The following is a 55089-nucleotide window of genomic DNA, read 5'->3' as shown; positions in this document are numbered from 1 at the left end:
TCCCGTTGCCAGCTGTCGAGAAGGTTCAGGTCGATCGGATGGATGAGGTTTGTCATGGCTCACAACCCCGTCCTGTGCGCCCGCGCGGTAAAGAAGATGCCTGATGGGCTGTCGGCGTCGATTTCGCCTGTCTTTTCGAAGGTTCGGGTGTCGTAGATCATGACCTTACCGGCATCGCGCACCGAGACCCAGACCTCGTTGCCACGCGGCGTGAATTCCATGTGCAGGACGGCAGGGCCGGGTTTGAACTCGTGCACCACCTGCTTCGTGACCGTGTCGATCACCTGGATGGTGTCATTGAGCGGATGTGCGAAGTTTACCCAGACCTGGCGGCCATCAGGTCTCGCCATGGCAAAGACCGGCTGGCCATGGGTTCTGGTGCGTCCGGTTTCGGCGAGCGTGTCTCCGTCGACCCACAGAACCTCGTGGTGCCCGACGGCAGGCAGGACAAACTCCTGGCCGGCACGTGCCCAGCCTTCCAGATGCGGCATCTTGTAGACCGGCAGTTCCGCTTCGCCGCGGCCGTATCCGGGCAAAACCCGGATCGGCTCGGGATTTTCCTGCCACAGGTCGAGTGCGGTCAGTCCGTCTTCGCCGAACAGGCCGGTGATGTAGAGACGGCCGTCACCGGTGATCAGGGCATCATAGGGGTTGGTGCCCATGCCGGTGATCCTGGTAATTTTCGGTTCTTCGGTGTTGAGATCCGCAATCCAGGTTTCGCCCGCATCCCACAGGGTGAAGACAAAGCGTTTGCCGGGCGCATCGACAAGACCGATTGTCTTCGAGCCCGTCGGAATATCTGCCACCATCTCCAGCGTCTGGGCATCGAAGATGCGCACGCCACCGGGCTCATAATTTGAAACGGCAACCAGCGAGCCGTCGTCCGAAATGGCTCCGCCGATGGCGTTTCCGGATTGTAAAACGCGCTTTGCTATCCGTTTCTCGACAAGGTCGACCTTGGAAAGGCCACCATCACGCCCGAAGACATAGGCAAAGCGTTCGTCCGGCGAATAGACCAGGCTGGCGTGGGACAGATCGCCAAGGCCCTCGATCCGTGTCAGGGACGCGCGGTCGGACTGGTCGACCAGCAACAGCGACCCGCTCCCCCGTTCGACGACGAGACCGAGATCGCCAGTGGCAACGACCGACTGCGCTTGAGCGGTGCCGGTCAACATGGCCGCCAGTACGGCTCCGTATAGCCACTTCATTTCGTGTCTCCCTTCAAAAGGTATTCGGCAATTTTCCTCGCGTCGGCCTCGCTCAGGATCGGACGCCAGGGAGGCATTGCCGTTTTCGGGATGCCGTCCAGAACCACTGTGGACAGGGTGTCGATGTCGTAGTGGCCAAGTGCGTCGGGCCGAATATCCGGACCGAGTCCGCCTTTCAGCGTCATGCCGTGGCATGACCCGCAGTCCTGGCGCACCAGATTGACCAGCGCCGCCGGAGTACCCTGTTCTTCGGCCAGCGCAAGGCTGGTGATGGCCAGAAGACAAAAGGCAATCGTGAGCAACGTCTTAAGCATGGACAAGCCTTCCGGCCGTGCCGCTGTCGACGGCACTGAGCATGGCGTCAAAGGTTGTTGCCGGCCATTCGGCACTCAGGGTCACGACCTTGCCGACTACAAACAGCACAGGTGCCTTGAGCCTGGCGTCGCGAACATCGATCGCGATCCTGTCGAGTTCGGAATAGAGCCTGGTTTCCCGCGGCGTCGTCGCGTTTGCGATGGCAAGTACGGGGGTTGTCCCGCTCAGTCCCTCTGCAATCAGGCGCAGGGCAATCTGCCCGATGTTGGCAACGCCCATGTAAACAACCAGCGTGGTGTCTTCGCAGGCGAGGCTTTTCCAATCGAGATCGAGAACCCCGTTCGCCTGCCGGTGACCGGTCACGTAGCGAACTCCGGTTGCCAGACCGCGATGGGTGAGTGGCACACCCGTGACACAGGCCGCGCCCTGGGCGGCGGTAATGCCTGGCGCGTATTCGACCGCAATTCCACGTGACATCAGGTGTTCGGCTTCTTCCGAGCCTCGGCCAAAAATCAGCGGATCGCCGCCTTTCAGGCGGGCGACAGTCATGCCTTCCAGGGCCAGTTCTTCCAGGATCTCGTTGATCCTCTCCTGCGGAACCGGATGATTGTCGGGTGATTTTCCTACCGGGACCTGCAGGGCGGTGTGCGGTGCCAGCGACAGGATTTCCGGCGAAACCAGCCGGTCGAATACAACGGCATCCGCTTCCTGGAGCATACGCAGGGCCTTGAGTGTCAGAAGCTCCGGGTCTCCGGGGCCTGCTCCGATCAGATAGACCTTACCTGGCTGTTTCATCGTTTGCTCCTGCAGGCGGTATGGAAGAAAGAAAAAGGGAGAGGCGGTGGTCCGCCTCTCCCGGCGGGACGTCAGTAGACGTCGGCGCGCGTGTTGAAGACGTTGAACTTGCCGGTCGGTGTGATCAGCCGTTCATCCTTGATGACGTGCTTCAATTCGAGCGTCTTGTCGTCAACGACGACGATCGCGCTTTCCTTGTCCTTGGCATTCCAGACGGAGAACCAGATTTCCTCGCCCGCCTGGTCGAATTCGCCCTGAACGACACGGGGCTGGCCTTCGCCGACATCCGCCCATTCGACAATCGGCAGGACCTTGAATTCAGGTTCTTCCTGCGTCAGGTCGTCGACGTTGAACACCGCGATGGCTCCCGAAATTTCCGCATCCGGGTTCAAGGGCGCATCCACGTAGAGATGGTTCGACTTCGGATGGGACTTGACGAAGAGGGAACCGCCACCGAGCCCGTAGAGGGTCTGTACGACCTTCCAGGCGTTGTCCGGATGGCCTTCGGGATCCGTGCCGATCAGGGCAACGGTTTCATCGCCGAGGTGCGAAGTGACCCAGACAGGACCGTAGGTCGGGTGGATCAGGTTGGCACCACGCCCCGGGTGAGGTGTCTGACCGCCGGTTTCAAGCAAGGCCGTCAGCTTGCCTTCCTTGGTGTCGACGACCGCGACCTTGCCGCGGGCATTGGCAGCCACGAGGAAGTAACGCTTGGTGCTGTCGAACCCGCCGTCGTGGAGGAAGCGTTCGGCTTCGATCTCGGTCGTCTTCAGATTCTTGATGTCTGAATAGTCGACCAGAAGGATCTTGCCGGTTTCCTTCACGTTGACGATGAATTCCGGGTTGTAGTGCGACGCCACGATGGACGCGACACGCGGCTCGGGATGGTAGGTCTGATCATCATAGACCATGCCGCGGGTGGACTTGATCTTGAGTGGCTCCAGAGTGTCGCCGTCCATGATCACGTATTGCGGCGGCCAGTAGGAGCCGGCGATCGCATACTTGTCTTCCCAACCCTTCATTTTTGAAGTTTCGATGGAGCGGGCTTCGGTGCCGACCTTGATCTGCGCCACTGTTGCCGGCTCTTCCATCCACAGGTCGATCATGTTCACAAGCGCATCGCGGCCGATCACGTAAAGATAGCGCCCGGAGGCGGAAATACGCGAAATATGAACCGCATAACCGGTGTTTATCACCGCATGTATGGCGTAGGTTTCACCGTCGATCAGAGCGACCTGACCGCTGTCGCGCAGCGTGACCGAGAAGAGATTATCGATGTCGATATCGTTCATCTTCTCTTTCGGACGATCTTCCGGCGCAACCAGAACCTTCCAGCTCTTGCGCATTTCGTCCATACCGAATTCAGGCGGTGACGCCGGTTCCAGCAGGATATAGCGAGCCATCATGTCGACCTGTTCTTCGGTCAGTTCGCCCGAAGTACCCCAGTTCGGCATACCGGCAGGCGAGCCGTAGGTAATGAAGTCCCGCAGATACTCGTAGCCGTTTTCCCGCGTGATATCCGTGGTCAGCGGCTTGCCGGTTGCGCCCTTGCGCAAAACGCCGTGACAACCGGCGCAGCGTTCGAAATAGATCTGGTTTGCATTCTGGTATTCGTCAGGCGTCATTACCGGATCGCCTTCCTTGCGCCCCGGAATCTCGACCTTCAGCTGGCCGAGTGTTGACATGCTGGGTTCATAGGCAGCCGAAGGACCACTGCCGTGGTCCGCCGGCTTGTCCTGGGCAGAAACGCCGACTGCCGACAGTCCGAGTGTGAAAGCCACACTCATCAGCAGCGCATTTCTCCGAATGGCTCGTGTCGAGATCATGATTAGTCTCCGTTCGACTGGTGAGGCAGTCGGACGGTGCGCGCAGGCAGGGTCTACTTCCTTGACTTTCGTTAACTTGAAATTTTCAGACAGGTTTGATCTGCGCTGTTCACCAGTAACGCCGGCAGAACCTTATTCTTATAAGTACATGCTTTCATTGAATGAATAAGCGCCTTACCCTCTGCAAAACGACACAATTGTCGCAGGGGTCTTGCACTTTAGGGCTGCATCCGGCGCTTCGTCCTTCCCTCTTGTCCATGAATTGCACTGTCCTCAGCACGGCATTCAGGTCCACTTGACTTTGGTTAAGGAAAAGCGGCTGCGCGCTGTCACCCTCCCGGCAGGATCAACTCCGGGGAAAGGAGCGCGCTATGCGCGAAGTCATGACCAAAAGCATGGCCCGAAACATATTCTATGGCGGGTCGCTTTTTTTCATCATCATCTTTGTGGGGCTGTCGGTGCACAGTCACCTTTACATCACCAGCACATCGACAGACGCGGCGACGCTGACCGACAGCGTTGCCGCAGGCAAACGGGTCTGGGAAGACAAGGCCTGCATCAATTGTCACACGATCCTGGGCGAAGGTGCCTATTTCGCACCCGAAGTCGGCAACGTGATGACCCGTTGGGGCGTGCTTGACGATCCTGACCTGGCTTTCGAGACCCTGAAAGGATGGATGGAATCCCAGCCCTCCGGCATCGAAGGCCGCCGCCAGATGCCGCAGTTCCACCTGACGGACGAAGAGATCCGCGATCTCACCAACTTCCTGATCTGGACAGACAAGATCGACGCCCAGGACTGGCCGCCGAACGACGCCGGCTGATTTTGAACGCTGAGGAAACCCAAGATGAAATACCAATCTCAAAAGGTCGCCCTGGCGTATTTCGCCGTGGCAATGGGCCTGTTCGCCGTCCAGGTTCTGGGCGGGCTGCTCGCAGGCTACATCTATGTGGCGCCGAACTTTCTGTCGGAGCTGCTCCCCTTCAACATCGTGCGGATGCTGCACACCAACAGCCTGATCGTCTGGCTTCTGCTCGGGTTCATGGGCTCTGCCTATTTCCTGATCCCCGAAGAAGCGGAACGGGAAATCCATTCCACCAAGCTTGCTTACTTGCAGCTCATCATCCTGGTGGTCGGCACGCTCGGCGTTGTTCTCACCTATGTCTTCAACCTGTTTGAAGGCAACTGGCTGCTGGGCAAGGAAGGCCGCGAGTTCATCGAGCAGCCCAAATGGGTCAAGGTCGGCATCGTCGTTGCCGCGCTGATCTTCCTGTTCAACATCACCATGACGGTGCTGAAAGGCAAGAAGACCGCGATCACCAACATCCTGCTTCTGGGCCTGTGGGGTCTGGCACTCCTGTTCCTGTTCAGTTTCTACAATCCGAGCAATCTCTCGCTCGACAAACAGTACTGGTGGAACATCGTGCACCTGTGGGTCGAAGGTGTCTGGGAACTGATCATGGCCTCGGTCCTTGCCTACCTGATGCTCAAACTGACAGGCGTCGACCGCGAAGTCATCGAAAAATGGCTCTATGTCATCGTCGCTGCCGCGCTGTTCTCCGGCATCCTGGGCACCGGTCACCACTATTACTGGATCGGCACTCCCGGATACTGGCAGTGGATCGGCTCGATCTTCTCCTCACTGGAGGTGATCCCCTTCTTCGCCATGATGGCCTTCGCCTTCGTCATGGTCTGGAAGGGCCGCCGCGACCACCCCAACAAGGCCGCGCTGCTGTGGTCGCTCGGTTGCGCCACGCTTGCCTTCTTCGGCGCCGGCGTCTGGGGCTTCCTGCATACCCTGCATGGCGTGAACTACTACACCCACGGCACGCAGATCACTGCCGCCCACGGACACCTGGCCTTCTTCGGCGCCTATGTTTCCCTGAACCTGGCAATCATTACCTACGCCATGCCCCTTCTGCGTGGCCGGGACCCCTACAACCAGGTGCTCAACATGGTGTCCTTCTGGCTGATGGCCGGCGGCATGTCCTTCATGACCTTCGTCCTGACGTTCGCCGGAACGGTGCAAACCCACCTGCAGCGTGTCATGGGCGAATACTACATGGACGTTCAGGACCAGCTGGCCGTGTTCTACTGGATGCGGTTCGGGGCAGGCGCAGCCTTCGTACTCGGTGCCCTCCTGTTCATCTACGCAGTTGCGGTCCCGCGCCGCGAAGTCATCCAACCGGGTGAAGCAGCCGGCGCACCGGCGGAGTGATGGACATGGAAGCAAGTGTCTCCAGCAAAAAGGGGGCGGCATCCGCCCCCTTCTACCTCTCGCAAGGCGACGAATGCGACGTCTTCGAAGCCGCGCACAGGAACGGCCTGCCGGTTCTGCTGAAAGGCCCAACTGGCTGCGGCAAGACCCGTTTCGTCGCCCACATGGCGGCAAAACTCGGCCGCAAGCTTTATACGGTCGCCTGTCATGACGACCTCGCCGCCGCCGACCTGATCGGCCGGTATCTTCTCAAGGGCGGCGAGACGGTCTGGATGGACGGACCGCTGACCCGGGCCGTAAGGGAGGGTGCAATCTGCTATCTCGACGAGGTTGTGGAAGCCCGCAAGGATGTGACTGTCGTGCTGCATCCTCTTACGGATGATCGCCGGACCCTGCCGATCGACAGGACCGGCGAGGAACTGGTGGCAGTACCGGGCTTCATGCTCGTCGCATCCTACAATCCCGGCTACCAGAACATCCTGAAGACCCTGAAACCGTCGACCCGACAGCGTTTCCTCTCGCTTGAATTCGATTTCCCGCCAATGGATCTGGAAACCGAAGTCGTTTGCGAGGAAAGCGGCCTCGACCGCGACCGGACCGCCGCGCTGGTGCGTCTGGCCGGAAAACTCAGGGCGCTGAAAGGCCAGGATCTTGAGGAAGGCGTGTCGACCCGGCTGGTCGTCTATGCAGCAACACTGATTGCCCAGGGCATGCCTGTCGGAAGGGCGATCGAAGCCGCAATGATCGAACCGCTGACCGACGATGAAGACGTGAAACGCGGGCTCCTTGATCTTGTCACGGCCGTGTTTGGGTGAGGCCAGACCGATGGGCAAGATCGACATCGAGCCATGGGAACCCGAGGAAACCATCGGGAAACTGTGGCACGCGTTTGCAAGCCGCCTGGATGCGCCCGAGGTGCATCATGGAGCCGCGGTCGGCCTCGATGAGGTCGGCGGGCGGCTTGCTGTCCTTTTCCGGGGACTGGGGGGAGCTCACAGTGTCGAGCTTCGTCCGGTCGCCCAGGAGGTTTCGCGCCACCGCCTCGGATTTCTGAGGCGGCTCGGCACGGAAGCCGAAACCGTGACGCGAACCAGTTTCGATGGAGAAATCCTGAGACTGCCGGCGAGCCTTGCGGTGTTCCCGTCGCGGGAGGCGAATGCAGCCCTCTATGTCTGGTTAACGGCGCTGGCGGCACATGCACCTGCCCATGTCGCCGAAACGGACCCGCTCCGGGCGGATCTGCAGTCCCTCGGGGCAATATCCGCCATGGTTCGGGACACACTTGACCAGGCTCCAGGCTTGCGGGACCTCTACACCGCCCTTTGCCAACAGGTGCTGGTGGCAAGACCAAAAGCCGCCTTGCCGGAGATGGAAGCAAGGGTCGACAGGCTCGTGCGTCATTTGTTGGGCGACCCTGGAACTCCTGCCCCCGATGTCCTGGACCTGCAGGAACGGATCGACCGAAAGTCATTCGAGGATGTGTCCGCCCCGCGTGGATACCGTCCTTTCCGGCCGGTGCCGCTCTGGCCGGACCTCAGAGAAGTTGTGTTTTCCGCGGGAGATGAAGTCGACAGCCGAGAGACAGACGGTCCTCCAGAGGAAGCGACCGGCAAGACAGTGCGCGCCCGCAGGCGCAAGGCAGACCAGGCAGAACGCAAGGACAGCCTGATCCTGCACAAATTCGAAGCCATTCTCAGCTGGGCAGAGTTTCTCAATCTCAATCGCCGTGTCGATGACGACGATCATGACAGCGCCAAGAAGGCGGCTGACGATCAGGAGGAGATCGGCCTTGGCCAGATCTCAAAGGCACCGGCAACCCGTCTGAAGCTGCATCTTGACCTGGCTCCGGAAGATGTCGACCGCGAAAGACTGTCCGGACGGCATCTCTACCCGGAGTGGGACACACGCAGTGGCCGCTATCTGGCGGACCACGTCTGCGTTCTGACCAGCACTGCGGAAGCCGATCCGGAAAAGGGATCTGCCGGAATGGATGACGTCGCAAAACGGCGCATCCGCTCGGTGAAGAAACAGTTCGAAGCCCTCCGGCCAGGCCGGGTAACGACACGCGGACACCTGGAAGGCGACGGACTGGATCTTGATGCCGCGGTGCGCTCCGAAGCGGAGCGGATGGCAGGTGGCACCGGCTCGGAACGGATCTGGCTGCAGACCCGTCCGGAAGCGCGTGATCTTGCGGTTTCCATCCTGCTTGACGTGTCTCGTTCGACCGAGAGCGCCGTCACCGGACGCGCCGTGATCGATATCGAACGGGAAGCCTTGACCGCTCTTGCCTGGGGTCTGAATGCCTGCGGGGATGATTTCGCCATTACCGCTTTCTCATCCCTGAAACGGCAACGCGTGTACCTTCAGTCCTGCAAGGGCTTCAACGAACCGATGAGTGCCCTTGTCGAACAGAGGATCGGCACGCTGCGGCCCGGCTTCTACACGCGTCTGGGGGCGGCCATTCGTCATGTGACCACTGACCTGGCGGCCCAGTCGCGCAAACGCAAACTTCTTCTGGTAATCACCGACGGCAAACCCAACGATCTCGATCATTACGAAGGACGGCACGGCATCGAAGACACCAGGATGGCGGTTCGCGAAGCCCGGCGCGCAGGCCAATCCGTCTTTGGGGTCACCATCGACAAATCGGCAAAGTCCTGGTTCCCGCGGCTGTTCGGGCAAGGCGGTTTTGCCGTGATCCCGCATCCGGACAGGCTGACACAGGCCTTGCCGCAGATTTACCGCCAGATTGTCGGAGGCTAGAGCCGCGGATGCACGCTCCGTCACCGAAGCCGGACCAGCACGACGCAGGTATCCTCGACGAGTTGCCCGGGGAACTGTTGATGTGGGTGCTCATCATCAGTGAACTGCTGGTCTTCGGGGCCGGGCTTGCCGCCTTCATGGGCGTCAGGATATCCGATCCGGACGGTTTTGCCGCAGCAAGGGCCCACCTCGATCCGGCACTCGCCGGCATCAACACGATCGTGCTGATCACCAGCGGCTTTCTGGCCGCCCGGAGCCTTGAGCTTCGGCTCAAGTTAAAGCGGACGGCCGCCCGTTTGCACCTGACCGGCGCCATGGCTCTCGGCTGTGTGTTCCTCGCCATCAAGGTGCAGGAATATGCAACCAAAGCTGCGGAAGGGATCTCCACGGAGACCCATCCCTTCTTCATGTTCTATTACCTGCTCACAGGGTTCCACGCAGCTCATGTGCTCGCGGGGATCGTTGTGCTGGGTCTGGTGGCGTGGAAAGACGAACCTCGCACCATCGAAACAGGAACCGCCTTCTGGCATATGGTCGATCTCATCTGGGTGCTGCTGTTCCCGGTGATTTATGTCCTGGGATAGCGAAAGATGACCCTTCCTTCCATATCGCTCGCCTGGATCGCGCTTTTGGGCCTGTCGGCCGCCACCGTTCTGGTGACAACAGGCGGGACCGGTCATTTCAGTCCGGGTCTTTTTGGCGGGCTGCTGTTGCTGCTGGCCTTTATCAAGGCGCGGATCATCCTGTCCCGGTATCTCGGGCTATGGCAGGCACCGGTCTGGCTGTCCGGGTTCAGTTGGGTGATCGGGTTTTATTGCCTGCTGTTGCTGGCGCTTTACGTTGCCCCCGGGTTCAGCTCCTGAAAGCTTCGGCCAACTGGTGTGGAAGCTCGAATTCGGCAAGCACCCGCGCACGTGCGTCTTCCGACATCTTCCGTGCCGTTTTCTGCACGATATCAAGCACCTTGGCGTCCTCGTGTTTGGCGGCAAAGGGGGCGAAATACCATTTCAGGAACACAAAGCAGATCACGTTTTCCAGGGCCTGCACATCCGCTTCCCGCTTGAGACCTTCCTTGCGCAGCATCTTCGCCGCCACCTCGATCTCTTCCGGTGAATAGCCTGCCTCTGCCATGATTTCACCGACGCGTTCCGCATGGTGACGGGCCTGATCCCGGCGCCAGGCGTGATAGCCGGCCTTGCCTTCCGGGTAGGTCTGGCGCGGTGTGATCCAGCGTTCGATATGCTGGCCCCTGGCGGCTATCTTCAACGGATCTGCCGCCTCCGGATAGAGCCGCTCCAGCTCATCGCTCATTCTTTGCCCATACAGCAAGGCCGCTGGCTTGCCATCTTCATGGTTGGGGTCGGCAGCGTTCGCGATGTCGATAGCCGCTAGAGCAGTTTCCAGTTTCATCGTCAGCCCTTCGTCCAGGCGTCCACGGGATCTTCTTCGGAGAAGGCCCGCAGCCGTTCGATATCCTTGATTTCCGCATGATTTCGATTTATGCGGACACCCGCAGATTTCAACCGGGCAAAGGAGCGCGACAGGCTTTCCGGCTTCATGCCGAGGCGGCCCGCGATCAGGAACTTGTCGTAAGGCAGGGTCACTTCGCAGCTACCACTTTCCTGCTCGCACAATTCCAGCAAGAACTCGGCGACCCTTTGCGGTCCGGTTTGCGCCTTCAGCTGCTCCAGTTGTGACACCAGGGAATGCAGGTGAATAAAGGTCGACGCCACCACGGAAACCGCGATGTCCGGGTCCTTGCGCATGGCCTCCAGAATGGCCGTGCTGGGTATGCGCATGACTTCGCAAGCCGTCACCGCCTCCGCCGACACCGGATAGGCAAGCCCGCGAAACGCAACCGCTTCGCCGAAGCTTTCACCCTTGGCAAAGACATTCACCACCGCCTCGCCGCCATTGGGGGCAATCCGGTACAGCTTGACCCAGCCGTCCATGACGATGTGGATTGCCTGCGCTGTTTCGCCATGCAGGAACAGCGTTTCGCCGCGGTCGTAGGTCCGCCAGCTCGACATCCCCAGCACCATGTCGCAGATCTCCTGCGGGAAGCTTTTGAGAAGCAGGGAGTTCTGGGCAATTTTCCGCTGGCGGTCGGTGGGCATCGGTCAAGGTCCTGCTCAAGTGCTTTGCAAGAACGTCTAGCCTGACCTAGGGACTTTGCACAATAGCAAGCTCGGGACATCGACGGATTCTTGCCTTTCTTGACTATTGTCATTCAACCTGCCCTGCCCCGCATCTAGCGTCTACCGGACACTTGAGAAAGCGGGGACGTCATGGACTATCAAGCCTTTTTCAAAAGCCGCCTTGCGAACCTGAAGGATGCCGGGAACTACCGCGTCTTCATCGACCTCCAGCGCAAGCGCGGCAATTTTCCGGAAGCCAAGTGGACCAGCGGGGACGGCACAAAGGATGTCGCGATCTGGTGCTCCAACGATTACCTCGGCATGGGTCAGCACCCGAAGGTTCTGGCGGCAATGCATGAAGCAGTCGACCGCTGCGGTGCAGGAGCAGGCGGTACCCGCAATATTTCCGGGACAACGCACGATCACGTCCTGTTGGAAGCCGAACTTGCCGACCTGCACGGCAAGGAAGCCGCTCTGGTGTTCACGTCCGGTTATGTTTCCAACTGGGCAGCACTCGGCACGCTCGCTTCACAGATCCCCGAGTGCATTGTTTTTTCCGACAGCCTGAACCATGCCTCGATGATCGAGGGCATCCGCCATTCGCGTGCGGAAAAAGTGATTTGGAAACACAACGACCTGGGGGACCTTGAGGCGAAACTGCGTGCGGCCGACCCGGCAAAACCGAAGCTGATCGCCTTTGAAAGCGTCTACTCCATGGATGGGGACATCGCACCCATTGCGCAGATCTGCGACCTTGCCGACCAATATGGCGCCATGACCTATCTGGACGAAGTCCATGCCGTCGGCCTTTATGGCCCGCGCGGTGGCGGTATTGCAGAACGGGAAGGCGTGATGGATCGCCTGACCGTGATCGAAGGGACACTTGGCAAGGCGTTCGGCGTTGTCGGCGGATATATCGCGGCCTCTGCCGAGCTATGCGACTTCGTGCGGAGTTTCGCCAGTGGCTTTATCTTCACCACCGCTCTTCCCCCCGCCATCGCGGCGGCGGCAACGGCGTCAATCCGGCATCTGAAGCAAAGCTCGGTGGAGCGAGAGGCCCACCAGGCCATTGTCGCCCAGGTCCGGCGGCGTCTCGACACACTCGGCATTCCGCATGTCGACAATCCAAGCCATATCATCCCGGTCATCGTCGGCAATCCGGCCAAGTGCAAATTCCTGTCGGACACGCTTCTGGAGGATTTCGGCATCTACATCCAGCCGATCAATTATCCGACCGTTCCCAGGGGAACCGAGCGACTTCGGATCACTCCCTCGCCTGTTCACACGTCCGGCGATGTCGACCGGCTGGTCTGCGCGCTGCATGCGCTTTGGGCGCAATGCCAATTGGCAAGACAGCCCGTTGCCGCCGAATAGCCGAGGGTCTGCTTGACGGATGTCAAGGATGTGAAGTGCGATCACCGGCTTTCTGACCTCGCACCATCAGCATGACCTTGTCCGTCCGACCAAGAGGCCTGGGGACGGACCGGTCAGGCCGGGCAAACCTGGTTTGCCCGGCCACCAAAACAAAACACTGAGGCCGCCTCCCGGCCAAACTGCCGGCAAGGTGCCGGCAGCAGGAAAGGAAACATCATGAGAAAGACACTCACCTGCCTCGTCACGCTAGCAGGTCTCCTTGCGGCCGCTCCTGCCTGGGCCGACGGCGACGCGGCTTCCGGAGAAAAGATCTTCAAGAAATGCAAGGCATGCCATGCTGTTGGCGACGGCGCCAAGAACAAGGTTGGTCCGGCGCTCAACGGCATTGTCGGAGCTCCCGCGGGCCAGGTCGAAGGCTACAAATATTCCGCCAGCATGACCGAGAAGGCCGAAGGCGGACTGGTCTGGGACGAAGAAACCCTGACAGCCTATCTGCACAAACCCAAGGATGTTGTCCCCAAGACGAAAATGTCCTTTGCCGGACTGCGCAAGGACGAGGAAATTGCCGATATCATCGCCTACCTGAAGACATTTCAATAGGCTAATATACCCCCTCCTGCCGGACTCGCGCCGTAAATTCCGGCGCGGTCCGCCCACCGCCGGTCCCGTAGACACTACGTGGGGTCAAAAGCCAGATGCCGATGGTGCGGCGCCCGCCGAATTTTTCCTGAGATCCCCCAGGCTTTCCGACAGCCGCGTCGTGATGGTCTTCATCACGTCGGGAGCGTCTCTGTCTACGCCATAGACAAACCCCGGAAAGTCGAGCGGTTTCTGGATCTCCCAGATGGCCTCATGCTGGTCCGGGGATAAAATCCGGGCCGGGTCACCAACAGCGACCCATCCGATCGGCACGGTCGATCCGGGTTCCAGACACGAGCGCAGGTGAACCGTGCCGTTGACGCGGATTTCCGATCCACGCGCTACCCGTGCACCGTGGAACACGGCAGCTCCCGTCGCAATGAAGACTTCATCTTCGATTTCAGCGCCGACAACATGTGAGTTCGGCCCGATCAGACAATGGTCTCCAATCTCGCAGTCGTGCCGGTCCGTTGCACGGATAACCGCATTTTCCAGCACGATACAGTTCCGTCCTATGCGGATTGTGCCACCGCCTTCCGCCACCAGCCGCGCACCGTTCATGATCCTGCTGCCTGCGCCAATCGCGACACGGCCCGCGACCGTCGCATCCTGCGCAATCCACGCATCCGCGTCGATGAGCGGTGACGTGGTGTCTGTAAACGTACTCAAGGCTTATCCTCCGCTGTCTCGATTTCGCTGGCTTTGCAACCGATCGGGCAAATGTCAGCACTGCAAAGGTCGTGTTCGCACAGCCGGCAGGTGGTTCTGGCAAAGGATCGCGAGGTCGTCGCCTCTTGCAGGATCCTGTCCAGCAGCGAGACGAAGTGTTGCCGGTCGGCCTCGGGCAGCGCACCGAGCAATCCGTCCATGGCCACCAAGCGGCGTGCCTGCAGAGCTTCGGCCGCTTCATGGCCGGCTTTTGTCAGCCTGAGCGGCGTGACACGGCCGACCGGCTCGCCACGGAGGATCAGCGCCTGCCGCTCCAACCCGTCTATCAGCCTGACGGCGGTCGGCTGGCTGACGCCGACGACCACCGCAATTTCGCTTGTCGTGAGCCCCGGCTTGAAGTGAAGCATCGACAAGACAGCCGCCGCACTCGGTGACAACGGCCCCAGCGCCGCATCAGTCCGGTCGCGGATCAATGTGCCAAGGGCACCGAGTTTGTTGGCATCCAATAATTGCATAGCCTATGCATATTTAAATTCAGAGATTTGTCAATGGACGTTTGGGAAACCGTCGGCAATCTCGTTCGGACGCAAGCCTTTTGACTGAAGAGCAGGCCAATACAGGTCGCCTTAGAAGGCAGTTTCACGGACCGGCGGCCAACGCGTGGTGCCTATTTCGGTTCCCTGGGCGCGGGTTCCAGCATCACGCAGTCGAGAACTTCCTGGCTCAAAGGCCCCTGCCCGACCGCTCGTGAAAGAACAAGTGCCCCAACCATGCCGGTGATCAGCCGAATTGCCTCACAGCGGGACTGGGCACTGTCTGGACGGGTGTCGGTCAGAAGGGAAATGGACTTCTCTACAGCTTCACAAAACGCATCCTGGAGACCTTTGCCATGACGCGGGGCTTCCGCCGCCAATGCGGCGTAAGTGCAGCCTTCGTCGGGCCTGTCGACATGCTCCCGGGACAGATACCATGTACGCAGTGCCTTCAGCGGATCGTCCCGATGCTCATCGAGAACGCTTTGCCAGGCCTTGAGATTATCCTCCAGAGCCTGCTCCGTGGCCTCTGCAATGATGGCGTCCTTGCCTGCAAACTGCTTGTAGAAACCGCCCTGCGTCAGCCCGGCGGCATTCATCAGTCCGGCGATTCCGATCCCGTCATAGCCATGTTCGCGAAACTGCCTGCTCGCGGTCTTCACGACATTCTCACGGTTCCTGGCCGCCGTTTCCCTGCTGACGCGCATTCTCACCTCCTCTGATTGGTGGAATTCTAATTCGGATTACGACCCAAATCTATTCTTGATTTTATAAATTATGTTCGTAATCTAAAATCAATAGCCAGCCAGGAGATATCCATGCCCGAACCCGATCCGATAGTTGTCTGTGCCGCCAGACGGACACCCCTTGGTGCCTTCATGGGAACCTTGAGCCCTTTGGCCGCTCCCCAGCTTGCTGCCTCGGCGATTGAGGCCGCGCTTGTCGATGCGGGAGCCGGACGAGACAGGATCAGTGAAGTTCTGATGGGCTGCGTTCTTCCTGCCGGCCAGGGGCAGGCCCCGGCGCGGCAGGCGGCGCGTGCAGCCGGTCTTGCCGATCACACGGGCGCGACCACACTCAACAAGGTCTGCGGATCCGGCATGAAGGCGATCATGCTGGCGCATGACCTCCTGACATCCAGATCGGCGGACGTCGTTGTTGCAGGCGGCATGGAGTCAATGTCGAACGCACCATTCCTGTTGCCGCAAATGCGAGCGGGCCGAAAGTTCGGTAGAAGCGACGTTCTCGACCACATGATGCGAGACGGACTGGAGGACGCCTACGAGGCGGGCCGTCCCATGGGCTCCTTCGGCGAAGCGGCCGCCGAAAAATACGGCTTCACCCGTGCCGACCAGGACGCCTTTGCCCAGGAAACGCTGAGACGTGCACAAAAAGCGGTGACCGGAGGTGCCTTCCGGGATGAAATCATTCCTGTTGAAGTTGCCGGTCGCAAAAGCACGGCAGTTGTCGAGGACGATGAAATCCCGGGACGGGTCGATCCTGAGAAGATCCCAAGGCTTCGCGCTGCCTTTTCAGAAAATGGCACCATCACCGCCGCCAGTGCGTCAGCCAATGCGGACGGTGCTGCGGCACTGGTCCTGACCCGCATGAGCCACGCGCGAGTCAACGGGTTGACGGTCATGGCAATCGTTCGCGGCCACGCGACCCATGCGCAGGATCCGGCCTGGTACACGACGGCGCCCATCCCGGCGATCCTCAAACTAATGGACCGCACCGGCTGGTCTGCCGATGACGTCGATCTCTGGGAGATCAATGAAGCCTTCGCGGTTGTCGCGATGGCGGCCGCACACGACATCGGCATTCCGCGGGACAAGCTGAACGTTAACGGCGGTGCCTGCGCGCTCGGGCACCCGATCGGCGCGACCGGTGCGAGGCTGGTGGTCACGCTCATCCATGCCTTGAAAGCACGAGGAACCCGGCGCGGCGTCGCGGCCCTCTGCATCGGCGGTGGAGAAGCCACCGCATTGGCCGTCGAACTCATCGGCTGAACACTGTGAAACGTGGAGCGAACGCCGGCACATTTCCTCATTCTTCAAACCCACACGAGACACTCTTCATGGCTGAATTCACATTACACACGGAACAGACGGCGCCGGATCGGAGCAAACCCCTGATCGAACGGACGAAAGCAACCTTTGGCGTTCTGCCCAATCTGCATGCCGTGATGGCCGAGGCGCCCGGTCTGCTGGAAGGATATCTGGTGCTCCATCGGCTTTTTCTGGAATCGAGCTTCACCGATGAAGAAAAGACCGTTGTCTGGCAGTCGATCAACGTCGAGCACGATTGCCACTACTGCGTTCCCTCCCACACCGGAATCGCAAAACGGATGGGGATCGATGATGCCGTCTCGGACGCCTTGCGCCGCGAAACGCCATTGCCGACGCCCAAGCTTGAGGCGCTGCGCCAGTTCACGCTACAGATGGTTCGCGAGCGTGGTGTTATGAGTGACCGGCAGGTTGATGCGTTTCTGGCTGCCGGTTTTACCAGCCGGCAGGTTCTCGAAGTCGTACTGGCCGTTTCCCAGAAGGTCATGAGCAATTACACCAACAAACTGGTCAATACGCCGATCGAGCCCTACTTCGAAAAATTTGCCTGGCAACGAACGCCTGCTGCGGAGCCTGTGGCCTGAAAAGGCGACGACTGGCAGCTACCGCGCCGCTATTGCCCGGCTCATCGGGCCGGGCGATAGCGGATCGGGCAAACTTACCTGTTCAGGTGCAGGAGATTGCTCTCGGTCTCCTCATCCGAACTGTGGACCAATTGCAGATAAGGCCTGCCCTTGTGGCGGCCCAGAGCCGGACCTTGCCATGCGTCCAAGCGAACAACACCCTTGGCTTCGGGCTGATAGGCAACTTCGATCACTGTAAGTGTCCTGCTCTGTCTGCCGGCCCCGCCTATCTGCATGCTTTGCTTTTCAGACATGCCCAGAAGCGCCATTCCCGTTGAGGTCGTGATCGGCAAGGTCAGGCCGACAAGACTGTCGGCATCGTCGGGAATAACCACCCGCGTATCGGGCGCATGATCATCCACCTGGAATGTCACGCGGCTGTTCATGGTGACGACGTCTGCCGGGATATCGGCAGAAGGCACCACATGGGCCTGCGCCAGTTTTTGGCGCAGCAGGGAAACAAAGGACGTGATGGTTCGCGGGCACTGCGACATCATTCTTGTCAGGGTCGCGTGGTCCTTGCTGGTGAAGATAAATTGTTTTGGTTCGCGCATGCGAGATCTCCTTCGGCCTTGCTTTGGCAAAGGCCGGTGTTGGAACTGGAGTCAGCTTCAAGACTGTTCCCCCTGTCCGGCCCTCTCGGGTACGAGAGACCGGCAGGGGCTAAGTTCCTGCGAGAAGGCTGCCTGCGTGATCCAGAAAACGCGGTTTGTGAAACGGCGCGTCGGGAGACATTGCTAAACCCGATCCAGGGTTTGCAGCTCCGGCATTCCACCGACAAGCGGCGGTTGGCTGACCGACACGACAGTCAGCCGATGTTTGCGTCCGTCATTCGCGCACCAGGCAATCGACTGGCCTTTGGAAAGGCCGATGAGAGCGGTGCCGATGGGCGTCAGGATGGAGATCCTGCCACTGGCGATGTCGGCATCGCCGGGAAAGACCAGTTGCAACGTCTTTTCTGCCGTGGCGTCTGTTCGGAAGCGGACGACGGAACCCATCCTGACGATATCGCCGGGCAGCGCCCCATCGGGAACAAGTCTTGCCCGGCTCAATTCGCCCAGAAGATCTTCGGTGACACTTGGCAGCCGAGTTTCAAACGATGACGCCAGGCCTTCCAGCCGTTCATAATCGGACGTGCCGATAACTATCTCGGGCTTTGAGGTGAAATCTGTCGGTTCGCGCATAAAGTCCCCCTTGCCGGGTGCTTTCGGGCACCAATGGACAAATGATGTCCGGACGGCGGAGTGAAGTTTGAAGATTTGGTGATTTTTGCGCTTCGATGATTTCGACCGGTCAGACCGGTTCTTGTCGCATCATCTCAAGTGTCGACCCCGAGGCTCGGGGCGCATGACAGCCGAGCCGGGGGCTACTCTCCCGCTTTGGGGATAGCTCTGAAATCTCGTTTGTAGCTGGTCGTGGCGGCTTTGTTCATGAAGGGAAGTTGGTAACAATTTCATGCAAAGTCAAGCCGCCCGCACAAGCATCGCTCGCTGTGTGGGCGGCAAGGGTATCATTCGAGACGGTATTGCGACGATCAGGCCGCTTCGGCCTGCTGTCTGCTCAGGATCTCCCGAGCCTTGCCGGCAATGGCCCTGCCAAGATCGATGTTGTTCTGGGCGGTGAAATGAATGCCGTCGCAGCCGTCGGTGGTGATGTAATCACCGGCGCTTAGGAAATCGACCTTCATGAAGTCGGCCATATTCCGGTATTGCTCGGCCAACGCTGCCGACTTTTCGTGTGCTCCGCCGAACATGCCCTGGAAATAGGGATGCGGCATCGGCGTCAGGGGGGGCGGCGCGACGACCAGGCATTTTGGTGCCGGGTAAGGCGTGCCAATGCCGCCACCGCTTGTCAGCACCTGACCCACCAGCTTAGCCATGCCGTAAGCGATATCGTAGGGCGTCCGGTTGAAGAACGGCTTGGTGTCGTTGGTGCCCAGAAGAATGATCGCCAGGTCGAGCGGCAGATGGCTGGCAAGGGCCGAGGGCAGGTACTGGCTACCGTTCAGGCGGGGATCATTCGGATCGTCAGCGCTTGTCGTGCGGGCACTGAGACCTTCCTCGATAATCCGGTACCCGTCACCCAGCTCAGAGGCCATCGCCCCCGTCCAGCGCTGCTCAAAGGGATAGCGCATCGTCGGGGCGCCTTCCTCCACGGGGATCCAGCCCCAGGTCAACGAATCCCCAAAGCAAAGTATCGACTTTTCGTTTGCCATTGTTACCTCCTCAGATTTTACGGAATGGCTCAATTGGATCTGGATGTTCTGATGCCGTAGAAAATCGCGGCGAGCAGAATGATCAGCCCCTGGGCGATGAGCTTGCCCGGGTCGTCGATGCCGAAGGTGGTCATCACGACAAACAGCAGGGCAAAGGACAGGACCCCGAAAAAGGGACCCCAGACACCACCTTCCCCCCGGCCGAAAACCACACCACCGAGAATGGTCGCGGCGACCGCCAGAATAGGCAGGTCAAGACCGACGCGGACGCTGCCGACCGCGATGGAGGCGGTTTGCACGAGGGCGGCGACTGCTGCGATGAAACCGGCAAGCGTGTGGGCAAGAATGACGGTCCGCTCGACCGGAACACCCGAAAAATGTGCGGCTTCCGCGTTCTCGCCGACCGAGGTGACGTATCTGCCGAACACCGTCTTTGTGAGAAACAGCGCCATCACCACGGTCAGGGCGAACCAGAACAGCACCGGAATCGGGAGCGGGCCCCATTTGATGTTGTAGATATCGTTCAGATAGGACGGCACGTCACCGGGTGGCTTGCCGCTTGAAAGATACTGCACGAACCCGACCAGTATGATGCTGACAGCCAGAGTGACGATGACCGCCGATACCCGGCGCTTGCCGATCATCCAGCCGTTGAAGAGACCTATCGCGGTACCGGTCGCCAGACTGAGCCCGATGTAGAACGGCATCGACGCCCCCGGAAAGATGCCCGAGGAGATGAAGTAATTGACCAGCAGGATGATGCCGCCGCCGGACAGGTCGATGCTCTTCACGCGCATCACCAGCAGTTGCGCCAGAACCAGCACACCGAGTGGCGCGACCTGCCGGATGAAGATGCCCATGATGTTGGCGTTGAGCATGTGAGGTCTGGCGACCCAGAGCGTGATCAGCAGGATGGCGAAGACGTAATACGCCGGCGGAACGCGCAGCAGGCGCTGCAGGAATGGATGCTTCACGATCGCTGACATGATCAAAGCCCTATCTTCTTGCGGGTCTGGAGCCCCACGACCAGGAGCAGGAGACCACCCTTGATTGCGGTCTGGATAAAGGGCGAAACATTGGTGAGATTCATGCCGTTCGACAGGAGCGCCAGGACCAGCGCACCGATCACCGTGCCCTGCAGGCTGCCGATGCCGCCGGACAGTTGTGTCCCGCCGACGGCGACAGCTGTAATCGCATCAAGTTCGAACAGGAGACCAACATTGGGATCGCCAGAAACGATCCGGCCGGCCAGGAACACCCCGGCAAGGGCTGCGAAACAGGAGCAGGCGACATAGGCGAGCAGGATGTTGCGACGGTCCGGAACACCGAAGTTGCGGGCTGCATCCGGCGTGCCGTTGGCAACCCCGCCGCCAATCGCGAAGAGATGAAGTCCGAAACGCGACCCATGCAGCAGCTTCCAGGCCAGCATAACCACCACGATGCCCCAGAACACCGGCATCGGTATTCCGAAAAGCGAGCCGCTGACCGACTGGATGACGACATCCGGCACGGTGCCGCCGGACACCGGGCGCAGGATGCGGGTGATGCCCAGGATCACATACTGCATTGCCAGCGTCGCGATGATCGGATGGACGTTCAGCCGTGTGATCACCAGCCCGTTGCTCAGACCGATCAAGGCTGCAAACAGGAAAACCGCGGGGATCGTCACATAGCCAGGCGCATCGAGCGCCAGGATCGCGGTCGTGAAACTGATCAGGGAACCGACCGACAGATCGAGCCCCCCCACCACCACGACGAACATCTGGCCGATCGCCGTGATGACCAGCGGCATGGCCTGGGCAATGAGGTTGAAGAGGTTTTCGGAACCGAGGAACTGATCGGTGCGCAGGCCGAGATAAACGCTGATACCAATGGCGATCAGCAAGGGCAGCATCCACAAACCCTGGCGGCCTTTCGACTGCGTCAATCGCGCGAGAATTGCTTGTGTCATGATCACTTCAATCTTGTGGGCAGGGTCAGGCGCTCAGGGCAGCGTCGAGGATCTGATGCTCGGTGGCGGTTTCGGCGGGCAGTTCGGCAACGACGGTCCTGCCGTGAACGACATAGATGCGGTCGCACAGCCCGATGAGCTCGACGGTCTCGCGGGAGAGGACCAGAACCGCACCGCCCTTGTCTGCAAAGCTGCGTAGCAGCTTGTAGATTTCCGCCTTCGCACCGATGTCGACGCCGCGTGTCGGTTCCTCGATGAGCAACAGATCGAGACCGGCAGCCAGGTAGCGACCGAGAAGAACTTTCTGCTGGTTTCCGCCTGACAGGGTGCCGACTGCCGACGACGGACCGGGTGCCTTGATGTTCATGCTGGCCATCGTCTCGACAATTACCTTGCGATAGTCGTGCGCGATGGAGAGTTCGCCGTGCACGGAAGACAGGCCGATAGCGATGTTGTGGGCGATGGAAAGTCCCAGAAAGAGCCCCTCATCCTTCCGGTCCTCGGGAACGAAACCGACCTTTCTGGCCTGAAGGTGCCGGATGCCGGCTGCCTTCGGCGCCGGCAAAGGCAATGGCTTGCCCTTGATGGAAGCCGTCCCTGTCGAGGAATGATAAAGTCCGGCAAGCGATCTCAACAATTGCTGCTGCCCCTGCCCCTCCAACCCGGCAAGGGCGACGATCTCACCCTTGTTGACATGAAGTGAAAGCGGTTTGCTGTCCGGATCTATCCTGAAATCTTCAAGTTCAAGGACAGCCTCTGATGACGCGTGTCCACGCACCGGGAAGAGATCCTGAAGTTCCCTGCCGACCATCAAGGCAATAAGGCTGTCCGGTGTCATGCCACTCAGGGAGCGCGTTGCGACCAGTTTGCCGTCCTTGAGAACGGTCACCGTGTCACAGATGCCGAAAATCTCGTCCATCCGGTGCGAGATATAGACAATTGCCTTGCCTTCATCCCGCAAGCGCCTGATCTGGGCATTCATGACCTCGACATCTGCAGCGTTCAACGCGGCCGTCGGTTCGTCCAGTATGAACACCGAGGCATCCGCCTTGATCCCGTGCGCGATTTCGACGAACTGACGCTCCGCGATTGAGAGATCGGAAACGAGGGCATCAGGGTTCAGCTCCAATCCCAACGCGGCGAGGGCCTTGCGGGTTTCACGCCGCATCTTTGCCCTGTCGACCGTGCCAAAACGTGTGACAGGCTCCCTGCCCAGAAACATGTTCTCGGCAATGGTCAGGTTGGCAAGCAGAGACAACTCCTGGAACACGGTGGAAATGCCCGCTTCGAGAGCTTCCCTTGGCGTCTCGAAACCAACTTTTCGCCCGTCACGAAAAAGCTCGCCTGCGTCCGGCTGGTGCACTCCCGCCAGGATCTTCATCAGTGTCGACTTGCCCGCACCGTTCTCGCCCATCAGGGCGTGGACGGTACCGGGCATGAGCTTGAGCGATACGCCGTCGACTGCTTTGCTGCCGCCGAACGACTTCGAAATGTTCGACATTTCAACGAGGCAAGCCATTGCCTTCTCCCCCGGATCAAATGCTGGATCTTTTCTGTCGGCAGCCAGCCGGTGCGCGGAACTGCGGCACCGGCTGACCGTCCGGCCTCGGGAGGAGGCTATTTCTTGCCGTAGAGCTCCTGCAGCTTTTCCTCAGACAGCTCGGTCGGCCACCAGACGTTTGCGGACAGGTCTTCGCGGTAATATTGCTTGGCCTTGTCGACGTCCCAGCCAGCCGGGTTGTAATCGTAGTGTTTCTTCAGTTCCTTGCCCTCCAGCAGGGCCACGGCGGCACGCACGCCAGCTGCGCCCTGGGCAGGGGCATATTCAGCCGACACGGATTTAAAACCGTCCCGGATCCACTGACCGAAAAAGCCGTTGTTGCCTTCACCGGAAATCGGCGGGATCTCTGCGCCAAACTGCTTGAACACATCGACACAGGCACGCGTCATGTCGGCACCGGAAGACCAGATGCCATCGACTGACGGGTTGTTCAGATAAAGTGTCTCACACAGGTTCTTGGCCTTGTCGTACTGCCAGTCGCCATGTTCCTCGGCGATGATTTCGACATTCGTGCCTTCCAGCGACTGCAGCAGACCATTGTAGCGGTTGGTGTCTTCCGGGTGGCCGGCGAGACCGCGCAGTACCCAGATCTTGCCGTCATTGCCAACTTCGTCGACGAGCCAGTCGCCCATCACCTTGCCGAAGTGTTCGGCACCGCCCTGGATTTCGGTCGTATAGGCATCGCTCTCGATACGGCCCGTGTGCAGAACCACCGGAATGCCCGCAGCGACAGCCTTGGCAATCGACGCATCCGCCGATGTGGACGTTACCGGCTGGACAATGATCGCATCGACATTCTGCGCAACCAGATCCTCGATATCGGCCACCTGTTTCTTCTGGTCGAAGCCGGCGTCAAGCAGGATGAACTTGGTGATGCAATCGTTCTTGGCGGCTGCCGCTTCGGACTCATGCGCCACCTGAACGGTCCAGGTGTTGGCATTCACGCCAAAGTGGCTCATGCCGATGGTCCAGGGGCAATCCTTCTTGTACGTCCCGGCTTCGACAACCGGATTGTCGCCTTCCCTGGCTGTAACGCCATCCATCAGGAAGGTGTCTTCGGCGAATGCCGGGTATGACGAGATGGCGACGGCCAGACAGCCCGCCAGCGTGGCAGGTTTGAAATGTGTCATCGAGTTTCCTCCTCCAAGGTCAGGCCTTTGATCTGCTTGTAAGAAGACTGCCGAGCGCCTGATCTCGGCGAACAGCCTTCTTTTCCGCACAGGTCAGCCGTTCCGGCAGCGACAACGGGTGCCGGCCGGCAGACAAGGCGATGCCGTTCGCCGGAACGCATTCCGGCGGCGGGTGAACGCAACTGCGATGGGTGGGACCTCCTCCCAGGCCCGTTAAAAATCACGGCAGGACTTGCCTGTCAATAGTTATTCATATTGAATGATTAATTGTCGAGCTTGTCAGATCTCGCCGGCGATGCAATGTATGGCAACAACGCTATCGATCGATCTTCGGATCAACCGACTGTTTTCAATGATCAAATCAGGACGATGCCAAAATGCGCACGATCTTGTGCTACGGCGACTCGAACACGCACGGCCAAATTCCAGGGGGGACACCGCTCGATCGCTACACCCTGGAGCGACGCTGGCCGGGTGTCCTTGCGCGTGAACTCGGCAAGGGCTGGCACATCATCGAAGAAGGCCTCAGTGGCCGCACGACGGTGCATGACGACCCCATCGAGGGGGCTCTGAAGAACGGCCGCACTTATCTGCGGCCCTGCCTCATGAGCCACGCACCTCTGGATCTGGTCATCGTGATGCTCGGCACCAATGATCTGAAGGCTCGGTTCAACCAGCCTGCGTCCGAAGTGGCGATGGGTATCGGATGCCTGATCCACGACATCAAGGAGCTTGCACCCGGACCTGCCGGAACCGTTCCGGAGGTCATGGTGGTGTCGCCACCACCAATGCTGGACGACATCAAGGAATGGGAAAACATCTTCAAGGCTGCCCAGCAGAAATCCCATGACCTCGCACTGCAGTTCGAGATCATGTCGGATTCGCTTGAGGTGCATTTCTTCGATGCCGGGTCAGTCTCGACCTGTGACCCGCTGGACGGGTTCCACATCAACGCTGGGGCGCATGAAAATCTCGGGATAGCGCTGGCGCGGGAAGTGGAGGCAATCGGGTGGAAATGACTGCACTGCGCGATCCTGCGACGGCACCTGGTTGCCCGGCACGGCCCTGGAGGGTCTTCCATGCCTGATATGAGGTTCGCTCCGCCCAACCCGCTGCGCATCGCCGACCGCGCGTCCGGCCTGAACGCCGTCAGCGTGCGAAGCTACAATGAACGGCTGGTGCTTTCTCTGCTCCTTCAGCATTCCTCGACAACGCGCCTGGAAATCGGCGAACAGACCGGCTTGTCGGCACAGACTGTGTCGGTGCTCGTCAGGTCGCTGGAACAGGAAGGACTGGTGGCAAAGGGCGAGGCCCAGAAGGGCCGCGTCGGCCCGCCGACCGTACCGCTTACCCTCAATCCGGAGGGGGCCTTTTCCATCGGCATCAGCGTCGGCAACCGGCACACCGATATCGTGCTCATCGACTTTGTCGGCAAGATCCGTTTTCACAAGACCCTGCCCAATCCGCAACTCGCCCATGGCAGCAACCATTCGGAGTTTCTGGAGACGATTGCCAGCGCAGTCAAACTGTTGCCGGACGCCGAACGCGAACGCCTGGCAGGCGTCGGTCTTGCCCTCCCCCGTCACCTGTCCGGCGGCATGGACGAGGAGGCCTATTTCAAGGCTCTGCAGGCGGAGATCGAGGAACAGCTCGGCATTGCCGTTTTCGTCCAGAACGACATCACCGCCGCCGCCAGCGGAGAAAGCATGTTCGGCGCTGCCAAGACGCTTTCGGACTACATGTTCTTCTACCTCGGCGCCGACCTTCACGGCCGCCTCGTCCTCAATCACCAGATCTACAACGGCAATTCCGAAGTCAGTTTCGACGTCGGCATTTCGGCGCTCGAGAGAGACCTGTCCAGCCAGGGAAAACAGGTCGATCCACTATGGGACCGGTCCGGATCCTGGCCGGACCACGGAGATCTGGTAACGGAGTGGGAAGAACGGCTGATCGCGCAGATGCGCAACTCCCTTCACGGGGTCGGCCAATTCGTGGAAATCGAAACGGTCATCCTGTCGTCCTATGCACCCGAAAGCATTTGTCAGGACATCTGCCGGAAGCTGGAAGCGGCTGCCCCGGACATCAAGGCGATCGCCGGCAACATCGTGCCGGCTCCGAAGGCCATCGGTGCTGCCAGCCTGCCATTCAGTTCCAGGTTCATGGTCAGCGGAAATTGATCCGCTGACATCGATCACACGGCGGCAACCTAGCGCCTCGCCGCGCAAATGGGAGCACATGGGCATCTTACCGGTGCATGGTTCCCGGAAGGGATTGTTCGGGTCCGCCACAGGAGATCCAAGGCGCTAAACTGCTTGATTAAAAATGTTCATAATTATAATAAACATAAATTCATTCGGGAGAGAAACATGCCGGCATCATCTATTATTCAATTCGGAACCAGCCGCTTCCTGCAGGCTCATGTGGATCTCTTCGTGTCGGAAGCCATTGCCGGCGGGCAGGACGCAGGGCCGATTACGGTGGTTCAAACCAGCGGAGATGCGTCCCGGTCACGGCGTCTCAAGGCGTTGGCAGACCCTGCCGGCTACGAAGTCCGGATCAAGGGTATCGAAAACGGTGGCCTGGTGGACACGAGCAAAACCGTCAGCAGTATCAAACGCGCGCTGTCCTTGCCCGATGATCTGAGCGAAGTCGCAAAAATCGTCGCCGAGGAAGCGAGGATCATCCTGTCCAACACTGCCGATGCAGGATTTCGGCCTCAAGAAGCGGACAAAAACACCGAGTTTTCCATAGATATGTCCTATCCGGCCAAGTTGACATGGTTCCTGTTTCAACGCTTCCGCAGTGGCGGCGCCCACGTGCAGATCATGCCCGCCGAACTGATCCCCGAAAACGGCAAGGTTCTGAGAGATCATGTCCTGGACATTGCCGCGCTCTATCCGCCCGAATTTGCAGCCTGGCTCCGGTCCGGCGTGACCTGGGTGAATTCTCTCGTCGACAGGATCGTCTCCGAACCGCTGGAGCCCGCCGGTGCGGTGGCCGAACCTTACGCACTTTGGGCGATCGAGGACCAGCCGGGCCTCATACTGCCCTGCGAGCATCCGTGCATTCAGGTCGTGGAGGATCTGGAACAGGTCGAGACCCTGAAGCTTTTCATCCTGAACCTCGGGCATACGTATCTGGTGTCACGTTGGCTCGCAGCGGGCAACTCGCCATTGCAATTTGTCCGTGAGCTGATGGACAGTCCTGTTTTCGGCCCCGACCTGGAAGATCTCTATCGACGGGAAGTCATACCCGCGTTCGACGTCCATGGCAGGAAACAGGAAGCGGAAGCCTATGTCGCCACGACGATCGACAGGTTCAAGAACCCGTTTCTGGACCACAAGCTTGCCGACATCGCACAAAACCACGGCGAAAAGATAAACCGGCGGATTTCGTCCTTCTTGTCCTGGGCCCGGAACGCAGACACCTCGCTTCAAATGCCCAGGCTGGACGCCGTGGCGGCCGAAGGTGCAACAGCAATCTCGTAAGAGAGCTCATGCGCGTCTGCAGAAAGCTGTCAGGCAAACTTGTGGACGCGCAGCGATTGCAGGAGCGTCTCCTTCGATCGCCTGAGATGCTTGAGCGCCGCAGCCTCCGACCTTGCACTGTCTCCGGCCAACATTGCATTGATCCATTCCAGATGCTCGTCGATCGCCGCCGCATTGCGTTCCAGTTCGTCGCGCTTGTCCCACATGTAATGGTAGTTGAAGATCAGCTTGATGAGCTTTTGCGCTTCAAGGACAAACCGGTTCCTGACCACGCTGTTGATGGCCGAATGAAACTTTTCGTCCAACAGTGAAAAGTCGTGATACCGCTCCTCAAGGACAGATTTCAGGTCCTCATGTTCACGCTTCAAGGACTTGAGCTTTGTCCAGATCTCGTGCTCCGGAGGCAGGGTCAGCAATTGTCTGACCGCGTTCAGCTCGAGAACCATTCGAAACTCGGACAGTTCGATTGCAAACTCCGGTGTGAAGCCCAGGAGTGACCAGCCACCTCTGGGCCGGCGTTCCACAAGGCCGAGACGGCTCAGTCCGGCCAGAAACTCCTGAAGGTTGTGAACGGGAACACCGAACTGCCGGGAAAGTTGCGCCACATTGAGCGATGTTCCCGCAGGAACGTCGAAACGCAGGATCCACTCGAAGAACCTGTGCTCCAGCTCCTCCGTGGACAAGGAACTTTCTGCAGGAACCAGACGGTGCTCCGGTTGAGGTTTCCGGATCAGCGTCTTGGCCCGGCCTTCCCAGCGGATCAGATTGTCGCTGTCCAGCTTTTGCAGAGCACTGCGCACGATGGTTCTGCTGACATCCATCCGATCTGCCAGCGCAGTTTCGGCTGGCAGCTGGTCGCCAATCTCCATGGTGCTGCAGATATCCAGCAACCTGTTGTACGCGCTTCTGAATCGTTCGTCCGTTCTTGCCATGACCGTAGCCTAACATATCCAAAACGCTGAACAATTCCCGTTGTTTGTATTAAAAAATAAAAAACTGTTGACGGTCAGCATCTCCCGGGCACATATTGTTTTTAATAATTAAACTCAAAATCCAGCCGGGAGGATTTATGGCGGATCTTGATCGAGGGGCAGCGCCAGCACACTGGACGCTCAAACTGTCTGCCGGTTCCTTTCACAAGCTGTCGGCGCTCCTGACACTCGCGCTTCTGATCTTCGCGTTTTCCTTCGGCAACGCGGCATTCTTCTCCATCAACAACGGACTGACTGTCCTGCTGCAGACGTCCGTCATCGGTCTTCTCGGGATCGGAATGACGATGGTCATCATCACTGGCGGCATAGACCTCAGTGTCGGCTCCGTCCTGGCGCTCTCCGGGACCATCACCGGTTTGAGCGTCAAGGCAGGTGTACCGGTAGGCCCGGCCATGGCCATTGGTGTGATGGCCGGTGCAGCCTGCGGTTTCGTCAACGGGTTCGTCATTACCAAGATGCGGATCACGCCGTTTGTGGCGACGCTCGGCATGATGCTGATTGCCCGCGGGGTTGCCCTGCAACTGACGGGCGCCGCGCCGATTTCCCGGCTGGGGGAAAGCTTCGGACTTTTGGGCAATGGCTCGCTGTTCCGCATCGTGGAAAAAACCGGCGGCATCTTTCCCAAGGTCGTCTTTCCGGGAATTCCCTATCCGGTCATTCTGCTTGGCGTCGTCGCGCTTGCGGCCGCCTACCTTCTCAGGCGCCGCCAGATCGGCCGGCATATCTACGCCACCGGCTCCAACGAGGAAGCCGCCCGTCTCTCCGGCGTCCTGGTCGACCGCACCAAGATCTTCGCCTACGTCCTGTCGGGCGCCCTGGCCGGGCTGGCAGGCAACGTCCTGATGTCCCGCCTCGTGACGGTCCAGCCGAACGAAGGTGTCATGTATGAGCTCGACGCGATTGCGGCCGCCGTCATCGGCGGGGCTTCGCTCATGGGCGGCGTCGGCAATATTTCGGGAACGATGATCGGCGCGGCCATCATCGGAGTTCTGCGCAACGGTCTCAACATGGCCGGCGTATCGGCATTCATCCAGCAAATCGTGATCGGCGTCATCGTCATTCTGGCGGTCTACGTCGATCAGATCAGAAACCGGCGCTGAGAAAGCCGGTCGTTTACCTGAGCAACTTCAGATGGAGGAGAATGAAATGAAGAAGCTTCTGACCACAGCGATGATGGCAAGCGCACTTGCTTTGTCCGCAGCGGCCGCACAGGCCGGAGAAATCGCGGTCATCGTCAAGACGACCAATTCCAACTTCTGGCAGAACGTGAACAAGGGTGCCAGCGCGGCGATCGAAGGTCAGACCGACCATACGATGACCTTCAACGGTCCGGCATCGGAATCGGCCGTCGCCGATCAGGTCAACCTTGTTGAGAACGCCATCAACCGCGGCGTATCGGGCATTGTCCTGGCGCCGTCCGATCCGGAGGCCCTGATCCCGGCGGTGAAGAAAGCCTTTGAGTCCGAAATCCCCGTCGTCATCATCGACTCAGGCCTCGCCGACAACGGCAAGGAGTACTACCAGTCGTTCCTGTCGACCGATAACTGCGCGGCAGGTCAGCTGGTTGCCGACAAGATGATTTCGGAAGTGGGCACGGAAGGCAAAGTGGCCGTGATGTCCTATGTCGCCGGTGTCGGCTCCGAAATCGGCCGCGTCGGCTGTTTCGTCAAGCAGATCGAAGAGAAGTCGAAGATCGAGATTATCGGCCCCTACTACTCTCAGTCCCAGATGGCCACAGCCTTGAACCAGACCACAGACGTTCTGGCTGCAAATCCGGATCTTGTCGGCATTTTCGGCGCCAATGAACCGACTGCCATCGGCATGGGCCGAGCTCTGGCACAGGCCGGCAAGGCAGGCAAGGTCACGGCGATCGGCTTTGACGGCAACACCGACCTGCAGGATTTCGTCCGTGACGGCACCCTGGCTGCAACTGCCGTTCAGGGCTCGTTCCAGATGGGCGAGATTGGCGTCCAGACAATTCTGAAACTTTTGAACGGTGAGTCAGTACCGAACTTCATCGACACCGGTGTCGTCCTGGCCACCAAGGACAACATCGATCATCCGAGCGTTCAGAACGTCCTTTACTAACGCGCACAACGCGGCCGGAAGCCTTGCTTCACGAGGCTTCCGGTCTTTTCAACCGTCGATCGGAACACGGAATATGAAACCAGATGCTCAGTCCGCGGCACCGCTGGTGCAGATGGACGCAATCGAAAAGCACTTTGGCGGCATCAGGGCCGTGAATGGCGTCTCTCTTGAGCTCTATCCGGGTGAAGTTGTCGGCGTTCTCGGCCACAACGGCGCCGGCAAGTCGTGCCTGATGCGGATCCTCTCCGGAGCGATGATCCCCAACGAGGGGACAATCCGGGTCAACGGAGAAGTCGCCGATATTCAGTCACCACATGACGCGCGCGATCTGGGCATCGAAACCATTTACCAGACGCTGGCGCTGGCAGATCACCTGAACGCTCCCGCCAACCTGTTTCTCGGCCGGGAACTGAAGACAAGATTCGGCAATCTGGACGACACCAGGATGATGGCCGAGGCCGTCCGCGTTCTGAAAAGGCTCAATCCGAACTTCAAGAACCTGAACGATCCGGTGTCCAGCCTCTCGGGCGGTCAGCGGCAGGTTATTGCCATCGCCAGAGCAATCTATTTTGACGTCAAGATCCTGATCATGGACGAGCCGACCGCCGCTCTCGGACCATCGGAAACGGCCATGGTCGGAGCCTTGATCAGACAATTGCGCGACGAGGGAATTGGCATCCTTCTGGTCAGTCATGACATGCATGATGTATTCGAACTCTGCGACCGTGTCATAGTCATGAACAAGGGCCGCGAAGTCGGTTCGCATCGGATTGAAGACGTGACCAAGGACGATGTTCTCAGCCTTATCATCAAGGGCGACCTGCCCCATGACTGGGCTCCCCGGAGCCGGAAAGCCGTTCAATGACTCTTGAAACGACCAAGTCGCCGGCGGTGGCGCAATCTATGGCCTGCGGCACCGTTGTCGAGCCAGGCGTCTTCACGCTCGAAACGCGGGACATGCCGGACGAAGCACCGGCGGGCTGGGTGCTCATCGACATCCAGGCTGTCGGCATTTGCGGTACGGATTATCACATCCTTGAAGGCAAACACCCGTTCCTGAACTACCCGCGCGTGATCGGTCATGAGCTTAGCGGCAGGATCGCGAAAAGCACCGGTTCCTGGACAACGGGTGAACTGGTGGTGGTCAACCCGTATTTGTCCTGCAACACCTGCCGCGCCTGCACCCGAGGCAAACCGAACTGCTGCAGCAACATCGAGGTCCTCGGCGTTCACCGGGACGGCGGCTTGTGCTCGCGGATCGCGGTTCCGCAGAACAACCTTTATCCGGCAACCGGTCTGACGGAAATTCAGGCGGCCATGGTGGAGTTCCTGGCCATCGGTGCCCATGCCGTGCGACGTGCGGCGCTCTCCAAAGAGGACAGGGTCCTGGTGACCGGGGCTGGCCCCATTGGCATCGGCACGGCCCTCTTCGCCCGGCTTTCGGGCGCCGAAGTCCATCTTCTGGACATGAGCCGCACACGGCTGAACCAGGCCACCGAAAAATTCGGTTTCGAGGACACCCATCTTGTCGGAACCGACATTCTGTCAGGACCGCTGAAAGACGGTTTCGACGTGATTTTCGACGCAACAGGCAACGCGGCCGCCATCGAAGCCGGTTTCCCCCTGCTCGCACATGGCAGCCGATATGTACTGGTAAGCGTTGTGAAGGAAATCATCAGCTTCAGCGATCCGGAGTTCCACAAGCGTGAGACCCAGATCATCGGCAGCAGAAACGCCACGAAAGAAGATTTCGAGACCGTCATGTCCGCAATTCGCGCAGAGCGGATCGATACCGACGCGCTGTGCACGCTGACCATCCGTCTCGCGGATCTTCCCGCCAGGTTCAACGAACTGGCAAAAGACCGGGAAGCCCTCATCAAGGCCATCGTGACTTTGTGAACCTGTTTTACGGAGCCGGTCCGCAGAGGCAGCCGGCTCCGTAGTCGCTCCATTCCCTTGCCAGGAAAAACCGGCGTCAGACAGTTTCCGAACGCGGTTCCTGATTGGTCGACGCGATCGTTGCGAGCGCGCTAGCCTGGCGTCTGGAGTTCCTGTGTTTGGCGATCTGATTGTCCGCAATGACACCGATCAGGATCACACTGCCCATGACGGCAAAGTTCAGCGATGACGGAATGCCGAGAAGGTTCACCAGGTTCTGAAGCATCTGCAGCAGAATGACGCCCAACACGACACCGACAACCGACCCTTCACCCCCCCGCAGGGAAAATCCTCCCAGAACGGCAGCCGCAATCGCGTAGAGTTCATAGAAGTTGCCGTGGGATGCTGGGTGGATGGAGCGGGTATACATGGCAAAGAAAATAGCCGAAAGACCGGTCAGGACGGCGCAGATGACATAGGCGAGCACGATCACCCGTCTTGTGTTGATCCCGGTATAGCGGGCCGCTTCCTCGTTCTTGCCTACGGCGAAGAGATGCCTACCGAAGACGGTTCTGTGCAGCACGAACCAGGCAATGACCGCGATAACAGTGAAGGCGATGATGGAATGGGGCACACCGCCGCTGCGACCGGACATCAGCCATTCCAGAACCGGAAATTCGTCTCCGAAGGAAAAGCCTGCCGTACCGTCCTTGGTGTAGAAGCGCGCAACCCCGCGGTAGATCAGCAGACCGCACAGGGTGACGATGAAGGGCTGCAGCTTCAGCCGCGTGATCAGCCAACCGTGAATCAGCCCGAAACAGGCTCCCAACAGAAGCACGATCAGGCAGGCGACAGGCCAGGGCACGCCCTGCTGGACGATCAGATCGACGAAGATGACACCAAGAAGCGCAATGAGGGAGCCGACGGACAATTCAATGCCGGCGGTCACGATCACGAAAGCTTCTGCAAGGGAAAACAGCCCGAACAGCCCGATGAGATTGGCCGTGTTGGCCAGGTTGATCGGTGACAAGAACCTGGGGTTGATCAGGGCGACAACAGTCCCGACCACCAGAACAAGTACCGCCAGTCCGATATCCTTCTTTTGCATCCTGTCTCCCCAAATCTCTATCCGACTGCCAGCCGGAGTATGTTTTCTTCCGTCAATTCGTCCCGGTCCAAGGTTCCCGAGACATGGCCCCTGCGCATGACGGCAACGCGATCCGAAACGCCGATCACTTCTTCCATGTCGCTGGAAATCATCAGGATGCCGACGCCTTCGTCCGCAAGGGTCTGCATCAGATGATAGACCTCCGCCTTCGAGCCGACATCGATGCCCCTGGTCGGTTCATCGAAAATGAGAACTTTCGGCTCCATCGCCAGCCACTTGGCCAGAACCACCTTCTGCTGGTTTCCACCGGACAATTCGGCGGCGGCCCGCGAGATGGAGCTGGTCTTGATGGACAGGCGGGCGCGTGAGTTTTCCGCCAGCGCCGCCTCGCTTCGCCGGTCGACGACACCACGGCGGCTCAGCTTGTTCAAACAGGGCAAGGCGATGTTCTCGTAAATCGGAAAGTCCAGAAGAAGTCCCTGCTCCTTCCTGTTTTCCGGCACCAGCGACAGACCTGCGGCAATCGCCTCCGGAACCGAGTGGGATTTCAATTCCCTGCCATTGAGCCGGATGGTGCCACCAACGAGAGGCTCCACGCCGAAAACGGCGCGTGCAAGTTCCGTCCGCCCCGCCCCGACCAATCCGGCAACACCAAGGATTTCACCCGCATGCAAGGTCAGGTCGACGTATGCACCGGGAAAAGTCGAGGTACGCACACCGTTCAGTTCAAGCACCGGGACGCTCATGCGGTGGCGGCTCGTTTCGTAGAACTGACCGATGTCCCTGCCGATCATCATCCGCACCATCCTGTCCTTGCGGATGCCAGCACCGACCAATGCGCCCACATTCCTTCCATCGCGCAGGCAAACGACCCTGTCCGCGATCTCTTCCACCTCACTCAGACGATGACTGATGAACAGGATCGCGACACCCCTGTCTTTCAATTGCCGCATGACCTGAAGCAGCCTGTCGGTTTCCGACAGGGTGAGGCTCGACGTCGGCTCATCGAGAATGACCAGCCGGGCATTCATCGACAATGCGCGAGCGATTTCGAGCAATTGCTGATCGGCGAGCGACAGGTCTGCAACGGGATCACCGGCACCGAAGCGCGCGCCGAGCATCGAGAGGATAGGCTCGACCTTGGCCTTCATGGCACGGTGGTCAAGCAAGCGGAACGGACCGGACGTGATTTCACGGCCCAGAAGTACATTCGCGGTCACGTCTAGATTGGTGAACGGGTTGAGCTCCTGGTGCACGAAAGCGATGCCGAGCGCCGAAGCTCTTGCCGGGGTCAGTCCGCCGGTCGCGACACCGTCGATGATGATATCGCCTCCGTCCGGGGAGACCGCGCCGCCGAGCACCTTCATCAAGGTGGACTTGCCGGCGCCGTTTTCGCCTATCAGGCCGACGATTTCTCCACCCTTGATGCTCAAGTCGACATCCTGCAGGGCAACGACACCCGGATAGACCTTCGTTACCCGTGAGAGCTCTAGAGAAATCTTCTGAAATCCGGGGGTCAATATTCTGGCTCCGCCATGGTGATTGGCTTTGGCTGCACGGGCCGGAGATCCGGTCCGCGCAGCCTCAGGGTCCGCCTGGGAGGGCCCGACCTAGCCTTTGATCCGCTCTTTCAGCTCTTTTTCAAACGGATCGACATTTTCGGCATCGATGATCTTCGTCGGAACGATGATCAGCCCGTCAGCCGGAATTCCCGATTTGTCGCCTTCCAGGAAGTCGGCCATGAGGTGCATGCCCTGATAGCCCCACTGATAAGGATCCTGCACCACGGTCCCGGCAAAGCTGCCTTCGCGAACCGCACCGAGGGTGATCGGGTCTTCATCGAAGGCGATGACCGTGATTTCACCCAGTTTACCGGCCGCCTGGAGCGCTTCGTAGATTTTCGGCGGATTGTAGGAATAGAAGCCGACCATGCAGTCGATTTCCGGATTGGCGGCCAGAACGTCGTCGACATTCGAACGGGCCTTGGCAAAGTCGACGTCGTCACCGCGAACATCGACCAACTCGATGCCCTTGCCTTCCACGGTTTCGCGGAAGCCGGCAATACGCTCCTTGGCGTTATCCGCACCAAGGAAACCGACAAAGCCCATGCAGGTGCCACCATTCGGCAACGCCTTTATTGCAATTTCACCAGCCTGATTTCCCGCAAGCGTATTCGACGACCCCAGATAGGCGATCCGGTCGCTTTCCGGCGCATCACTGTCCGTCGTGAAAAGCGGCACCTGTGCGGCGATCCGGTTGAAGGCGTCGATCGACGTCTTTGGGTCCACAGACGAAATCATGATGGCGTCGGTCCCGGCGGCCACGAGGTCGTCCATGAGAGCATTCTGCAGAGCCGCGGTTCCCTGTGCGGGATAGCGGAACTGCAGGTCGTAGTCGGGCAGTTCCGCCTGGGCGGCATTCACGCCGGCCTCAGCCAGTTTCCAGAAATCGGACGCCGCGTTCACAACGAATGCCAGTTGTGGCTTGTCCTGCGAATGTGCCGCCGTGGCGGCAAGCGTGGCAAAGACCGCCACGCAAAGAGTTTTCCTGAGTTCCAATTTTTCCTCCCTGTCTATGGGCGACGACACATCACCCGCAACAAATTATTACTAATATTAATTAATAAGAATTTTCAAGTATTAATTCCGGGGCCGATTGTTTCGGCTTCCGGAGAGGTAATGAACCATGTCCGGGCGCCCGCCCGGCAAGCGTATCTGATGGACATGCGCACTCGTTCCGGCAGGAAGCCACACGTGGAAGACCACGGCCCTGCAGAAAAAAAGCGCCGCCGAACCAATGCGCCAGTTCGGCGGCCAGTGGAGAAGTTGCTTAGTTGTCTGCGCAGAAACCAGGATCTTCCTGGTTACAGACGTCCAGCCCCGTATAGAGCGGGTCGTCCACGCTATCTCCATTGATGAGCTGCATCATCACATCGGGTGCCCGGTAGCCCATTTCAAACGGCCGTTGACCTACCTGCGCATGGCTCCTGCCATCGCGGAATGCCTTCGTCTGAGGTGGCAGCGTATCGCCCGCAATGATGATCAGCTCCTTGGACTTCAATTTGTCCATCACCTGGTCCGTCACCTGGGTGTAGGCCTGCGGTGCGAACTGGGCCCATCCGCCGATCAGGATGAACGCATCCAGATCCGGATTGGCGATGAACGTATCGGCCATCTGCTGGTTTGCGAGATCGGCCTGATCATTTGTGAATACGGGACATCCGTCGATCTCGGTCCAGCCGTTCTGGCCGGTCAGGCGGTCGACGCCCTTTTCGCCGGCGGCGGTGTCGCGGAACCCCTGGGCCCGGGCATTGATATTGTCGGCAGCAACGTTGCCCAGCTGCAGGCACACCGTTCCGCCGTCAGCCTTCAGCTTCGCGGCTTCCTCGGCCATCTTGACGCCCATCAGATAGTTGTCGGTGCCGAGATAAGTCTTGCGAAGTTCGCGGTCTTCAGCCAGGAAATCCGCGTCAATGGTCATGACCGGCACGCTCGGCGCAATCTGACGGATACGGTTTGCCATGGCCGGCGCATTGGACGGTGAAATGGCGATGGCAGCGACGCCGCGTGTGAGAAGATCGTCCACGATCTGGACTTCGCCTGCCTCGTCGGCAGATGACGCCGGGCCGGTATAGAGGCATTCATACTCACTGTCCGCGTTTTCGGACATCCACTTCTTGCAACCCAGATTGATCTGTTCGAAGAACGGGTTATCTAGCCCCTTCACGACAATCGCGAGGGTTTTCTTGTCTTGCGCAATGCCCGATCCGGCTGAAATTGCCAAAACGGCAGCAGCGCCAAGCAACAGTAAATTCCGTCTCATGCGTGTCACTCCCTTCTGTCCAGCAGGCCCCGGAGCGACTTACCCCGGGTACCAGATTTTACGGGGATCTTTGACGTCCCTTCTGTAGTTCCAGGCCCCTTCGACCAGGGCCTCCAGGTCTACCGACGGCTCCCAGTCCAGCATCTGGCGCGCCTTGGAATTATCGAGCCAGTTGCTGTGTAGGGAGGTCGGAATTTTCGCGATTTTGTAAGATCGTGCAGCCGCCAGATGTTCGGCGACGCGCCGGTAATCAACCGGTTCGTTCATGGAAATATTGAAGAGCTGGCCGGCCGCCTCCGGATTGTCCAACGCCGAGAGGATCGCAGAAACCAGATCGTCCACGTGAACGAAATTACGCTTCAGCGGTGCACCCTCACGATCAAGCAGCAACGGGGCAAATTGCCCCTCGGCATAGCTGCGAATTTCGTCGGGGGACAGGAAATCCGACCAAAGCGGGCCGCCGAACTGGTCCGGCCCGAAACTCAGCGCAAACTTGAAGTCGTCCTTCTCCATGATCCAGGGCGCACGCAACACGCAGCCATTCAGGCCGTACTGATGCCGGTACTGCTCCAGCATGACCTCTTCCAGCACCTTGGTCAGGGCATAACAGCCGGGATAGGCCTTGCGTTCCGAAGCTTCGGTAACCGGCCCCTCGTAAGGCTGGAACGCATGCCCGACGGCACAGTCTCCGCTTATCAGGATGAATTGCCTCGCCTCCGCCAGCTTGCGGAACTCTTCGAGCAAGACGAACATCCCCTTCACCGAAACATCGATGGCAAGATCGGGAGATTCCTTGACGGCTGCCATGTGAAGCACATGGGTGACGCCAGTCATCGCTTCGGACACACAGGCAGGATCAGCAACCGAGCCGCGGATGACCTCGACACGGTCGCCAGCCTCGATCGTCCGGTTGTTGCAAAGCGCCACGACGGTCCAGTCCCTGAACATGTCCTGGGACAAGAAACGCGGCAGAAAATTCTGACCGACTTTCCCCGTAACGCCTGTGAGCAGAAGTTTCATGCATCCTCCCCTTGCCTTTATTAAATATTATTTATTAATATTAATTAGTCAAGAATTGAAAAGTGCCGCCAAAAGGTGTGTCATGGGAGGACCGGGCACGAGGACGCTGCGGAAACGAAAACCGGGAAAGGAACCCGGGCGGAAGCGTCCGCGAGACCGGGCTCAAGGGGAGGTAAATGCGAATGTCGAGGCTTAGGCTGACCGGAATCTCAAAAAGTTTTGGAGCTATTCAGGCTTTGAACGATGTCTCGCTGGAGGTGGCTCCGGGCGAAGTTCTGGGACTCATGGGAGACAATGGCGCAGGCAAATCCACCCTGGTGAAGATCGTTGCAGGCAATTTCCGGCCCACCCATGGCTCGATTACCATCGACGACACCAGTGTAGATTTTCATCGCCCGCTCGACGCACAGCTGGAGGGCATCGAGGTCGTTTATCAGGACCTGGCCCTTTGCGATAACCTGTCGGCTGCGTCCAATGTCTTTCTCGGACGTGAGCCCCGGCGGTCTTTCGGCGGGATCCAGCTGCTGGACTACGCCACCATGTACAAGCGGTCGGCCGAGCTTTTTGCAGTCCTCAAATCCGAGACGCGTCCTCGCGACCTTGTCAGACGGATGTCGGGTGGGCAGCGCCAGGCCGTCGCCATTGCAAGAACACTTCTGTCCAATGCCAAAATCGTACTCATGGACGAACCGACTGCCGCCATTTCGGTGCGCCAGGTTGCCGAGGTGCTCGACCTGATCCATCGCCTGAGCGATCAGGGCATCAGTGTGGTCCTGATCAGCCACCGGATGCCGGATGTCTTTGCGGTGTGCAGCCGCATAGCGGTGCTGCGAAGAGGACAGCTCGTCGCTTGCAAGGCGGCAAACGAAAGTTCCCCGGAAGAGGTGACCGGTTTGATTACCGGCGCCATCGAAACGGCTTGAGGGAGATCGCACCATGACAACTCTTGAACAAGCCATTGGTCACAGCCAGCACGGCTCCCCCTTTTCCAAAGTGTTCAACTCGCAGATTTTCTGGGTGCTGCTGGCTGCCGTTCTTGCCTGTGTTGCCCTGTCCCTGTTGACAGATTCCTTCGCAACCCAGCGGAACTTGTTCAACGTGACGCGCAATTTCGCATTTGTCGCCCTGATTGCCATCGGAATGACGACAGTAATCGCCTCGGGCGGCATTGACCTGTCCGTCGGGTCGACGGTCGTCCTGTCAGCGATGGTCATCAGTGTCCTGATGTCTTCGGGAAACTCGTTCTGGATTTCGGCAATCGCAGCTCTTTTGGCGGCTGGAGCAGTCGGGGCGATCAACGGAACATTGATAGCCTATGTCGGCATGCCTGCATTCGTGGTGACGCTGGGAATGTTGTCGGCAGCAAGGTCGCTGGCCATGGTTCTGTCCAACAACAAGATGATCTGGGAATTCGGCCCGGATCACGACCTGTTGTTATGGATCGGAGGCGGTTCGACACTGGGGCTGCCGCATCCGATCTACGTGCTCGGTCTTCTCACCATCGTGATGAGTGTGGTGTTCCGCTGGACGAGATGGGGCCAATACGTCTTTGCCATCGGCGGGAACGAACAGGCGGCGACGCTGACGGGCATCCCGGTAAAGCGAATCAAGGTCTCGATTTACGTGTTTTCGGCCATGACTGCAGGCGTTGCCGGCATTCTCATGGCCGGCTGGCTTGGCAGCGTGACGACAAATCTTGGTCAGGCAATGGAATTGACGGTGATCGCCGCAGCGGTGATCGGCGGCGCCAATCTTGCGGGTGGCCAGGGGACGGCACTGGGCGCCGTCATCGGAGCGCTGCTGATCGAAGTGATCAGGAACTCTCTGATTCTTCTGGGCATCTCGACCTTCTGGCAGGGCATGTTTATCGGCTGCTTCATTGTCATCGCGGTTGCGTTCGACAGGATCCGCAATTGGCGCTCGCTTGACTAAAGCGTGAGGAGAAACAGACACCTGTGCAGATATCGGCGGTGTAGAAACGTTGCTTTTGACCGTCTTTCCCGATAGTCATTCGCCGGTTCAGACACCTATTCCGTCCATTGCGAGGAGACCGGAACGAATATGGCGAAAAAAGCCCGGCTTAGCAGAGATAGACGTCCTACAATGATGGATGTTGCGGCAATGGCCGGGGTTTCGCAGGCAACGGTTTCGCTGGTCCTGAACGGCAGCCCCGGTGCGAAGCTGAGCGATACGACACGCAAACGCGTGAACGAGGCAGCCAGAGTGCTGGGGTATACCCTGATACGCCGCGGCTCTCGGGCCGTGCCGGAAGATCGGTCGAACATCGTCTTCATTGCAGACGAAATCACGACGGATCCCTGGATGGCGCTCGCATTCGAAGGGGTCCGCGACAAGGCCTACGAATACGGCATTAACGTCAGCCTGGCGGTCAGCCACGGCGACGAAGAAACCGAGCAGATGATCGTCAACCAGATGAGCCGCCTGCCTCTTCTGGGCATGATCTACGGCACGATCCTGACGCGGCGGGTTGACCTGTCATCGGCTTTCGACGGCCAGCATGTCGTGCTTTTGAACTGTTACAATGCCGACCGCTCCCTGCCCTCCGTCGTGCCCGGCGACGTTCTGGGGGGACGGACGGCAACCGATCACCTGATCAAGGCCGGCTACAAACGCATCGCCCTGATCAACGGCCAATCGGGGGTGGAAGCCACCCGGGACCGGCTCAAAGGTTATCGGCAGGCGCTTTCGAGCCACGATATCGCCTTCGACAATGACCTCGTCAAACCCGGCAACTGGGAGCCGCTTTCCGGCTACGAGCACACTCATGCGCTTATGGATCTCGATACGCCACCCGATGCAATTTTCTGCGCGAACGACCTCATGGCCCTTGGCTGCTTCGATGCTCTGAAGGAACGCGGCCTGCGGGTTCCGGAAGACATCGCGGTGATCGGATTTGACAACCGCGAGATCTCCGAAAGCATGCACCCCCCGCTGTCAACTCTCGTTCTGCCGCAATACGAAATGGGGGAAATTGCGTTCGAACTGCTGCTCGACAACGCCAACGGCCGCCAGTCCGGCCCGGCCCAGATCAAGGTCGAGTGTCCTCTCATCGAGCGCGAATCCGTAAGGGTTGCGACCCCGGTGAGCAGGGAAGCCGCCGAACTGCAGTAAGCCGTCAGGCCCCCGCGCCCTTCGAGCGAACCGGACCTTGAATTTGCTTGCTTGCGGAATTGCGTGCGTTCAGGGTCCCTCATCACAAACTGCCTTCCGTCAGATGGCCGAACGGGTGTTGACGGCAATTTCATAGACCGACGTGGTCGCGGTGATCAGCAATCGGTTGCCGCGCCCACCGCCGAAACAGAGATTGGAAACGACCTCCGGCACCAGGATCTTGCCGAGCCGTGTCCCGTCCTGATGGAAGCAGTGGATGCCGTCAGAAGCCGAACTCCACAGATGACCGGCGGCATCAACCCGCATGCCGTCGGGAAGGCCCCGGTCTATCGTGGCAAACACATTGTCTGACAGGATCTTGCCGTTTTCGTCCAGATGAAAGGCGCGAATGATGGAGGCAACATCCGGATCGTGACTGGAGCCGGACTCCGCCACATATAGAATGCTTTCATCTGCAGAAAACGCCAGGCCGTTCGGCTGGGTGAAATCGGTAATCATCGCCTCGACCTCGCCCGTTGCGGGATCGATACGGAAGACATTGCGGGCGGCCTGTTCCGGCTCCGCGGTGTAGCCTTCGTAGTCGCTCAGGATGCCGTAGGTCGGATCGGAGAACCAGATGGCCCCGGTCGACTGCACGATGACGTCATTCGGCGAATTGAGCCGCTTGCCCTGGTACCGGTCGGCGAGCACGGTGCGGCTGCCGTCCAGCTCGGTCCGAGTAACCGACCTTGTTCCGTGCTGGCATGAGACAAGCCGGCCCTGACGGTCCCGGGTGTTGCCGTTGGAATAGTCTGAAGGCTGGCGATAGGTGCTGACCTGGCCGTCGAGGGTCAGGCGCATCATTCGGTTTGCGGGAATATCCGAGAAAAACAGGTGCTGGTGATCGGCAAACCAGACGGGCCCTTCCGTCCACTCGAAGCCGGTCGCAAGCTGACGCAGCCTGGCGTTCTTCTGGATCAGGCTCCTGAACCGTGGGTCGTCGATCTGATAGGGGGAAGAGAAACTGTTCATGTGGATCTGCCCTTTCCGGATGCGGCAGCGACAATGGCAATGATGATGGCGCCGGTCATGATCAGACGCACGCCTGCGCCGAAGCCGTAGGAATTCAACATCGAAACAACCAGGAACATCAGCAGCGCCCCGCCCCAGATGCCCGGTACATTCGAATTGCCGCCGGCGATGGAGCAGCCACCGATCACGACGACGGCGATGGAAATCAGGAGATACTCGGCGCCCATGTTGAGTGCCGCTCCGCCTGAAAAACTCGCCAGCAGGTATCCGGTGAACGAGGCAAGGACAGCGGAAGCGACATAGGTGACCGCCCGGACCGTCTCCACCGGGACTCCGCTCAGTCGGGCTGCACGGGTGTTCTGCCCGAAGGCTGAAACCCAGCGTCCGAAGGTGGACCGTTCCAGCACCACCCAGCTCAGAAGCGCAATCAGCACTCCGATGATCGTGAGGTTCGGCAGGCCCGCGACAGTACCGGTCGAAAAATCCGCAAGCGCTTCGGGAGGCTTGATCCTGAGGCCGCGATTCCACCAGATCGCCAGAGACTGGTAGAGGAAGGAAGCCGAAAGGGTTGCGATGATCGGTGGGATCCGCAAGAGACGGATCAGCAGGTAATTGAAGGTTCCCGCCGCAATGCCGACAGCGAGGGCAACCACCAGTCCCGGCAGGATCAGATCCGTCATGCCGTCCATGAACTTGAGTGACAAGGTGCCAGCCAGGGTCATGGTCGCGGGTACCGACAGGTCGACATTGCCCGGTCCCAGCGTGATGACGAACATCTGACCCAATCCGACAATGGCCGAGAACGACGCAAAGGTCAGCGCAGCGGAGAGAAGCTCCCCACCACCCCGCCCTTCCGACAGGGAAAAGGTTGCGAAATAGGCAATGGCACTTGCGGCGAACGCCCAGAACCAGGGACGTTTGGGGATGGCAAGGACGGTCGAAAGTCGGGAGTTATCCATTTTCCGCTCCTTTCCACTTCCGGCCGCGCCTGGAGAAAACCAGCCGCACGGCAAGCACCAGGATGAGGATGGCGCCCTGTGCGCCGATCTGCCAGTCGGGCGACAGTCGCATGAACGAGAGGAAGCTGCCGGCAAGGGCAAGCGTCAATGCCCCGAGAACAGCACCGACAGGCGACACCCGTCCGCCGGTAAATTCCCCTCCCCCCAGAATCACGCCGGCGATCGATAGCAGCGTGTAGCGCAGGGCAATGTTGGCATCGGCGGAGGTGGTCAACCCGACCAGGCACACCCCGGCGAGAACCCCGAAGAAGCCGGCAAGAGCATAGGCGCTCGCCTTCAGTTTTGTGACGGACCAGCCGGAGCGTGCCACAGCCTGGGCGTTGCCACCGACGGCCCGCAGAAGCGTGCCCGTCGAGGATCGCATGATCAAAAGATGCGTCAGACCGGCGATGAGGATGCAGGCCACCACCGCCATGGGCACCAGCGGCGGCTTGACGGTCATCACGGTTCGGATCCATGCCGGTGCGGCGCCGCCCGGCGAGGGCAGAAGCAGCACTGCCAACCCGCCCCAGACGAACGACATGCCGAGCGTGACCACGATCGCCGGAAGCTGGCGAATGTGAATGAGCGCGCCGATGGCTGCATAGGCCAGGATCGACGCCAGCAAAATGGCCACGCCCACAAGCGGTGCGTCGTTCAGGAAAGTCGCCGTGACGCAGGCGACAAAGCTGACGAATGTTCCGACCGACAGGTCTATGTCGTTGACCATGATGATCATCATCTGCGCGATGGTTGCCAGCGCGATGGGCACGGCGAGATTGAAGAGAAGATTCAGGCCGAAATAGCTCATCGCCCGAGGCTGCAGGTAAAATACGGCCGCCAGCAGGACCGTCAGGGACAGAACAGGCAGCAGAATTCGGTACTTGCCGTTCATGCGCCCGCCCCCTGCATCTGGAAGGAGGCAGCCAGAATGTTTTCTTCCGTGATACCGTCCCCCGCCAGCTCTGCTGAAATCTGCCCGTTTCGGAAGACGAACACCCGGTCACACTGGCAGACTTCGTCTGTTTCCGTCGAATACCAGAGGAACGTGCGCCCATTGGCAGCTTCCGTTCGGATCATGTCGTAAGCTTCCCGTTTGGTGCCGACGTCGACACCGCGCATTGGATCGTCCATCACCACGATGGGGGCGGATGACGCCAGCGCGCGGGCGAACAGCACCTTCTGCTGATTGCCGCCGGACAGGGACAGGATGAGGTTGTCCAGATTGTCTGTCCGAATGCCGATGCGCTTCTTCCAGTCTGCGCCCAAAACCTGTTCCGCTGCCGCGTCGATCAGTCCACGCCGGGAAAGGCTAGGCAGATGTGTCAGAGTAAGATTTCGAAGGATCGACCAGAGCGGCATGACACCGTCCCGGCCGCGGTCACCGGCGACGAATGCGACTTCAGGGTCTTTCACCCGCCTGAGCTTTCCCGACCGGGACATGAAAAACCGGGCCAGGGCTTCGGCCTGTCCATGTCCGGCCAGGCCCGCAAGACCGACGATTTCGCCCTTGCAGGCGTTGAGGCCCTCCGGTGTTTTCAGAACTTCCTCGCCGATGCGCTGGCCGCTTTCAACCGCGGACCGGGCTGCTGCCTTCTCGTTTGCAACATGTCCCATGGCATCGATCAGGCCCTGCTGGGTAAATTCGGACGCCGGCCTGCTGGCAATGATCTTGCCGTCCTTCATCACGTCGATGCGCGATGCGACTTCGAACACTTCACCCAGCATGTGCGAAATGAAAACGACCGCACCGCCGTTTGCGCAAAAGCGGCGCACATGTTCAAGCAACTGGCGCGCGATAGAAGCGTCGAGCGACGATGTCGGCTCGTCGAGGATGACGAGACGCGGCGGCGTCGGGCCGCTGGCAAACCCGGCGGCGATTTCAACCATCTGCCGTTCGGCCAGGGTCAGGTCGCCGACAATCATGCCTGGCTCGATCCGATGTCCTGGAAAGATTTCATCGAGTGCGCTGGCAATCCGCTCGGCAGCGGTCTTGCGCCAGCCAAAACCGGTCAGATCGCGATGCGGAACCCTCAGGTTCTCCAGAACGGACAGGTTCGGGCACAAGGAGAGCTCCTGAAAAACGCTGCGAATGCCGCAAGCGCGCGCCCGCACCGCTCCCGTGCCTTTTTTGCCGTCCTCATGCCCGTAACGCACATGTCCGTCCGTCGGTGTCAGACCGCCATTGATGACGTTGACGGCGGTCGATTTGCCCGCACCGTTGTGACCCATCAGGCCGACGCATTCGCCTGGACTGACGGTCAGACTGACCCCGTCGAGCGCGCGCACTGCACCGAAGTGAACGCACGCGCCCGATAGGGCAACCAACGGGACATCCGGTTTCGGCCCACCGGCGCCAGTTGCCACTTCCAATTCCGTCACTCCCTTACTTGGCAGCTGCAATGACGGACTTGGCGTCTTCCTGGCTGTATTCGACATTGGCCACCGAACCGGCCGGTGTCGCAGCAAGGGTCTCATCGAGCGTATCCTGGGTTACTTTCAGGAAGGGAACGGTGAGATCCTTGGGCACTTCGGCCCCGTCGAGAACCTGCTGGGCCACCCAGAAGGCAAGCGTACCAACACCTGGTGCAATGGAGAGAGACAAGGTCTCATAACCATCTGCATCGCGTGCTTCGGCCCACCATTTCATTTCGTCCTGGCGATTGCCCATGACGATGATCGGCGTGTCCCGGCCAGCCGCCTTGATTGCCTGGGCAGCCCCGTAACCATCGCCGCCCTGGGTCACGACCCCGACGATCTCCGGCAGGCTCGGCAAGATGCCGGCAACCGCTTTCTGGGCAACGTCCTGCGCCCAGTCGCCGTGGACCGAGCCTACGATCTTGAATTTCGGGAATTCCGTGACGCCCTGTTCGATACCGGCGTGGATCTCGTCATCCACAAAGACACCAGCCAGACCGCGGATTTCCAGAAGGTTGCCACCCTCCGGCAGGCGTCCGGCGAGATATTCGACCTGTTGACGGCCCATTTCCTTGAAATCAACCGCAATGCGCCACGCGCAGGGCTCGGTCACGATACCATCGAACGAGACGACCGTGATGCCGGCGTCGCACGCTTCCTTGACTGCGCCGTTCAGGGCGGTCGGCGAAGCTGCGTTGACCACGATTGCATCGTAGCCTTGCAGGATCATGTTCTGAATTTGGGCCGCCTGTTCGGTGGCCTGGTTTTCGGACGTGGTGAATGCGTCGGCTGCTGCGACAACGCCGTCTTCAACAGCTTTGTCGCCGACCTTGGCCCAGCTTTCCAGCATGGCCTGCCGCCAGGAATTGCCGGCGTAATTGTTGGAAAGCGCAATTCGTTTATCCGCGGTGTCCGCAACAGCGTGACCCGGCAGGGTGACCGCAACAAGTGCGACAGCTCCCAGGAGCGTGGCTTTGGTGTTCATGTTTCCTCCCTGGCGCCAACAGGCGCCCTTGATAACGGGACACGGTTCTCCCAACGCATCCCACGCTCAGATTGCTGACGCTTAGGAAACCCGTAAAGCGGCAGAAACGCATCACGGTTGCGGGAACCCGCAACCGTGATGCACTTGAGCGCCGAACAGATGGGTTGCCGACGCAAGCGCCCTGCCGCACACTGACCAACAAGAAACGGGAGGAGCTTGTTGTTGCCATGCGACAGGAAGCCAATGAAAATCAGGAGATGTCAGAGCCGACTGCTCTCGTCTCCCTGCTACGCATTTCCAGTCATCTGGCGGGCCAGGTCGAAATTCGGGCCGCCCTGAGATCCGTCAAGGCCGAGATCGAGAACCTGCTGCCGATCGATCACCTGGATGTCTGCCTGGTCGACGACAATGTCACCTGGAATACCAGTTACGAAGTCGGCATCAAGACACGCTGGAGCCTGTCGCGCACGCCTGTGGTCATCTCGCCCGTCCGCAGCATCTTGCTGGGTGAAACGGACTACATGCTCACCGGCAATGCCATGGAAGACGAGCGCTACACCTATGAAGGCGCATTGGCCCAGCCCATCATCAAGCACAAGCTGCGCAGCCGGGTGAATGTCGCCATGAAGGTGCTTGGCCGCACGATCGGCGCTTTGAACTGTTCGTCCTGCACACCGGACATCTACGACGAGGCGACGGTTGTGCGGGTCAGGCAGATTGCCGATGTGCTCGCCCCCTATTTCTATTCGCTGCGCGCCAACGAGAAAGCCAAGCGTGCGGCCGTGGTGCGCGCGGAAGCCCAGGCCCGGGAAGAAGGGCTGCGGCAAGGCGCACTGGAGCTGACACGGGTTCTGGAACAGGAGCGCCAGCGCATCGGCATGGATCTGCATGACCAGACGCTGGCCGATCTGACCCGGATCATGCGTGACGTCGAGAAGATGGATACGGCCGGTGACAAGGCCCGGGTGATCGGCAGCATTCAGCACTGCATCGGCGACCTTCGCCGCATCATCGACACCGCCGTTCCGACGATCCTGGACCTGTTCGGATTTGCCCACGCCTTGCGAATACATCTTGAACGCGCGGTGGAAGACGTCTCCTCCACAACCCTTGAAACCGCGGATGAAACGGACGGGCTGATCGATACCCTCGACCCCACCATCCGGATCGCCCTGTTCCGCATTGCCCAGGAAGCCATCAACAATGCCGCCCGCCATTCCGGCGCCGACCACATCAGCGTCACCGTGAAGCGCGTGAAATCCGGCCTGCAGATGACGATCAGGGACAATGGCAAGGGGCTTCCGGGCTCCCGGCTCGGCCGGCAGACCAGCAAGGCAACAGGGGGCATTGCCCACATGCGCACACGGGCAAGGCTAATCGCCGCCGATTTCAGCATGTCGAGCAAGACGGGAACGACCGTAACAGTGAAGTTGCCGCTGGCCAGTGCCTCGTGCCAGGAGCCGGCACCTCAGACCGGCGAGGAAGAACTGGCATGAAAGTGCTTCTTGTCGAGGACGACCAATTCCATGCCGGGTATTTGAGCGAAGCCCTTCAGCTGGCCTTGCCGGACGTCAAGGATATCTTCCTTGCAACCAACGGCCTGGAAGGCGAGCTACTGGCACGCAAACATTCCATTCAGGCGGTCGTGATGGACCTGCAAATGAAGGAACGCAACGGTATCGATGCTGCCCGGACGATCTGGCGCGAGCGTCCTCAGACCCGCATCCTGTTCTGGTCGAACTATTCTGATGAGGCATACCTGCGCGGCATTGCGCGTATCGTTCCCCAGGAAACCTCCTACGGGTATGTGCTCAAGACGGCGACGCAGGAACGGCTTCACCTGGCATTGCGTGGCGTCTTTCTGGAAGCCCAGATTGTGGTGGACCAGGAGATTCACCGGGTTCAGCAGCGTCACATCCGGACCCACGACACACTCACGGACAGCGAATATGCCGTTCTTCTCGACATGGCCCTCGGCCTGTCGGACAAGATTATTGCTGTTCGGCAAGGCCTGTCGCTGCGAACCGTCCAGAACCGCCTGCTCTCCCTTTACGACAAACTGGGCGTGGACAATCTCGAGACGATTCCCGCCGACTTTGCGATCAACAAGCGGACGCGCGCCATCACGCGCGCCTTGAACCTGCGTGCCATCAATGCCGAAAGCCTGGAAAGTGCCGAGCGCGACCTTCAGAAGTGGCTGGACAGCCATCAGGACCAGATTGAAAAGGCGCGCTGAAGCACCGGTACCATTGCCGTACGACCACCAGCTTTCGAACCCCTCAAAGAAGCTTCTCGACGCTGTAATTGTGTATGCAGACATCCTCGATTTTCAGGTCGCGACGATGCAGGCATTCAAAGCCCTGCTTCAGAAACACGGGCAGTGCCGTCTCGCTCGCTTCGGAGGAGATGCGCTCCAGGCCCCGTTGTCGTGCTGCACGTTCAAGCGTCGCGATCAAGCCTGAGCCGACACCGCGTCCGGCTGCGCCGGGAGCAACGTAGAGGAATTGGATATGACCGTCGTCCTCGAGGTCGGAAAATCCGATTGCTTGCGACTCGTGATCAACCGCCACGAGCGCGAGCCTTCCGTCACCATAGGCCGTTTCCATGGCATCACCCGTCGGCGCAATTGAAAGCCAGGCTGCCCGCTGGACTTCGGAGTAGTCAGCCTTGGCGATCTGATCAACCGCACTTTGATAGATGGCGGCAAGCGCGGCACCATCGCCGGGCACAAATGCCCTGATCTGGTAGGTTGTGTCAGTCATGGTTCCAAGGGATCTTTTCAGGTTGGCGGCAGGCATCAAACACCTGGCCGGGAACATGGTGGCCTTCGCATGAAGCGGCAGGCCACCACGTTTGGTCGATCAACCACGCAGCGTCAACAATGCGGCTTCCGCGTCGGCCATCATGTCCTGGATAATCCGGCCGGCCGGAACAATATCCTGGATATTGCCGGCGCTTTGGCCCGCGGTCAGGCAGGCCTGCTCGATGTCTCCACTGAACTCTCGCGTCGGCAAAATGGCGCTGTAACGCGGTAGCGGGATTCTTGTGCCGTTTAGCAACGTGCTGCCGATATTCATGTTCGCCGCATCCGCGATCGCTGCATCTTCGCGGCCGATCGCCTGTTTCAATCCGTCATTGTGGATCGCGCGCATGGCCTGATCCGGCCATTCGGGACCGTATATTCTCGTGATGGACGTATCGCCAACATCAGCTGCGACCACCTTTGCCTTGTAGTCATCATGGGCGGCGGATTCCTCTGCAGCCAGAAAGCGGCTGCCACACCAGACGGCGTCTGCCCCGAGCACCATTGCGGCGGCCATCGTGGTGCCGTCGAAAATGCCTCCGGCGGCAAGCAAAGGCAGATCGGGATACAACCGGCGCAATCGCGGGAACAAGGTCATCGTCGAAGCTTCGGACCTGTTGTGTCCACCGGCTTCAGCGCCCTGCACGATCATGCCGTCGATACCAAGAGCCAGCGCGTCGACGGCTTCCCTGACACTGCCAACCTGAATCCAGAGCCGAACGCCTGCCTCTCGAAGTCGCTCAGTCTGCTCCCGGGCCGGCAAGGTCCAGAAGAAGATTGCCAGTTGTACGTTTTCCTCGATCAGGACGGCGACATGGTCATCGGTGACGAAGTCGCCGATGAGATCAACCCCGAATGGCTTGTCCGTGAGGGTTCTGGTTTGCCGGATCATCTCTCGCAGGACATCGGGCGGATTGATGTCGCAGCCAATGGTTCCAAGGCCCCCAGCATTGGAAACAGCAGCGGCAAGTTCTGGCCGGGCAATCATCGCCATGCCGGCGTTGACAATGGGGGCCTTGAGGTTGAACGCCCGGGTGATGCGTGTCGAGAACATTCATTTTCCTTGGGTCTGACAAACGGGTGGACGCTTTCAGGTCCACCCGGTTGCGTCAGGGACGTTTCATCGAAGTTTCAGGCGGCCAGCGCCGGAAGCGCGCCAATCGCGGTCAGAAGCTGCATCTCGTTGATATGCAGCCACGTTTCGGCGATCAGTCCGCCTTCCATCCGGTAGAGCACCATCCCATCAAAGGTTATCCGGCGGCCATCGGCCTTTTGCCCGGCGAAATCTCCGGTAAAACTGGCGGTGATTTGCCAACGGGCGGAAACATGTGCCTCGTCGGCGACAAGAGCATCCACCTTCCAGTCCATGTCGGTGAAGGACTGCCGGAACACCCGGAAGAAGTTCTTGTAGCTCTCGTGATCATCGATGACGAACCCGGGAAACCCGTGGCAGACAATGGTGTCGCCAACGGTTTCGTCGATAATTTCGACGTCATCGATATTGCGGGAATGGGTGCCTGCAAGAAACCGTTCGACGGTGCGGCGGTTCATGTCGGTCAAGGTATGGGTATGCATGTCATGTTTCCGGTTCTGATTGAAACAGTCGGCGTCCTTAGCTTTTGAGCAGGCGCGCCGACGCCTGTTCCCGGGCCTTTGCACAAGGCGGGATTGGTGAGGTTTGGGGAATGTCGAGTGATGAATTTGCTGAGGCGACCGCCTCAGTCGGTCGATCGTGACACGCGGGTCACCGGAACAGTTCGATCAAGGCCGATGTCCCTCAGCAGATAGTCCGGCAACCGGTCCAGCTCATATTCCGAGCGCCGGATCCTGATGCGCCGTCGAAGCCTTTCCAGATAGTTCAAGGAAAGCCGCATGGCTTCAATCCTTTCCATTTCCCTTGTTGGTTCTTATGCGAAGGCGGCCTCGATATGCTCGATAGCAAGCGGATCGATGGTCTCACTTGCGCCGCAGCAGTAGGCTCGTTCGACGATCCCCGTGAGCGGATCGGCGCTCTTTCTGGCGAGAGGAAGATGACCTGAAAGAATGATATTCGGGTCCAGACGCTCCATGCTTTTCAGCGTCTTGCCGAAAGTTTCGCGGTCGACCGCTGTCAACCAGGGCGCGTCGATCGACGACCAGGCGACAAGTCCATCACGCAGTGTCTCGTGCGAGACATCATCGATCGTTGCAGCTGGTTCGGGCAGTATGGCGCCGAAGGCATCGGCAGCAAAAAGAGCCCTCTCCAGGTCATCGAAGAACCCCATCGTCTCGGGGGCGTCATAATAGGGCGGGCGCACCGGAACGAGCTTGCGATCTGACAGTTGAAGGCTCTCACCCGGATTGAGCAGATGCACACGCGAGATGTCCATGCCGGCAAGGTTCATCTTGCCCATTCCCAGGAAGTTGGTGACCACTTTTGCATTCGGCGCGATGTCCAGCACGCTTTCAAGGTTGCCGATGTGATCCGGGTCGGTGTGGCTCAACCAGATCCAGCGCAAATCGTCCAGGTCGACCTCCTGTTGAAGCGCTTCGACGAAAGATGCGCCCAGACTGCCAAGTCCGGTATCGACCAGCACAGGATCACGCCCTTTCAACAGAAAACTGTTCACGGGCAAGCCCCCCAATCCGGGAACGGGAAGCCACGAAGGCAAGGCGCTCCACTGAGCACTAACGCGTTGCACGCCCTGCATCACGGGCGGTTCGAAATCAGACATTCCAGGCGTCCTTTTAATTTCAATGAACATCACTGTTCAATGTATTTGACTACGTAGGGGAGCTGAATTCTCTTGTCAACTGTTTAGTGAACACGTATGTTCACTCGAATGAAGAGCAAGCGGTCCTACAAGATGTCCGAACGCGCTAAATCCCAGGAGGAAACGCGCCAGAAAATCGTTGAAGCAACGATGCATCTGCATGAGGAATTGGGGCCGAGGAACACCTCGATCAGCGCTATCGCGGAGCGCGCCGGCGTGCAGCGCTTGACAGTTTACCGGCATTTCCCCGACGAGACTGCCGTCTTCCAGGCCTGTACGGCGCACTGGCTGTCGCTCAATCCACCACCTGATCCTGCCTCGTGGACGGAAATACCGGACCCGATCAAACGTTTGAGGGCAGCGCTTGGGGCGTTCTACGACTATTTTTCACGCACACACAAAATGTGGACGGTGTCCTTTCGCGATGTAGGAGAAGTTCCTGCCCTTCAGCAGCCAATGGCAGAAGTGGCAAAGTTCCTGGGCGGGGTCGCCGACGGCCTGATCATCAACTTTGGCGAAACCCGTGACAGCAATCTTGTCGATCCGACCATACGCCACGCCCTGCATTTTCAGACATGGATGAACCTCGAAGACCTGGGTCTTTCAAACCAGGACAAGCTCGACCTGGTAACCCTGTGGCTCAAGGTGCCAAGCGGAGCCTGAATGGAAACACCGGTGACCTTGCCGGTGTAAGGCAAAAAACGTGACGTGTATTCCAAACAGGATTGAGGATCTGTACCCCTAAACCCACCGCCCAGGCGTGAGGCCGTTGACCTTCTCGATGATAGATGCGGCATCGATGCCGAAGTGGCGGTAGAGGTCGCCGATCGTGCCGGTCTGGCCAAAATGTTCGACGCCGAGCGGGATGGTCTGGTGCCCGGCGACACCGCCAAGCCAGGCGAGCGTTGCCGGGTGGCCGTCGATAACCGTGATCAGTTTGCAATGGCCCGGCAGAGCACCCAGAAGCTGCTCGATATGGGATCTGGCAGCCGCATTGCCGCGTGAGCGCGCCCTTTGGGCTGCCGTCCAGCCGGCGTTGAGACGGTCGGCGGAGGTGACGGCCAGAACGCCGACATCGCGCCGGTTGCCGGCAAGTTCGCCAGCCGCCTTGATGGCTTCGGGGGCCACGACGCCCTGATAGGCAATCACGACCTCGCAGTTGGGGCCGGGCTTGCGCAGCCAGTAGGCACCGTCTATGGCGCCCTGGCGGAAGGCATCGTCGGCTCGTTTGACCGGTTGTTCGATCGGGTTGGTCGACAGGCGCAGATAGACGGAACCGCCGGTCTCGTCGCGCAGCCAGGTGCGCTCGTCCGGATCCCCCTCCCCGTCCCGCTGCAGATAATCGAAGGCCCATTCCATGATCACGGCCAGTTCGTCGGCAAAGGCGGGCTCGAAGGCCGCCAGTCCGTCCTGGCTCATGCCGATCAGCGGCGTGCCGATGGACTGGTGGGCACCGCCTTCCGGAGACAGGGTCACGCCGGACGGCGTGCCGACAATCATGAAGCGGGCATCCTGATAGCAGGCATAGTTGAGCGCATCGAGGCCACGGCAGACAAAGGGATCATACACCGTGCCGATGGGGATCAACCGTTCGCCGAAGAGCGAATGGGAAAGACCGGCAGCCCCCAGCAGCAGGAACAGGTTCATCTCGGCGATGCCAAGTTCGATGTGCTGCCCCTCGGGTGTGAACTCCCACTTTGCGGTCGAGGGGATGCGGTGCTCGATGAAGGCATCGGCCATGGCCTTGCGGGCAAACAGCTTGCGCCGGTTGACCCAGGGCCCGAGATTGGTGGTGCCGGTGACGTCCGGCGATGTGGTGACAATGCGCTCCGCCAGCTTGCTGTCTCCCTTGGAAAGGTCGTCCAGCACCTTGCCGAAGGCCATCTGGGTGGAGATATCCCGATCTGACGCCAGCTCGATGGCAGGCACGGCGAGTTTGTCGTCGGAAAAGCGCCGCATGCCCTTGGCGAAGAACGGAACCTTGTCGAGGAATGCCTTCAGCGCGCCGACGTCCGGAACGGTCGCAAAGGGCTCCCATTCCTCACCCTCGGCAACCCCCATGTGCTTTTGCCACTCGGCCATCTGGGTCTTGTTCATCAGGCCGCCGTGATTGTCCTTGTGACCTGCAATCGGCGTGCCCCAGCCCTTGATGGTATAGGCCAGGAAACAGGTGGGCCTGTCGTTGTCGATGGCGGCAAAGGCCTCGGCCATGGTCCGGGTGCAATTGCCCCCGAGATTTTCCATCAGGTCCGCCAGTTCGTCGTCGGACCGGCGGTCTATCAGCGCGGTAACGTCGCCCTGGTCTCCCAGATCGTCCATCAGGCGCTTGCGCCACACCGCCCCGCCCATGAAGGTGAGTGCGGAATATTCCTGGTTGGAACAGTCGTCGATCCACTGGCGCAGCTTGTCACCGCCCGGCTCTGCGAAAGCCGCGCGCTGCAAGGCGCCATATTTGACCCGGACAACCTGCCAGCCGAAAGCATCGAAGATCTTCTCCACCCGGTCGAACAGGCCTTCGCGGACGATGCCGTCGAGCGACTGGCGGTTATAATCGATGATCCACCAGCA

57 protein-coding genes (1 of these 57 only partly in view) are annotated in these 55089 nt (G+C 59.5%); 23 read left to right on the top strand and 34 right to left on the bottom strand.

The annotated features are described in order from the left end of the window. The 5 genes from ahbB to ACYQ54_RS25805 all read right to left on the bottom strand — a co-directional run. Window positions 1-56: the start of a siroheme decarboxylase subunit beta gene (ahbB, locus tag ACYQ54_RS25825; RefSeq protein ID WP_460087579.1), read on the bottom strand. Its footprint begins 934 nt before the window's first position; 56 of the gene's 990 nt are visible here — the first part of the coding sequence; its start codon is at window positions 54-56; its stop codon lies beyond the left edge, outside the window. Window positions 57-59: 3 nt separating this feature from the next. Continuing rightward, window positions 60-1208 (bottom strand): cytochrome D1 domain-containing protein, encoded by a 1149-nt coding sequence (locus ACYQ54_RS25820; protein ID WP_460087578.1) that lies wholly within the window; start codon window positions 1206-1208, stop codon window positions 60-62. Further along, complete coding sequence (locus tag ACYQ54_RS25815; RefSeq protein WP_148582428.1) at window positions 1205-1522, bottom strand: c-type cytochrome; 318 nt, start codon at window positions 1520-1522, stop codon at window positions 1205-1207. The genes ACYQ54_RS25820 and ACYQ54_RS25815 overlap by 4 nt, the downstream gene beginning before the upstream one ends. After that, window positions 1515-2318 (bottom strand): uroporphyrinogen-III C-methyltransferase, encoded by an 804-nt coding sequence (gene cobA, locus ACYQ54_RS25810; protein ID WP_460087576.1) that lies wholly within the window; start codon window positions 2316-2318, stop codon window positions 1515-1517. Before cobA ends, ACYQ54_RS25815 begins: the two co-directional genes overlap by 8 nt. A gap of 71 nt (window positions 2319-2389) precedes the next feature. After that, window positions 2390-4144, bottom strand: a complete 1755-nt coding sequence (locus ACYQ54_RS25805) for a cytochrome D1 domain-containing protein (protein WP_460087575.1) — start codon at window positions 4142-4144, stop codon at window positions 2390-2392. A 371-nt stretch (window positions 4145-4515) separates the two neighbouring features. Between ACYQ54_RS25805 and ACYQ54_RS25800 the strand changes: the two genes are divergently transcribed. The 6 genes from ACYQ54_RS25800 to ACYQ54_RS25775 are packed head-to-tail and all read left to right on the top strand — an operon-like array spanning window position 4516 to window position 9989. Beyond that, window positions 4516-4968, top strand: coding sequence for a c-type cytochrome (locus tag ACYQ54_RS25800; RefSeq protein WP_148582426.1), 453 nt, complete (start codon window positions 4516-4518; stop codon window positions 4966-4968). A 24-nt stretch (window positions 4969-4992) separates the two neighbouring features. Further along, a complete protein-coding gene (locus ACYQ54_RS25795) occupies window positions 4993-6363 on the top strand; it encodes a cbb3-type cytochrome c oxidase subunit I (protein ID WP_148582425.1) in 1371 nt (456 codons plus the stop codon). A 5-nt stretch (window positions 6364-6368) separates the two neighbouring features. Then, on the top strand, window positions 6369-7178 hold the full coding sequence (locus ACYQ54_RS25790; RefSeq protein WP_460087573.1) for an AAA family ATPase: 810 nt from the start codon (window positions 6369-6371) through the stop codon (window positions 7176-7178). 10 nt (window positions 7179-7188) lie between these two features. Then, a complete protein-coding gene (locus ACYQ54_RS25785; protein WP_460087572.1) occupies window positions 7189-9126 on the top strand; it encodes a VWA domain-containing protein in 1938 nt (645 codons plus the stop codon). Between the two features lie 8 nt (window positions 9127-9134). Continuing rightward, window positions 9135-9710: a cytochrome c oxidase subunit 3 family protein gene (locus ACYQ54_RS25780; RefSeq protein WP_460087570.1), complete on the top strand. Its 576-nt coding sequence runs from the start codon at window positions 9135-9137 to the stop codon at window positions 9708-9710. 6 nt (window positions 9711-9716) lie between these two features. Beyond that, the gene (locus tag ACYQ54_RS25775) at window positions 9717-9989 is read left to right on the top strand and encodes a hypothetical protein (protein WP_460087569.1); all 273 of its coding nucleotides are present in this window, start codon (window positions 9717-9719) and stop codon (window positions 9987-9989) included. On the opposite strand, the gene ACYQ54_RS25770 is transcribed toward ACYQ54_RS25775, so the two are convergent. Further along, a complete protein-coding gene (locus tag ACYQ54_RS25770) occupies window positions 9979-10536 on the bottom strand; it encodes a DUF4202 domain-containing protein (RefSeq protein WP_460087568.1) in 558 nt (185 codons plus the stop codon). The genes ACYQ54_RS25775 and ACYQ54_RS25770 overlap by 11 nt on opposite strands. Before the next feature lie 2 nt (window positions 10537-10538). Next, window positions 10539-11243, bottom strand: coding sequence for a Crp/Fnr family transcriptional regulator (locus ACYQ54_RS25765; protein WP_330563877.1), 705 nt, complete (start codon window positions 11241-11243; stop codon window positions 10539-10541). A 171-nt stretch (window positions 11244-11414) separates the two neighbouring features. Between ACYQ54_RS25765 and hemA the strand changes: the two genes are divergently transcribed. Next, on the top strand, window positions 11415-12638 hold the full coding sequence (gene hemA, locus ACYQ54_RS25760; protein ID WP_460087566.1) for a 5-aminolevulinate synthase: 1224 nt from the start codon (window positions 11415-11417) through the stop codon (window positions 12636-12638). A 216-nt stretch (window positions 12639-12854) separates the two neighbouring features. Further along, window positions 12855-13238, top strand: coding sequence for a c-type cytochrome (locus tag ACYQ54_RS25755; RefSeq protein WP_460087565.1), 384 nt, complete (start codon window positions 12855-12857; stop codon window positions 13236-13238). A gap of 84 nt (window positions 13239-13322) precedes the next feature. On the opposite strand, the gene ACYQ54_RS25750 is transcribed toward ACYQ54_RS25755, so the two are convergent. The 3 genes from ACYQ54_RS25750 to ACYQ54_RS25740 form a co-directional block, all read right to left on the bottom strand. After that, on the bottom strand, window positions 13323-13946 hold the full coding sequence (locus tag ACYQ54_RS25750; RefSeq protein ID WP_460087564.1) for a gamma carbonic anhydrase family protein: 624 nt from the start codon (window positions 13944-13946) through the stop codon (window positions 13323-13325). Continuing rightward, window positions 13943-14461, bottom strand: a complete 519-nt coding sequence (locus ACYQ54_RS25745; protein WP_460087562.1) for a MarR family winged helix-turn-helix transcriptional regulator — start codon at window positions 14459-14461, stop codon at window positions 13943-13945. The genes ACYQ54_RS25750 and ACYQ54_RS25745 overlap by 4 nt, the downstream gene beginning before the upstream one ends. A gap of 152 nt (window positions 14462-14613) precedes the next feature. Further along, window positions 14614-15186, bottom strand: a complete 573-nt coding sequence (locus ACYQ54_RS25740; protein ID WP_460087561.1) for a TetR/AcrR family transcriptional regulator — start codon at window positions 15184-15186, stop codon at window positions 14614-14616. Window positions 15187-15297: 111 nt separating this feature from the next. On the opposite strand from ACYQ54_RS25740, the gene ACYQ54_RS25735 reads away from it, so the two are divergent. Both ACYQ54_RS25735 and ACYQ54_RS25730 read left to right on the top strand, forming a co-directional pair. After that, window positions 15298-16488 (top strand): acetyl-CoA C-acyltransferase, encoded by a 1191-nt coding sequence (locus ACYQ54_RS25735; protein WP_460087559.1) that lies wholly within the window; start codon window positions 15298-15300, stop codon window positions 16486-16488. A 68-nt stretch (window positions 16489-16556) separates the two neighbouring features. Further along, complete coding sequence (locus ACYQ54_RS25730; protein WP_460087558.1) at window positions 16557-17129, top strand: carboxymuconolactone decarboxylase family protein; 573 nt, start codon at window positions 16557-16559, stop codon at window positions 17127-17129. A gap of 74 nt (window positions 17130-17203) precedes the next feature. Here the strand turns inward: ACYQ54_RS25730 and ACYQ54_RS25725 are convergent, their stop codons facing one another. The 7 genes from ACYQ54_RS25725 to ACYQ54_RS25695 all read right to left on the bottom strand — a co-directional run bounded on the left by ACYQ54_RS25725 (window position 17204) and on the right by ACYQ54_RS25695 (window position 24025). After that, window positions 17204-17722, bottom strand: coding sequence for a hypothetical protein (locus ACYQ54_RS25725; protein ID WP_460087557.1), 519 nt, complete (start codon window positions 17720-17722; stop codon window positions 17204-17206). Between the two features lie 183 nt (window positions 17723-17905). Then, a complete protein-coding gene (rnk, locus tag ACYQ54_RS25720) occupies window positions 17906-18352 on the bottom strand; it encodes a nucleoside diphosphate kinase regulator (RefSeq protein WP_460087555.1) in 447 nt (148 codons plus the stop codon). Window positions 18353-18702: 350 nt separating this feature from the next. Then, on the bottom strand, window positions 18703-19383 hold the full coding sequence (locus ACYQ54_RS25715) for an SGNH/GDSL hydrolase family protein (protein WP_460087554.1): 681 nt from the start codon (window positions 19381-19383) through the stop codon (window positions 18703-18705). Between the two features lie 29 nt (window positions 19384-19412). After that, window positions 19413-20369 (bottom strand): ABC transporter permease, encoded by a 957-nt coding sequence (locus tag ACYQ54_RS25710; protein ID WP_460087553.1) that lies wholly within the window; start codon window positions 20367-20369, stop codon window positions 19413-19415. 2 nt (window positions 20370-20371) lie between these two features. After that, on the bottom strand, window positions 20372-21334 hold the full coding sequence (locus ACYQ54_RS25705; protein WP_460087551.1) for an ABC transporter permease: 963 nt from the start codon (window positions 21332-21334) through the stop codon (window positions 20372-20374). 25 nt (window positions 21335-21359) lie between these two features. Beyond that, a complete protein-coding gene (locus ACYQ54_RS25700) occupies window positions 21360-22853 on the bottom strand; it encodes a sugar ABC transporter ATP-binding protein (RefSeq protein ID WP_460087550.1) in 1494 nt (497 codons plus the stop codon). Window positions 22854-22951: 98 nt separating this feature from the next. Then, entirely contained in the window at window positions 22952-24025 is a 1074-nt protein-coding gene (locus ACYQ54_RS25695) for a substrate-binding domain-containing protein (protein WP_460087549.1), read from the bottom strand. 377 nt (window positions 24026-24402) lie between these two features. On the opposite strand from ACYQ54_RS25695, the gene ACYQ54_RS25690 reads away from it, so the two are divergent. The 3 genes from ACYQ54_RS25690 to ACYQ54_RS25680 all read left to right on the top strand — a co-directional run bounded on the left by ACYQ54_RS25690 (window position 24403) and on the right by ACYQ54_RS25680 (window position 27513). Then, window positions 24403-25044: an SGNH/GDSL hydrolase family protein gene (locus ACYQ54_RS25690; RefSeq protein ID WP_460087547.1), complete on the top strand. Its 642-nt coding sequence runs from the start codon at window positions 24403-24405 to the stop codon at window positions 25042-25044. Between the two features lie 60 nt (window positions 25045-25104). Then, window positions 25105-26202 carry an ROK family protein gene (locus tag ACYQ54_RS25685; RefSeq protein WP_460087546.1) on the top strand — a complete coding sequence of 366 codons (1098 nt, stop codon included), beginning with the start codon at window positions 25105-25107 and terminating at the stop codon, window positions 26200-26202. Between the two features lie 189 nt (window positions 26203-26391). Next, entirely contained in the window at window positions 26392-27513 is a 1122-nt protein-coding gene (locus ACYQ54_RS25680) for a mannitol dehydrogenase family protein (RefSeq protein ID WP_460087545.1), read from the top strand. Between the two features lie 29 nt (window positions 27514-27542). Here ACYQ54_RS25680 and ACYQ54_RS25675 read toward each other — a convergent pair whose 3' ends face one another. Beyond that, window positions 27543-28445 carry a GntR family transcriptional regulator gene (locus tag ACYQ54_RS25675; RefSeq protein WP_460087543.1) on the bottom strand — a complete coding sequence of 301 codons (903 nt, stop codon included), beginning with the start codon at window positions 28443-28445 and terminating at the stop codon, window positions 27543-27545. 137 nt (window positions 28446-28582) lie between these two features. Here ACYQ54_RS25675 and ACYQ54_RS25670 point away from each other — a divergent pair, with 137 nt between their 5' ends. The 4 genes from ACYQ54_RS25670 to ACYQ54_RS25655 all read left to right on the top strand — a co-directional run bounded on the left by ACYQ54_RS25670 (window position 28583) and on the right by ACYQ54_RS25655 (window position 32492). After that, entirely contained in the window at window positions 28583-29605 is a 1023-nt protein-coding gene (locus ACYQ54_RS25670) for an ABC transporter permease (protein WP_460087542.1), read from the top strand. Between the two features lie 46 nt (window positions 29606-29651). Next, window positions 29652-30593 (top strand): substrate-binding domain-containing protein, encoded by a 942-nt coding sequence (locus tag ACYQ54_RS25665; protein ID WP_460087541.1) that lies wholly within the window; start codon window positions 29652-29654, stop codon window positions 30591-30593. 73 nt (window positions 30594-30666) lie between these two features. Beyond that, window positions 30667-31458 carry an ATP-binding cassette domain-containing protein gene (locus ACYQ54_RS25660; protein ID WP_460087540.1) on the top strand — a complete coding sequence of 264 codons (792 nt, stop codon included), beginning with the start codon at window positions 30667-30669 and terminating at the stop codon, window positions 31456-31458. Window positions 31459-31496: 38 nt separating this feature from the next. Continuing rightward, the gene (locus ACYQ54_RS25655; protein WP_460087706.1) at window positions 31497-32492 is read left to right on the top strand and encodes a zinc-binding alcohol dehydrogenase family protein; all 996 of its coding nucleotides are present in this window, start codon (window positions 31497-31499) and stop codon (window positions 32490-32492) included. Between the two features lie 76 nt (window positions 32493-32568). On the opposite strand, the gene ACYQ54_RS25650 is transcribed toward ACYQ54_RS25655, so the two are convergent. From ACYQ54_RS25650 to ACYQ54_RS25630, 5 genes are all read right to left on the bottom strand, one after another. Further along, window positions 32569-33579, bottom strand: a complete 1011-nt coding sequence (locus tag ACYQ54_RS25650) for an ABC transporter permease (protein ID WP_460087539.1) — start codon at window positions 33577-33579, stop codon at window positions 32569-32571. Between the two features lie 17 nt (window positions 33580-33596). Next, complete coding sequence (locus ACYQ54_RS25645) at window positions 33597-35099, bottom strand: sugar ABC transporter ATP-binding protein (RefSeq protein WP_460087537.1); 1503 nt, start codon at window positions 35097-35099, stop codon at window positions 33597-33599. Between the two features lie 90 nt (window positions 35100-35189). Beyond that, entirely contained in the window at window positions 35190-36137 is a 948-nt protein-coding gene (locus tag ACYQ54_RS25640; protein WP_460087536.1) for a sugar-binding protein, read from the bottom strand. A 271-nt stretch (window positions 36138-36408) separates the two neighbouring features. Further along, window positions 36409-37401: a substrate-binding domain-containing protein gene (locus ACYQ54_RS25635; RefSeq protein WP_460087533.1), complete on the bottom strand. Its 993-nt coding sequence runs from the start codon at window positions 37399-37401 to the stop codon at window positions 36409-36411. Between the two features lie 39 nt (window positions 37402-37440). Then, window positions 37441-38421: an NAD-dependent epimerase/dehydratase family protein gene (locus tag ACYQ54_RS25630; RefSeq protein ID WP_460087532.1), complete on the bottom strand. Its 981-nt coding sequence runs from the start codon at window positions 38419-38421 to the stop codon at window positions 37441-37443. Window positions 38422-38603: 182 nt separating this feature from the next. Between ACYQ54_RS25630 and ACYQ54_RS25625 the strand changes: the two genes are divergently transcribed. The 3 genes from ACYQ54_RS25625 to ACYQ54_RS25615 all read left to right on the top strand — a co-directional run bounded on the left by ACYQ54_RS25625 (window position 38604) and on the right by ACYQ54_RS25615 (window position 41553). Then, window positions 38604-39344 carry an ATP-binding cassette domain-containing protein gene (locus tag ACYQ54_RS25625; RefSeq protein WP_460087530.1) on the top strand — a complete coding sequence of 247 codons (741 nt, stop codon included), beginning with the start codon at window positions 38604-38606 and terminating at the stop codon, window positions 39342-39344. Between the two features lie 13 nt (window positions 39345-39357). Beyond that, entirely contained in the window at window positions 39358-40353 is a 996-nt protein-coding gene (locus tag ACYQ54_RS25620; protein ID WP_460087528.1) for an ABC transporter permease, read from the top strand. 171 nt (window positions 40354-40524) lie between these two features. Next, a complete protein-coding gene (locus ACYQ54_RS25615; protein ID WP_460087527.1) occupies window positions 40525-41553 on the top strand; it encodes a LacI family DNA-binding transcriptional regulator in 1029 nt (342 codons plus the stop codon). Between the two features lie 99 nt (window positions 41554-41652). Here the strand turns inward: ACYQ54_RS25615 and ACYQ54_RS25610 are convergent, their stop codons facing one another. Genes ACYQ54_RS25610 through ACYQ54_RS25590 form a run of 5 tightly spaced genes read right to left on the bottom strand, consistent with a single transcriptional unit; the run spans window position 41653 to window position 46965 of the window. Continuing rightward, the gene (locus ACYQ54_RS25610; protein ID WP_460087524.1) at window positions 41653-42564 is read right to left on the bottom strand and encodes an SMP-30/gluconolactonase/LRE family protein; all 912 of its coding nucleotides are present in this window, start codon (window positions 42562-42564) and stop codon (window positions 41653-41655) included. Further along, a complete protein-coding gene (locus tag ACYQ54_RS25605) occupies window positions 42561-43523 on the bottom strand; it encodes an ABC transporter permease (RefSeq protein ID WP_460087522.1) in 963 nt (320 codons plus the stop codon). Before ACYQ54_RS25605 ends, ACYQ54_RS25610 begins: the two co-directional genes overlap by 4 nt. Beyond that, entirely contained in the window at window positions 43516-44457 is a 942-nt protein-coding gene (locus ACYQ54_RS25600) for an ABC transporter permease (protein WP_460087520.1), read from the bottom strand. The genes ACYQ54_RS25605 and ACYQ54_RS25600 overlap by 8 nt, the downstream gene beginning before the upstream one ends. Beyond that, window positions 44454-45944: a sugar ABC transporter ATP-binding protein gene (locus tag ACYQ54_RS25595; RefSeq protein WP_460087518.1), complete on the bottom strand. Its 1491-nt coding sequence runs from the start codon at window positions 45942-45944 to the stop codon at window positions 44454-44456. The genes ACYQ54_RS25600 and ACYQ54_RS25595 overlap by 4 nt, the downstream gene beginning before the upstream one ends. 4 nt (window positions 45945-45948) lie before the next feature. Further along, the gene (locus tag ACYQ54_RS25590) at window positions 45949-46965 is read right to left on the bottom strand and encodes a substrate-binding domain-containing protein (RefSeq protein WP_460087517.1); all 1017 of its coding nucleotides are present in this window, start codon (window positions 46963-46965) and stop codon (window positions 45949-45951) included. Between the two features lie 227 nt (window positions 46966-47192). On the opposite strand from ACYQ54_RS25590, the gene ACYQ54_RS25585 reads away from it, so the two are divergent. Both ACYQ54_RS25585 and ACYQ54_RS25580 read left to right on the top strand, forming a co-directional pair. Continuing rightward, the gene (locus ACYQ54_RS25585; protein ID WP_460087515.1) at window positions 47193-48461 is read left to right on the top strand and encodes a sensor histidine kinase; all 1269 of its coding nucleotides are present in this window, start codon (window positions 47193-47195) and stop codon (window positions 48459-48461) included. Further along, window positions 48458-49201, top strand: a complete 744-nt coding sequence (locus ACYQ54_RS25580) for a response regulator (protein ID WP_460087513.1) — start codon at window positions 48458-48460, stop codon at window positions 49199-49201. Before ACYQ54_RS25585 ends, ACYQ54_RS25580 begins: the two co-directional genes overlap by 4 nt. 43 nt (window positions 49202-49244) lie before the next feature. On the opposite strand, the gene ACYQ54_RS25575 is transcribed toward ACYQ54_RS25580, so the two are convergent. The 5 genes from ACYQ54_RS25575 to ACYQ54_RS25555 form a co-directional block, all read right to left on the bottom strand. Then, window positions 49245-49727 (bottom strand): N-acetyltransferase family protein, encoded by a 483-nt coding sequence (locus ACYQ54_RS25575; protein ID WP_460087511.1) that lies wholly within the window; start codon window positions 49725-49727, stop codon window positions 49245-49247. Window positions 49728-49826: 99 nt separating this feature from the next. Continuing rightward, window positions 49827-50822, bottom strand: coding sequence for an NAD(P)H-dependent flavin oxidoreductase (locus ACYQ54_RS25570; RefSeq protein WP_460087509.1), 996 nt, complete (start codon window positions 50820-50822; stop codon window positions 49827-49829). A 77-nt stretch (window positions 50823-50899) separates the two neighbouring features. After that, a complete protein-coding gene (locus tag ACYQ54_RS25565; protein WP_460087508.1) occupies window positions 50900-51343 on the bottom strand; it encodes an ester cyclase in 444 nt (147 codons plus the stop codon). Window positions 51344-51486: 143 nt separating this feature from the next. Further along, window positions 51487-51642, bottom strand: a complete 156-nt coding sequence (locus tag ACYQ54_RS25560) for a hypothetical protein (protein ID WP_460087506.1) — start codon at window positions 51640-51642, stop codon at window positions 51487-51489. Window positions 51643-51675: 33 nt separating this feature from the next. Beyond that, entirely contained in the window at window positions 51676-52482 is an 807-nt protein-coding gene (locus ACYQ54_RS25555) for an oxygen-binding di-iron domain-containing protein (RefSeq protein WP_460087504.1), read from the bottom strand. 96 nt (window positions 52483-52578) lie between these two features. Here ACYQ54_RS25555 and ACYQ54_RS25550 point away from each other — a divergent pair, with 96 nt between their 5' ends. Continuing rightward, on the top strand, window positions 52579-53184 hold the full coding sequence (locus ACYQ54_RS25550) for a TetR/AcrR family transcriptional regulator (protein ID WP_460087502.1): 606 nt from the start codon (window positions 52579-52581) through the stop codon (window positions 53182-53184). A 78-nt stretch (window positions 53185-53262) separates the two neighbouring features. Here ACYQ54_RS25550 and ACYQ54_RS25545 read toward each other — a convergent pair. Then, window positions 53263-55089 (bottom strand): transketolase-like TK C-terminal-containing protein (locus ACYQ54_RS25545; protein WP_460087500.1); only part of this gene is annotated, 1827 nt, incomplete at its 5' end.

It is taken from the genome of Roseibium sp. LAB1, from assembly GCF_054658235.1.
The sequence above is the reverse complement of the archived record's forward strand: the minus strand, read 5'-3'. Positions and strand labels throughout refer to the sequence as shown.

What these genes read in the sequence shown, in the direction of transcription:
- ACYQ54_RS25820 (WP_460087578.1), bottom strand. Translation starts at nt 1,208, where the DNA reads ATGAAGTGGCTATACGGAGCCGTACTGGCGGCCATGTTGACCGGCACC.
- ACYQ54_RS25815 (WP_148582428.1), bottom strand. Translation starts at nt 1,522, where the DNA reads ATGCTTAAGACGTTGCTCACGATTGCCTTTTGTCTTCTGGCCATCACC.
- cobA (WP_460087576.1), bottom strand. Translation starts at nt 2,318, where the DNA reads ATGAAACAGCCAGGTAAGGTCTATCTGATCGGAGCAGGCCCCGGAGAC.
- ACYQ54_RS25805 (WP_460087575.1), bottom strand. Translation starts at nt 4,144, where the DNA reads ATGATCTCGACACGAGCCATTCGGAGAAATGCGCTGCTGATGAGTGTG.
- ACYQ54_RS25800 (WP_148582426.1), top strand. Translation starts at nt 4,516, where the DNA reads ATGCGCGAAGTCATGACCAAAAGCATGGCCCGAAACATATTCTATGGC.
- ACYQ54_RS25795 (WP_148582425.1), top strand. Translation starts at nt 4,993, where the DNA reads ATGAAATACCAATCTCAAAAGGTCGCCCTGGCGTATTTCGCCGTGGCA.
- ACYQ54_RS25790 (WP_460087573.1), top strand. Translation starts at nt 6,369, where the DNA reads ATGGAAGCAAGTGTCTCCAGCAAAAAGGGGGCGGCATCCGCCCCCTTC.
- ACYQ54_RS25785 (WP_460087572.1), top strand. Translation starts at nt 7,189, where the DNA reads ATGGGCAAGATCGACATCGAGCCATGGGAACCCGAGGAAACCATCGGG.
- ACYQ54_RS25780 (WP_460087570.1), top strand. Translation starts at nt 9,135, where the DNA reads ATGCACGCTCCGTCACCGAAGCCGGACCAGCACGACGCAGGTATCCTC.
- ACYQ54_RS25775 (WP_460087569.1), top strand. Translation starts at nt 9,717, where the DNA reads ATGACCCTTCCTTCCATATCGCTCGCCTGGATCGCGCTTTTGGGCCTG.
- ACYQ54_RS25770 (WP_460087568.1), bottom strand. Translation starts at nt 10,536, where the DNA reads ATGAAACTGGAAACTGCTCTAGCGGCTATCGACATCGCGAACGCTGCC.
- ACYQ54_RS25765 (WP_330563877.1), bottom strand. Translation starts at nt 11,243, where the DNA reads ATGCCCACCGACCGCCAGCGGAAAATTGCCCAGAACTCCCTGCTTCTC.
- hemA (WP_460087566.1), top strand. Translation starts at nt 11,415, where the DNA reads ATGGACTATCAAGCCTTTTTCAAAAGCCGCCTTGCGAACCTGAAGGAT.
- ACYQ54_RS25755 (WP_460087565.1), top strand. Translation starts at nt 12,855, where the DNA reads ATGAGAAAGACACTCACCTGCCTCGTCACGCTAGCAGGTCTCCTTGCG.
- ACYQ54_RS25745 (WP_460087562.1), bottom strand. Translation starts at nt 14,461, where the DNA reads ATGCAATTATTGGATGCCAACAAACTCGGTGCCCTTGGCACATTGATC.
- ACYQ54_RS25740 (WP_460087561.1), bottom strand. Translation starts at nt 15,186, where the DNA reads ATGCGCGTCAGCAGGGAAACGGCGGCCAGGAACCGTGAGAATGTCGTG.
- ACYQ54_RS25735 (WP_460087559.1), top strand. Translation starts at nt 15,298, where the DNA reads ATGCCCGAACCCGATCCGATAGTTGTCTGTGCCGCCAGACGGACACCC.
- ACYQ54_RS25730 (WP_460087558.1), top strand. Translation starts at nt 16,557, where the DNA reads ATGGCTGAATTCACATTACACACGGAACAGACGGCGCCGGATCGGAGC.
- ACYQ54_RS25725 (WP_460087557.1), bottom strand. Translation starts at nt 17,722, where the DNA reads ATGCGCGAACCAAAACAATTTATCTTCACCAGCAAGGACCACGCGACC.
- rnk (WP_460087555.1), bottom strand. Translation starts at nt 18,352, where the DNA reads ATGCGCGAACCGACAGATTTCACCTCAAAGCCCGAGATAGTTATCGGC.
- ACYQ54_RS25715 (WP_460087554.1), bottom strand. Translation starts at nt 19,383, where the DNA reads ATGGCAAACGAAAAGTCGATACTTTGCTTTGGGGATTCGTTGACCTGG.
- ACYQ54_RS25710 (WP_460087553.1), bottom strand. Translation starts at nt 20,369, where the DNA reads ATGTCAGCGATCGTGAAGCATCCATTCCTGCAGCGCCTGCTGCGCGTT.
- ACYQ54_RS25705 (WP_460087551.1), bottom strand. Translation starts at nt 21,334, where the DNA reads ATGACACAAGCAATTCTCGCGCGATTGACGCAGTCGAAAGGCCGCCAG.
- ACYQ54_RS25700 (WP_460087550.1), bottom strand. Translation starts at nt 22,853, where the DNA reads ATGGCTTGCCTCGTTGAAATGTCGAACATTTCGAAGTCGTTCGGCGGC.
- ACYQ54_RS25695 (WP_460087549.1), bottom strand. Translation starts at nt 24,025, where the DNA reads ATGACACATTTCAAACCTGCCACGCTGGCGGGCTGTCTGGCCGTCGCC.
- ACYQ54_RS25690 (WP_460087547.1), top strand. Translation starts at nt 24,403, where the DNA reads ATGCGCACGATCTTGTGCTACGGCGACTCGAACACGCACGGCCAAATT.
- ACYQ54_RS25685 (WP_460087546.1), top strand. Translation starts at nt 25,105, where the DNA reads ATGCCTGATATGAGGTTCGCTCCGCCCAACCCGCTGCGCATCGCCGAC.
- ACYQ54_RS25680 (WP_460087545.1), top strand. Translation starts at nt 26,392, where the DNA reads ATGCCGGCATCATCTATTATTCAATTCGGAACCAGCCGCTTCCTGCAG.
- ACYQ54_RS25675 (WP_460087543.1), bottom strand. Translation starts at nt 28,445, where the DNA reads ATGGCAAGAACGGACGAACGATTCAGAAGCGCGTACAACAGGTTGCTG.
- ACYQ54_RS25670 (WP_460087542.1), top strand. Translation starts at nt 28,583, where the DNA reads ATGGCGGATCTTGATCGAGGGGCAGCGCCAGCACACTGGACGCTCAAA.
- ACYQ54_RS25665 (WP_460087541.1), top strand. Translation starts at nt 29,652, where the DNA reads ATGAAGAAGCTTCTGACCACAGCGATGATGGCAAGCGCACTTGCTTTG.
- ACYQ54_RS25660 (WP_460087540.1), top strand. Translation starts at nt 30,667, where the DNA reads ATGAAACCAGATGCTCAGTCCGCGGCACCGCTGGTGCAGATGGACGCA.
- ACYQ54_RS25655 (WP_460087706.1), top strand. Translation starts at nt 31,497, where the DNA reads ATGGCCTGCGGCACCGTTGTCGAGCCAGGCGTCTTCACGCTCGAAACG.
- ACYQ54_RS25650 (WP_460087539.1), bottom strand. Translation starts at nt 33,579, where the DNA reads ATGCAAAAGAAGGATATCGGACTGGCGGTACTTGTTCTGGTGGTCGGG.
- ACYQ54_RS25635 (WP_460087533.1), bottom strand. Translation starts at nt 37,401, where the DNA reads ATGAGACGGAATTTACTGTTGCTTGGCGCTGCTGCCGTTTTGGCAATT.
- ACYQ54_RS25630 (WP_460087532.1), bottom strand. Translation starts at nt 38,421, where the DNA reads ATGAAACTTCTGCTCACAGGCGTTACGGGGAAAGTCGGTCAGAATTTT.
- ACYQ54_RS25625 (WP_460087530.1), top strand. Translation starts at nt 38,604, where the DNA reads ATGTCGAGGCTTAGGCTGACCGGAATCTCAAAAAGTTTTGGAGCTATT.
- ACYQ54_RS25620 (WP_460087528.1), top strand. Translation starts at nt 39,358, where the DNA reads ATGACAACTCTTGAACAAGCCATTGGTCACAGCCAGCACGGCTCCCCC.
- ACYQ54_RS25615 (WP_460087527.1), top strand. Translation starts at nt 40,525, where the DNA reads ATGATGGATGTTGCGGCAATGGCCGGGGTTTCGCAGGCAACGGTTTCG.
- ACYQ54_RS25610 (WP_460087524.1), bottom strand. Translation starts at nt 42,564, where the DNA reads ATGAACAGTTTCTCTTCCCCCTATCAGATCGACGACCCACGGTTCAGG.
- ACYQ54_RS25605 (WP_460087522.1), bottom strand. Translation starts at nt 43,523, where the DNA reads ATGGATAACTCCCGACTTTCGACCGTCCTTGCCATCCCCAAACGTCCC.
- ACYQ54_RS25600 (WP_460087520.1), bottom strand. Translation starts at nt 44,457, where the DNA reads ATGAACGGCAAGTACCGAATTCTGCTGCCTGTTCTGTCCCTGACGGTC.
- ACYQ54_RS25590 (WP_460087517.1), bottom strand. Translation starts at nt 46,965, where the DNA reads ATGAACACCAAAGCCACGCTCCTGGGAGCTGTCGCACTTGTTGCGGTC.
- ACYQ54_RS25585 (WP_460087515.1), top strand. Translation starts at nt 47,193, where the DNA reads ATGCGACAGGAAGCCAATGAAAATCAGGAGATGTCAGAGCCGACTGCT.
- ACYQ54_RS25580 (WP_460087513.1), top strand. Translation starts at nt 48,458, where the DNA reads ATGAAAGTGCTTCTTGTCGAGGACGACCAATTCCATGCCGGGTATTTG.
- ACYQ54_RS25575 (WP_460087511.1), bottom strand. Translation starts at nt 49,727, where the DNA reads ATGACTGACACAACCTACCAGATCAGGGCATTTGTGCCCGGCGATGGT.
- ACYQ54_RS25570 (WP_460087509.1), bottom strand. Translation starts at nt 50,822, where the DNA reads ATGTTCTCGACACGCATCACCCGGGCGTTCAACCTCAAGGCCCCCATT.
- ACYQ54_RS25565 (WP_460087508.1), bottom strand. Translation starts at nt 51,343, where the DNA reads ATGCATACCCATACCTTGACCGACATGAACCGCCGCACCGTCGAACGG.
- ACYQ54_RS25560 (WP_460087506.1), bottom strand. Translation starts at nt 51,642, where the DNA reads ATGCGGCTTTCCTTGAACTATCTGGAAAGGCTTCGACGGCGCATCAGG.
- ACYQ54_RS25555 (WP_460087504.1), bottom strand. Translation starts at nt 52,482, where the DNA reads ATGTCTGATTTCGAACCGCCCGTGATGCAGGGCGTGCAACGCGTTAGT.
- ACYQ54_RS25550 (WP_460087502.1), top strand. Translation starts at nt 52,579, where the DNA reads ATGTTCACTCGAATGAAGAGCAAGCGGTCCTACAAGATGTCCGAACGC.